The sequence below is a fragment of the Liquorilactobacillus nagelii DSM 13675 genome, from assembly GCF_019444005.1.
Classification (GTDB): Bacteria; Bacillota; Bacilli; order Lactobacillales; family Lactobacillaceae; genus Liquorilactobacillus; species Liquorilactobacillus nagelii.
In genome coordinates, this window is record NZ_CP049304.1 from 461,372 (window position 1) to 519,042 (window position 57,671).

A 57,671-nucleotide genomic window follows, 5' to 3' on the forward strand; every position below is an offset into this window, starting at 1 on the left:
AGGAAATCTGGTGACAAAATTAGCAAATCTTAATAAATATTCCAATAAAAAAACAGCTTCTTATAATCGACAGCAGATGTTTTGTTAAAATAATTAATCTGCAAATTAAAGGAAACTGTTTGGCTAATAATATTTAATATTAGTTAGATTAAAACTAGCATTGGCATGATCATTGGGTGACGCTCAGTTTGATCGTAAAGAAAAGATTTTAAGTCGTTAATAATAGCTTCACGCAACGACTTTTCAGTGACGTCTGGTTTGGCAATTGCCCGCCGAATCGTATGGAACAATCGACGTTTACCACGTTCAATTAATTCTTCAGATTCCCGCATATAAATAAAGCCGCGTGAAAGCAAGTCAGGACCAGCTAAGATTTCTTTTTGTTTCAAATCAATCGTTGCAACAACGACAACAAGACCTTCTTGGGCTAAAATTCGTCGTTCATGTAAAACAACATTACCAATATCACCAATTCCTGAACCGTCAACGTAAACGTCTCCAGCATTAAAATGTCCAGCGACCCGAGCTTCGTTCTTAGTTAAAGCTAGAACATCACCGTTCTTCATAATAAATGAATGATCTTGCGGAACATCACATTTTTCAGCTAATTCGGTATGAATTTTCAGCATGCGATACTCTCCATGAACGGGGACAAAAAATTTCGGTTTAATTAGCCGAAGCATTAATTTTTGCTCTTCCTGACCGCCGTGACCAGAGGCATGGATATTATTAATCCGACCGTGAATTACCTCAGCGCCAGCTTCTTCTAACTCATTAATAACTTTATTTACACTGATGGTATTACCAGGGATAGGCAGACTAGAGAAGACAACGGTATCTCCGGGTTGAATACTAACTTGACGGTGGGTTCCATTTGCAATTCGGCTGAGAGCCGCCATAGGTTCACCTTGAGAACCAGTACATAAAATCATAACTTTATTGGCTGGTAAACTATTAATTTCATGGGCATCAACTAAAGCATCATCAGGAATGTCTAGGTAACCGAGCTCACGACCATTAACAATTGCTGCTTCCATACTGCGACCAAAAACTGCAATTTTACGTCCTTTAAGCACTGCAACTTCAGCAGCTTGCTGGATTCGTGAAATATTTGAAGCAAACGTTGCAAATATAATTCTTCCTTCAACTCGTTCAAAAATTCGGCGAATAGATTTACCAACCCAACGTTCAGATTTAGTGAAATTAGGAATTTCAGCATTTGTACTGTCGGATAATAAACATAAGACACCATCGCTACCTAATTTTGCCATTCTTTGCAAATTAGGTGGTTGGTTAGTAACAGGGGTTAAATCAAATTTAAAATCACCAGTAGCAACAATTGTTCCACTTGGTGTTTTGACTGCAACCCCTAACGTATCTGGAATTGAATGAGTAGTTCTGAAGAATGAAACACTGGTTTTGCGGAATTTTAAAACAGAATCTTCGTTGATTTCATGCAACTCAGTAGTTCTTAGCAATCCATGTTCTTCTAGTTTGCTTTTAATGAGTGCAAGTGCCAACGGACCTGCATAAACAGGAACATTGATTTGCTTTAATAAATAAGGGATTCCACCAATGTGATCTTCATGACCATGCGTAATAACCAATGCTTTAATTTTTGATTGGTTAGCCACTAAATATTGGTAATCAGGAATGACATAATCAATTCCTAAAAGATCATCTTCGGGAAACTTAATTCCAGCATCAATTACGATGATTTCGTCCTGAAATTGGACCCCATAAGTATTTTTACCAATTTCACCTAAACCGCCAACGGCAAAAACGGCTGTTTCGTTATTTCTGACTGACAGTCGTTTCATTTATTAAACTCCATAATTTTGAAATGGGGGCTTTGTTGTTCATATTCAAGGGCTTTGGGGCTGAGTCCTTCTAAAAATTCGATATTGTAGTTTGTTTGCTCTTCAACAATTTTTCGCGCCTCAACTTCCGACTCAGCTTCCAAGTAAAGCGAGTTAGTATTTTCCCGGCGAGGATTGATATCTTTGCTAGATTGAAAAAAGACTTTAAAAATCATAAAAAAAACTCCTTTAATTAAAAAATTAAGCTGCCAAGGGCAACCATCGCCCGAACATGGATTGTTTTCACAATAATTACATTCATTTTAGCATAGATGCGTGTATAAGTATACTTTTATCATTTGCTTAAAGATAGGTGGTAATGTGGGCTAAGTTTGCACGGGAATTTTGGTGAAAATGGTATAATTACTTTTAAAGGAGAAATGACGTTATGATTTGGATAATTTTACTAATTATTTTATGTTTGCTTTTTTTTCTGGTGCTATCGATTCATTTTTATCGTTTGAATCAGTTTAAAAAAAATAAAACAGTCAGCGACTTGGCAGTTGCTAACTGTTTACCACAAATTTCAAATGATCCTTTTGCTAAAAGCGATTTATGGTTAAAAAATATTGTTCATAATTCACATTCGGTGGTTAGTTTTTGGGGAAATAATGTTGATGTTTTTGCGTATCAATTTAAATTAAAGTATCAGTTTAATCAACTACAAGTTGATCAATTACAGCTTGATTTAAATCAACTGCTTCAGGAGTATGCGAAACAACAGCAAATAGTTTCCCCGGTCACTAAGAAGCCTTTGGTGGTTTCGGACTGCTGGATTGAAAATCAGAACAATTTGCAATTGGAAGTGGCGGTTGTTGTAAATCAAGCAACTTTTGCTTATGTGCAAGATGTCAATCGAGCAGAACAATAATTTATTAACCAATCAAAACAGTGTTGTCATCCGTTGAAAAAGGTTTTTGTTCATTAATATGATCGAAGAATAAAATACCGTTTAGATGATCGATCTCATGTTGGCAGACAATAGCTGGATAATCACGTAGCTTATCGATATGCTTATTGCCTTCGAGGTCATACCAGCGCAAAGTAATTCGTTGATGTCGCGGAACATAGCCTGGAACGTCACGATCAACAGAAAGACATCCTTCTCCCTCGGCAAGGGCTGCCATTCTGACCGATTCACTGACAATTGTGGGATTAACCAATATATGTTTGAAAACTGGTTGATCATTTTCGTCAGGAACCAAAACAGCTGTCATTCTGATTGACTGATCAACCTGGGGAGCTGCTAAACCAACGCCAGCACGTAATTGATATTTTTTGGCTACTTCGGGATTCTGGCTATTTTCTAAAAACTCCATTAAGGACTGACCTAATTGCTTTTGCTCAGCCGTTAATGGAAAGGTTAACGCTTTTGCACGTGCTCGTAAAGTTGGGTTGCCTTCACGAATAATATTTTTCATTGTAATCAATTAAATGACCTCCAGTAATAGTTTAAACGTAATAATTATAGTCTATTTTCCGTCTTTTTTTAAATATATATCTACTAATTTTAGCGCATTTAAGTTAAATTGTGTATAATACAAACAGATTAAGCAAGAATTTTGATGGGGGAAATTAATTTTGGTAAACAAAGAAAATGCCAATTATCCTTTGCTTGAGGAATGGACAATTGCAGAAATTATTCAAGTTACGGAATTTTATCGATTGGTTGAGGAACTTTATCAAAAAAAAGTTGATCGACAATTTTTTCTTGATAAATATCAAACCTATTTGAAGATTGTTCCTGCAAAAGCAACTCAAAAACAATTAGATCATCAATTTGAAAATGAAACGGGATGCAGTATTTATCGAGCGGTAAAGTTTGTCATGGCTCAACGCCAAGCCAAGGTTCACTTTAATGAATAACTTTCGGATTGGTGGTGGAAAGATTATGAAAAAAAACGAAATAGATCATTTAGTGGTGGAATGGCTAGCACAGGCAAAAAAAATGGTTTTCTCAAGTTCTTCTCGCAAAATTATGGTAGAAACTAAAACTAGTCGAAATGATCTCGTAACTGAGCTTGATCGTCAAATTGAAAAATTTTTGGTGACACAAATTAAAAATGTTTTTCCAACAGCTCAAATTATTAGTGAGGAGTCACATCCAAAACTGGACGAATTTGATCCACAGCAACTTTTGTGGATTATTGATCCAATTGATGGAACAATGAATTTTGTCAAAACTCGGCGAGACTTTGCAATTATGATTGGCGTTTACCAAAATAACCAGGGTCAGTTGGGCTATATCTATGATGTTATGAATGACTGTTTATATCATGGTGGACCAGAAAAAGGTGTTTTTTGTAACCAACAAAGATTACTTCCACCAGCTAATTTATCACTGAATCAGGGCTTATTAGAAACTGGAGCGTTAATGCTTCTACATAATCGTTGTAATTTGCAAAAAATTGCTCTGGCAAGTAATGGTGTACGAATTTACGGTAGTGCAGGAATCCAAATTATTCGGGTCCTAACGGGTCAAGCAGTTGGTTATGTTAGTCATTTGAAACCATGGGACTTGGCTGCGGGAAGAGTTTTAGCTGAAACTTTGGGTTTGACAGTAAAAACGATTGACGGTCACATTCCTGATGTGCTATCATCAGTAGATGTGTTAGTAGCTTCAAAGAACGCTCAAGAAGACATAGTAAGGATGGCACAAGCTCCTTATTAGTCAGGAGCTGTGACGTTGGGTCACAGTTTTTTTATGCTAGTAAATGAAAAAGCCGAATAATATGTTTTCATGAAAATAAATAAGTTTTTTAAGCCGAAAAACCTCTTGAATTGAAAGGAAGAAAAAATTTGAAAACACGTGATGATATCCGTAATGTTGCTATAATCGCCCATGTCGATCATGGTAAAACAACTTTAGTTAATGAATTATTAAAACAGTCGGATACTTTAGATGAACATACTCAGATTGATGATCGAGCAATGGATTCCAATGCAATTGAAAGAGAGCGTGGAATTACTATTCTTTCTAAAAACACTGCTGTTAAGTATCAAGGCAAACAGATCAACATTCTTGATACCCCAGGACATGCGGACTTCGGTGGTGAAGTTGAACGTATTATGCGGATGGTTGATGGAGTTTTATTAATTGTTGACGCTTTTGAAGGCACGATGCCGCAAACCCGTTTTGTTTTGAAGAAGGCCCTAGAACAACACTTAACTCCAATTGTTGTGATTAACAAAATTGATCGTGAAGGAGCTCGTCCAGAAGAAGTTGTGGATGAAGTACTGGATTTATTTATTGAATTAGGTGCTGATGAAGCCCAACTTGAATTCCCAGTGATTTACGCTTCAGCCGTAAATGGAACTTCTTCATACGACTCTGATCCGGCTGCTCAAGAACATACTATGAATCCAATCTTTGATACGATTTTGAAGACAATTCCTGCTCCAGTGGACAACTCAGATGAACCACTCCAATTTCAGGTTGCTATGCTTGATTATAATGAATTTGTTGGTCGAATTGGTATTGGCCGCATTTTCCGTGGAAAGATCAAGGTTGGTGATCAGGTTACAGTTTTGAAACTTGACGGTTCACAAAAGAATTTCCGCGTTACTAAGCTTTTTGGCTTTTTCGGTTTGAAACGATTGGAAATTCAAGAAGCAAAAGCTGGCGATCTGATTGCGGTTTCCGGAATGGAAGACATTTTTGTTGGTGAAACAGTTTGTCCTGTTGATCGCCCTGAAGGTTTGCCATTATTGCGGATTGATCCGCCAACTTTGCAGATGACCTTTATGACGAATGATTCGCCTTTTGTTGGTCAGGAAGGTGATCATGTTACTGCTCGCAAGTTGGAAGATCGTTTAAAAGTGCAGTTGCACACAGATGTTTCTTTGCGAGTTGAAGATACGGATTCACCTGATGCATGGACGGTTTCTGGACGTGGTGAGTTGCATTTGTCGATTTTAATTGAAATGTTACGTCGTGAAGGCTTTGAATTAGCTGTATCTCGCCCACAAGTTATCTATCGCGAAGTTGAAGGTAAAATGTGTGAACCATTTGAAAGTGTAACAATCGATACACCAGATGAATTTTCGGGTGCAGTTATTGATTCATTAGCGCAGCGAAAAGCTGAAATGCAAAATATGGAAACAAATGCCAATGGTCAGACGCGGTTAACTTTCTCGGCCCCAACCCGTGGTTTAATTGGATATGATTCACAATTTTTATCAATGACTCGTGGCTATGGTATTTTTAACCATACTTTCTCTGAATATAAACCAGTTATTAAAAATTGGGAACCAGGTCGACGCAATGGAGCGTTAGTTTCAATTAATCGTGGTAAAGCAACAACTTATGCAATTATGGGTGTTGAAGATCGTGGTACGATTTTTGTCGATCCAGGTGCAGAAGTCTATGAAGGAATGATAGTTGGTCAAAGTTCACGAGAACGTGATATTTCAGTTAACGTTACTAAGGGTAAGAACATGACTAATGTTCGTTCATCAAATAAGGATCAAACGGCTACCATCAAGAAACCAACACATTTAACTTTGGAAGAGTCTTTGGAATTCTTGAATGAGGATGAATTATTAGAAATCACTCCTAAGAGTATCCGCTTGCGCAAACGAATTTTGGAAACAAACATGCGTGAAAAAGCTGCTAAGCAAAAGAAAACTGCAGCTAGAAAAAACGCTTAATTGTTTAATTAATTTTAGCGATTAGAGAAGATAGTTAGCTGTCTTCTCTTTTTTATTTTAATCTAGTAAAATCTTAATATTATTAAAACAAAATGAGCTTTTTATTGCAAAACACAAATTTTAGCGACATAATATTACTTTAAGAGGGGAGGTTTTTGAAAGAATAATTGGTTTGATTTTATGGAATTGGTTTGTATGATATAATTGCTCTAGTTTGGAAAGGGGCTGAAGCAATGCAAGAGTCGGTTTCAAGAGCTGAAATGTTGGCAGTGCTTGCGGCAGATGCGGCTAAAATCAAATCAAATTTAAGTAAACAATGCAATGTGTTGTGTATGGCAAAATGTCCGGCATTTGAAGAAGTAGCAGATACTCAAATTTATGGCTTTTCTTGTGAAGTAAAACTTGCTGAAAAATGTGGCGTGTTAGCTGCGGATGAGGGTCAGTTGTTAATCCAAGAGCTTGAGCAAGGGTTAGCTAATATTTATGCAACGGTTGGAGAGGATGAATAATTGTTAAGAAGCATGAAAAAAATCAAACAAAAACTCAATTATTTTGATTTTTATTTATTCGTTCCCTATTTATTACTGTGTATTATCGGAATTGTTATGGTGTATTCTGCAAGTTCAATTAATTTGTCCTATGCTGGAATGACAACTAATTTTTATTTACTACGGCAAATGTTGTATGTCTTTTTGGGTTTAATTTGCTTTTTTATTGCATCTTTGATGCGGTTAGAATTACTAACTTCTAAGAAATTTATTATTTATGGTTTTGGTATTTTAGCATTATTGCTGGTCTATGCTAAATTTATGACCAAAGCGGTTAACGGGGCTAATGGTTGGATTAATTTTAAAATTTTTAGTTTACAGCCTTCAGAACTATGCAAATTGTATTTAGTTATTTTTGTAGCTCAATTACTTGCATATCGAGAACAACTTGCATTACAGAATTCATTACAGACTGCTAGCCGTAAGCCATGGTTACTAGTGGCATTGCTGTTGCTTTTAATTTTGATGGAGCCAGACCTAGGTGGTTTTGCGATTAATTTTATGATTGTTTTAGTAATGTATTTAGCAAGTCAAGCCACCTACAAATCTTTAGGAAGAGCTTTCTTATTACTAGGCGGCTTTTTTGCGAGCGTAGTAGTTGTAATTTCTGGTCTGCGATTTTGGAATCCGTTGGCTGGTACAAAATATAATTATATGTATAGTCGTTTAACCGCTTTTTATAACCCCTTTAAAGTGGCTGCATCAAGTGGACAGCAGTTGATTAATTCATATTACGCCATTAGTAATGGCGGTTTATTTGGTCTTGGTCTGGGCAACAGTATCCAAAAAAGGGGCTATTTACCTGAGGCATACACCGATTTTATCATGGCAATTATTAGTGAAGAATTAGGGGTAGTTGGAATTGCTGTTATTTTAATATTAATTTCCTGGTTAACTTTACGGATTTTCTTAATTGGAATTCGTTCTAAGAATAATTATCAAACATTAGTTTGTTATGGAATTGGAACTTTTTTTGCAGTAGAAACTTTCTTTAATCTAGGTGCAGTTACCGGATTATTACCGATTACAGGTGTAACATTTCCTTTTGTTTCATATGGTGGTTCAAGCATGTTGGTTTTATCGATTACTTTAGGAATTGCAATGAATATCTCGATGCGTCAGCGTCGAATGAGATTAGTTGGAAGAAATCATTAATTTTTATGCAAAGGTGGGAATTTAATGAAAAAGGTGTTAATTGCCAATCGTGGTGAAATTGCCGTTAGAATTATTCGTGCTTGTCATGAACTGAAATTAGCGACAGTCGCAATTTTTGCTAAGGAAGATGACCTATCTGTTCATCGTTTTAAAGCAGATGAAGCATATTTAGTTGGTGCTGGTAAACGACCAATTGAAGCCTATTTAGACATGGATGATATTATTCGGATTGCGAAAAAAACAGGAGCAGATGCAATTCATCCCGGATACGGATTTTTAGCAGAAAATGAAATGTTTGCAGCTAAGTGCCGCCAAGCTGGAATTGTTTTTATTGGTCCAACAGTGGAACAGTTACAAATTTTTGGTGACAAAATAAAAGCTAAAGAGGCTGCTTTGGCAGCGGGTTTACATACTATTCCTGGTAGCAATGGACCAGTTGAGTCAGCGGAAGCAGTTCGTAAATTTGGACAAAAACATGGGTTCCCAATAATGGTCAAAGCTGCTTTAGGTGGTGGTGGTCGTGGCATGCGTATTATTCAAAGTGAACAAGAAGTTGATGAAAGCTTTGATCGAGCGCGCAGTGAGGCCAAGCAATCTTTTGGTGACGATGAAATTTACGTTGAAAAATATTTGGAGAATCCAAAACATATTGAAGTGCAAATTTTGGCTGATCAGCATGGAAATGTGATCCATTTGTTCGAACGAGATTGTTCTGTACAGCGACGCCATCAAAAAGTGATTGAATTTGCTCCAAGTATTGTTTTAAATAACGCATGGCGAGAAGAAATTTGTAATGCGGCTGTTCGATTAATGAAAAGTGTTAATTACCAAAATGCAGGAACAGTTGAATTTTTGGTTACTAATGATAATTATTACTTTATTGAAGTTAATCCGCGAGTTCAAGTTGAGCATACGGTTACAGAGATGATTACCAATATTGATATTGTTCAATCGCAAATTTTAATTGCTGCTGGTGAAGATCTACATAAAGATTTAATGATTCCTGATCAATCAGAAATCTTTTTCCATGGCTGTGCAATTCAGTGCCGTATTACTACAGAAGATCCAGAAAACAACTTTATGCCAGATACGGGTAAAATTGAAACATACCGATCACCTGGTGGATATGGTGTTCGACTTGATGGGGGAAATGCATATACAGGATCTGTTATTACACCTTACTTTGATTCACTGTTGGTTAAGGCCTGTGTTTCTTCGCGAAATTTTAAGGGCGCAGTTATGAAAATGAATCGCGTTTTAAATGAGTTTATTATTCGTGGTGTTAAAACGAATATTCCATTTATGCAAAATGTTTTGAATCATCCTGTTTTCCGGGCTGGTAAAGCGCATACTACTTTTATTGATTCAACACCGGAATTATTTATCTTCAAGCGCAAACCACAAACAGCCAATCAGTTGTTACAATACATTGGTGATGTAACGGTTAATGGTTTTCCTGGAATTGGAAAGCAGTCCAAAAAGTATGTTCCAGATATTCGGATTGCAAAAGATTTTGTTCCTGTTGAACAAGAAGTATCTGCTAAACAAATTTTAGATCGCCAAGGAGTACCGGCTGTAACAGCTTGGATCAAGCGCCAGCAACAGGTGTTATTAACAGATACGACCATGCGGGATGCTCATCAAAGTTTGTTTGCAACTAGGATGCGTACTAAAGATATGATTCCGGCAGCTAAAATATATGAAGAGGCCATCCCACAAATTTTTTCAGCCGAAGTTTGGGGTGGTGCGACTTTTGATGTGGCTTATCGCTTTTTACATGAAGATCCTTGGCAAAGATTGCAAGCTTTGCGTCGATTAATGCCACATACGCTGTTACAAATGTTATTTCGTGGTTCGAATGCTGTTGGATATAAAAATTATCCAGATAATGTCCTACAACGATTTATTCAGCAAAGTGCAGCTGATGGAGTTGATGTTTTTCGGATCTTTGATAGCCTGAACTGGGTTGCGCAAATGGAAAAAAGTATCCAATATGTGCGGGATACTGGAAAAATTGCTGAAGGAACGATGTGTTATACTGGAGATGTTATCAATTCAGCGGAACACAAATATGATTTGAAATATTATCAAGGGTTGGCAAAAGATTTAGTTGCTGCGGGTTCCCAAATTATTGGAATTAAGGATATGGCTGGTTTGTTGAAACCTGAAGCGGCCTATGCTTTAGTTTCTAGTTTAAAGGAAGCTGTTGATGTACCGATTCATCTCCATACGCATGACACAACCGGTAATGGAGTGGCAACTTATGTTCAAGCGGTTAAAGCTGGTGTCGATATTGTTGATGTTGCTGCAAGTGCTTTATCCGGAACTACTAGCCAGCCAAGTATGAGCAGTTTATATTATGCTTTGGCTGGAACAAAACGTCAGCCACAGTTGAATATTGATAATGTTGAAAAAATAAATCGTTATTGGTTAGGAGTAAAACCTTGTTACCAAGATTTTATGAATGGAATAACTGCACCGCAAACAGATATTTATGAAACAGAGATGCCTGGTGGACAATATTCTAATCTGCAACAACAGGCCAAAGCACTTGGAATTGAAGATTTTGAATTAGTTAAACAGAAATATCGTGAGGTTAATCAGTTGTTGGGTGATATTGTCAAGGTTACTCCAAGTTCAAAAGTTGTGGGTGATTTGTCACTCTTCATGATTCAAAATAGTTTAACAGCAGCAAATATTTTAGAAAAGGGTGAAACGCTGGACTTTCCAGAATCAGTAGTTAATTTCTTTGCAGGCGATTTAGGTCAGCCTGTTGGTGGTTTTCCACCAGAATTACAGCAAGTAGTCTTGAAAGGTAAAAAAGCAATTACTGTTCGACCAGGAAGTTTAGCGCCGGCAGTTGACTTTGAAGCAGCAGCAACCGAATTAGAAGGCAAAATTAAACATACACCAACTATGGAGGAAGTTTTAAGCTATATACTGTACCCAGATGTTTTGTTAGATTATGAGAAATCAGCTGAACGGTATGGTGTCTTAGGCTTGTTAGATACGACAACTTTTTATCAAGGGATGCGTAATCACGAGAACTTGTACGTTCGGGTAGCTGAAGGTAAGACATTGATTATTAAGCTGAACTCGATTAGTTCAATTGATGAGGAAGGAAATCGGACGTTATTTTTTAATCTTAATGGACAACCGCAACAGATTGTGGTTCATGATAGTAGCCAGAAAGCTAAAGTTAGTCAATCTTTAAAGGCTGAGCCTACCAATCCAAATCAGATTGGGGCAACACTAAGTGGTTCAGTGCTTGATGTCTTAGTTAAGAAAAATCAGACAGTTACTAAAGGACAGCCGTTAGTGGTTACCGAAGCAATGAAAATGGAAACAACAATTAAGGCTCCCTTTGCTGGGAAAATTAATCACGTTTATGTCAATGCAGGGGATGTGTTGGCAGCGCAAGATCTATTATTGGAGCTTGAACCGATAAAGGAATAAGTTGATGAAAAAAAAATTTTACTGGAAAAGTTTGCTTAATTTTCTTTGGGTTTTAATTTTTATTTTAGGTTTTTTTTATTTTAGTACTGCTTTGAGAGATCAACATTTGACAAACTCTGCTCGTTTCACAAAATCAAAGCAACAAAATGATAACAACATAAAATTGACAACACCTAAAGTTAAAGCACTCAAGACCAGTAAAACAGCTTCGTATATTGGGAAATCAAGTACTGAAGTTTTACTTGATTTTGGACAACCATCAGCAACGGTTGGTGGTGCTTCAAATATAGATTGGTGGTTGTATAACTTAAATAGCCAGAATTATTTAAAGTTTGGGATAGACCAGTATACTAAAAAAGTGGCAGCTATTTTTGTAATTGGATCTAGTCCAATTCAGGGAAAATTAAAGGTTGGATTAACATTTAAAAAATTATTACGTTTAACAACTTTATATGCCAATTTTAAATTCAATTATCGTGAGCAGGCTTTTCAATACGAATTGTCCGAAACGGACTTGAATCAGCATCCCTTGATTAGTTTCAAAAATGGCAGTTATGCAGTAGCTTACCTGAAACCAAAAACCAAAGAAGTATACGCATTTGAATATCTAAATACGGATACTCTGCTGAAAAAAAACTTATATCATTTAGTGGCGCCAGTTCCTTTACCTGCACAATATCAAGGAGAAGTTGACTGGTCACAATTACAACAAATGGTGCCGGAAGATCTGTTACAATTAATTAATGCTAAACGGCTACAACAAAATAGGACAATAATTTCGTTTGATCAAAATCTAACTGAAACTGCCAGCACAGTTGCTAACAAATTGGCTCATAATCCGCAAAAATGGTTAAAGGCTAAACAAGCTCGTCACTTAAAAAATATTTTAAGTGATAATTTTAATCAAAGAACGGGAATTTTTTTACGCCAATCAAATTTAACAAAAAAGCAACGAAAATCACTGGGAGTATCCCAAAATGATATTAGGCTCTGGGTAATTGCACCAATTTACAGTAGTTCGAAATTCTTTGATCAAGATAACTTGTTGCAAAATTGGATAAATACTTTTGTTGAAAGTAGTCATTATCGCTTAGGCATTTCCTATGGACATGGTGTCATGGTTATTATTAGTAGTAAGGGTGAAAATTAATGGAATTTGAAATAAACAAACGTGAAGGGCTGATTGTTTATTTGTATCATTTACGCAATAGCCGCCAACTAAGAAAGTTTGGCACAATTCATTATGTTTCACGTAAAATGAAGTATGTTGTTTTATACATTAACACGGAAAATGAGACCGAAGTGGTTAAAAAAATTCAATCTTTGCATTTTGTCAAAAAAGTGCAACTATCTTTACGTCCCCAGTTAAAAACAACATTTGATGATGAATTAGGTGTTCATTATAAGTTGACAGATGAGGACCGTGAAAAATACAAAACAGGTAGGAAAATCGGATGAGAGTAATAGCTGGTAAATTTCGTGGTCGTAAGTTAAAAGCAGTGCCAGGTTTTAAAACTCGTCCAACTACCGATAAAGTTAAGGAATCAGTTTTCAACATGTTGGGTGGTCAAATCAGCGGGACAGTCTTAGATCTATTTGCTGGTAGCGGTGCTTTGGGAATTGAAGCAGTCTCACGGGGTGCCAATCAGGCTGTGTTAGTCGATCGTCAGTACCAGGCAATTAAGACGATTAAGGATAACCTTGGCTTAACAAAAGATTTTAAGAGTTTTAAAGTTATTAAAGCGGATTCTTTTAAAATTTTAAAAGTCTTCAGTAATGATCAATTTAAATTTGATTACGTGTTTTTAGATCCACCTTATAAACAACAAAAAATTCTTGAAATTTTACAACTGTTGCGTGAATTAGATTTATTAGCTGCTGCTGCAATTGTGATTTGTGAAACGAACCAAGAGGCACAATTGCCAACTGAAGTAGTAGGGTATAATCTTTGGAAGCGAGCTGATTACGGAATTACTGAAGTTACTTTTTACCAATTACGGGGTGAGTGAATTTGATTGCTGTTTTTCCAGGAAGTTTTGATCCAGTTACTAATGGACATATGGATATTATTCAACGCACAGCGACTTTGTTTGAGCAAGTTGTTGTTCTTGTTATGAAAAACACTGCAAAAAAAGGTTTATTTTCAGCTCAACAGCGCGTTAAGTTGTTACAGCAGGTGTTAGCAGAACAAAAATTGGAAAATGTCAGAGTTTTAGCCGCTACAGATCAGCTGACGATTGAAGCAGTCAAACAAGTTGGCGGAAAAGTGATTGTTCGAGGGGTTCGCAATGAACAGGACTTCATATTTGAACGTGATATTGCTGAATTGAATCGCCAATTGGCTCCAGAGATCGAAACACTTTTGTTGCCTACAAAGCCTGAATTAGCTGCAATTTCTTCCAGTTATATTAAAGAAATTGCACAATTTGGAGGAGAGTTGTCAACCATGGTTCCAACTTCGGTAGCTAAGTCGTTACATGAAAGGTTCGGGCGCTAATGCAAAAAAAACAACGTTGGTGGCTGATGATTTTGTTAGTAATTTTATTAGCAGCTGGAACTTTTTGGCCGTTACCGGTTTATTTAGAGACTGTTGGAAGTGCGCAGAATGTTGCAAAATATGTTTCGGTAGCTCAGCAGCGGGATCGAAAACCTGGCAAATTAATGTTGACTTATGTTGAATTAGCCCGAGCAACGCCATTTTTGTATCTCGCAAGTTTTTTTGATCAAAATTCTTCAAGAATTCCGAGCAATCAAATAACGGGTGGAGGAGACAATCAAGAATTTGATCTAGTCCAAAAATATTATATGGAGACCGCAATTAACCAAGCTAAAATCAGTGCGCTAAAATTGGCTGGGAAAAGTTTTAAGCAACAATTTCAAGGTATCTATGTATTATCAATTTTAAAAAATTCTGAATTTAAAAACAAACTTCAAGTAGGTGATTTAATTCAGAGGATTGATGGTAAAAGTTTTTCATCGTTAACTGGGATGACTAATTATTTAGCTGGTAAAAAAGCCAATCAGACAGTAAAAGTAAATTATTTACGTCAGGGCAGTTCCAAAATAGCACATGGTAAAATTGTTGTCTTACCAGGAACTAAACGCCACGGGATAGGTATTTCTCTTGTTGAGAAAACTAGTGTTACTTCTAAGAGTCAAATTAAAGCTAATATGGATGGAATCGGTGGTCCTTCAGCGGGATTAATGTTGGCCTTACAAATGTATAGCCAGTTAAGTCAACGAAATCTTAAAGCGGGACGGAAAATAGCTGGCACTGGAACGATCACAGCAAGTGGTCAAGTCGGTCAAATTGGTGGAATTGATAAAAAGGTTATTGCTGCTAACAAAGCAGGAGCTACTATTTTTTTGTCACCAGCAGGGAAGTCTAATTATCGTGAAGCTAAAAAAACAGCTAAGCGAATTAAAACTAAGATGAAAATAGTCCCAATTAAAAATTTAACACAGGCGGTTAACTATTTAGCGCATACTAGATAGTTGGCTAATAAAGAACAGAGCATAGACAAGTTTTTGAAAATACTTTAAATGATGAATTGAAGTATTTTCCAACTAGTCTGTGTTTTTTTTATTTTGTGTATATAATTTACAAATTACGTATTTAATTAGTAGGGAGGGGATGTGATGGAAAAAATCCGCGTTTGGGTCGAAGAATACCGAACAAAAGCAATAATTTTTGGCGTTGTAGGAATAATTGTTTTACTTTTTGGTTGGAGCTGGTGGCAGAAAAGCCAAGCAACTGAATTGAAAGATTTAGGGAGTCAGGAGCAGAAAAGTTCAAAAACTGCAAAATCAAATCCAGTAACAACTAAAACTAAGGGATCTTCAAATCAAGTAAAGCAGTTTTGGGTCGATATTAAAGGTGCAGTAACTAAACCTGGAGTTTATCAAGTTAACCATTATCAACGAGTGAATGATGTTGTACAAGCGGCTGGAGGGCTTTTGAAAACAGCTGATTTAAATCGCATTAATTTATCATTACAGTTACATGATCAGCAAATCATCTATATTCCTTTTCAAAATGAAGTTGCTGCGAGCAGCAGTCAGTTACCTACAACAGTGGAACAAACACCAGTTATGAGTAATAGCAGTAGCAGTTCTGTTGCTTCACAAACTACAGCTGCATCAACTACTGAGAGTAGTTCTTCGACTGGTAAGTTAGACTTAAACACTGCGACCAAAGAACAACTGATGCAAATTAATGGAATCGGTGAAAAAAAAGCAGCATTAATCGTTAACTATCGACAAGAGCATGGCAATTTCAAGAAATTAGAAGATTTAAAAAACATTAGTGGCATTGGAGATAAGACTCTTGAAGTGATGGCAGCAAGTTTAACAGTTGGGATGGATTCAAATTAAATTTTGAGTGAGTTAGATTTCTGCTATACTATAAATTAATCAGGAAAGTTAGGTGATGGAAAATTGGATAAGCGAATTCCTTGGAACCAATATTTTATGATGCAAGCAATGTTACTCTCGTTGAGGAGTACTTGTGAAAGACTGTCGGTTGGTGCCATTTTAGTGCGCGATCGTCGGATAATTGCGGGGGGGTATAATGGCTCGGTTTCTGGAGATGATCATTGTATCGATCATGGTTGCTATTTAGTTGGTGGACATTGCGTGCGGACAATTCATGCTGAAATGAATGCAGTTTTGCAGTGTGCAAAATTTGGAATAGCTACGGACAAAGCTGAAATATATGTTACTGATTTTCCTTGTTTGCAATGCACAAAAATGCTTTTGCAAGCAGGTATTTGTAAGATATATTATTTAAGAAATTATCACAATGATAACTATGCTCTAAAACTAATGAAATTGAAGAAAATTGCTGTTGAACAAGTTACACTAGATTCCAAATATTTGCAGCTGCTTGGAAAACAAGTAGTTGCCAGTTCGGTTAAACCTAAATAAGCGAACGTTATCTTTTCTTGGCCGTAGTTACAATCATTTTATTAACTTTAGTTTATTTTGAATTTAATTTAGTTTGGGTACTCTTATTAGTTGTTTTAAGCATAAGAGTAATCTCATTTAGCCAAAAAAATTTTATTTGGATATGGATTTTATTTGGATTTGGCTGGATGATCTGGTTGGGTTATTGGGATTCCATCCAAGAAAATCAATGTTTAAATAAGACGCATCATTTGGTAAATCAGCATCTAGTGGTTGAGCCGGATGATATACAGATTGATGGGGATTTAGTTAAAGCAAAGGGAAAATGGCTAGAAGATAATCAAAGATTGCAAATTTATTATCGCATAAAGAGCTTTGCAGAAAAAAACGTGTGGCAGAACCAAAAGAAGGCTTTGAAGTTAAAAGTTTCAGGAGAATTTGAAGCAGTTAATGGCCCAACCAATGAGAACCAATTTGATTATCGTCGATTTCTAAGGGCTCAGTTGATTGTTAATCAGGTATTTGTGACAAGATTAAGTTATCAACCACTTGATAGTCGCAATAAGCTTAATGGTTTAAATGATTTTTTACATGAATTACGTGTTAAGTTGCTGGATTATCTGGGGAAATTTTCCAATCCTTTAAAAAGCTACAGTCAACTGCTTTTACTTGGTTACTATAATCCGGATTATGATCAGCAAATTCAAGAAATTAATCAGTTAGGATTATTATATTTATTCAGCCTCTCAGGGATGCACGTTTTTTATTTACTAAGGGTGTTTAAATGGATCTTTACTTATTTAAGGTTTACTAAAGAATCATATCAATGGTTTTGTCTATTTTTGTTACCAATTTATGCTTTCTTGGGTGGTTTGTCACCTAGTTTACTGCGAGCTGTGTTCATGTCATGGCTGATTATTTTGGGACAGCGGTTTTGTGTTAAATTGAGTGGATTAGCAGCAGAAAGCTTGGTACTTATAATTAATTTGATTTATGCACCATTATTGATTTTTTCACTTGGTTTTCAGTTAAGCTACTTGTTAACGTTTATTCTTCTGGAAAGCCGTAACTTGAATCAAATCCAATTGGGTTTTAAGCTGAATTGTTATAGTTTTCCCTTGATTCTTTGGCATACTTACCAGTGGAATTTATTAACTGGGTTTTTAACAATTGCAATTATGCCAATTTTTGATTGGTTGATTGTACCGGCAGTAATTCTGGGAACTTTGTTGCCGGTAACTACAGCTGCAATGAATTCGTTTTTAAGTTTGATAGTTTCAATTTTTGCTTGGTTAGCAAAGCTTCCAGCTGAATTGGTTTTTGGTAAACCACCAATAATCTTAGTTGCAGGATCAATAATCATTTTAAATTTACTTGAATTTTCTAAGAAGAAGAAAGCACTTTGGTCAATGTTGATTATGGCCTATTTGATTTGTGGAATTATAATTCGCTTTCCAACACATGATGAAGTTGTCTATTTTGATATTGGTCAAGGGGATTGCACTTTAATTAGACGTAAATTTAACCAGTCATTAACTTTAGTTGATACAGGGGGAAAGGTTTCTTTTTATCATGAAAGCTGGCGGCAGAGACACAGTAAAACAAATGGCGAAACAGTAGTCGCTAATTATCTTTTGAGTAAAGGGATAACAAGAGTTGACAATTTGTTTTTGACACATCAAGACGCAGATCACACAGCAAATTTTAGCAGCATTGCACAGCTAATAAAGTTTAAACGAATAATAGTACCAGATGGGATGCAAACTAATCCATCATTTATTCGGCGGCTAAAACAATCAGAAGTCAACCCCAAGCGAGTATTGCCAGCCAGTACACTTAAATATCAGCAGTTAGCCGGATTGAGGTTACTTCATCCATTTGGTCCGGGTACGGGGACTAATCAAGATTCTCTTACTTTGTGGTTTAAATTAGAAAATGTTAGTTTTATAATTAGCGGGGATCTTGATCAGCCGGGTGAAAAACAGGTTATCCAACGTCATCCTAGATTGCGTGCAAAAGTCTTAAAAACTGGTCATCATGGAAGTAAAACTTCAAGTGCTCTTGAATACGTTGCTCAATTAAAGCCGATGATAGCGATTATTTCCGCTGGCAAGAATAATCGTTATGGACATCCAAATCAGGTGACACTAGCAACGCTTAGACACTTTGATGTCCCGTTTGTTTGTACAGCTGAAAAAGGGATGATTAAGGTTTATCCAATCGCTGGTAAAATAAAAATATCGGTTGCAGTCCAAAATTGAAAAGGAGAATTAATTTTTGAAAGCAGTTGAATTGTTGCACACAAAGTTGACAGACAAAAATTTAAAACCTGTTTATCTAATTATGGGTAATGAGAGTTATTTGAGAACTAAAGTAATTGAACACTTAGTTGAAGTTATACCAGCAGAACAGCGCTCAATGAATTTAGGCCGTTTTGATTTGGAGAGTGATTTATTAGCAGCGGCGATTAATGATGTACGATCAGTGCCTTTTTTTGGTGAACGTCGATTGACAATTTTGTCGCATCCGAACTTTTTAATGACAATCAAGGCTAAAAAAGCCTTAGAACAAGATGTCGCTACTTTAGAGAAATATTTAAAGGCACCTGAGCCAACATCAACTTTAGTGATTGATCTATCAGGTCAAAAATTAGATTCTCGGAAAAAAATCAGTAAATTAATTAAGCAAAAGGCAACAATTATTGATTGCGGAATACTTTCTGAAGATCAGGTACAAAAGTTGGTAGTGGAAAAAGCAAAGAAGGATGGCTTTACTTTTTCACCAATGGCTCTAAAAATATTAATCAAGAAGACGGAAGCAAATTATTCGGTCATTATGAATGAACTGCCAAAACTAGAACTTGCGGCAATGCAAACTAAAAAAATTGATCAATTAATGGTCATGCAACTTGTGCCACAGACGCTAGAACAAAATGTTTTTGAATTAAGCAATTTAGTTTTAGCTCAAAAAAATGAACAAGCATTTAATTTATACCATGATCTTCTTTTACAGCATGAAGAACCACTGAAACTGAATGCAATCTTAATTGGGCAAGTACGATTATTATTGCAAACTATGATTTTAACGAAACATGGGTATGCACAAGGAGATATTGCCAGTGTTTTAAAGGTTCATCCTTATCGAGTAAAATTGGCAGTGCAACAAATACCGAAGTTTTCAAAGGATCAATTAAGGCAAATGTATTTGGATTTAGTTGAGCTAGAGGAGCAATTAAAAACTAGTCAAAGGGATCCAGAAAAATTATTTCAATTATTATTATTAGGTTACCTTAATCACGTAACTCAAAAAGTTTAAAAAAAAGCTGCGGAAAGTATTCCGCAACTTTTTTGATCATTAATTATTTTGCTAAACGTTTAGTAAGACGAGCTTTATCACGGGCAGCTTTATTAGGTTTGATCAGACCTTTAGATTTTGCTTTATCGACTGCTGAAACGGCTGAGCGATAAAGTTCTTCAACGTTATCTGCGTTTGCAGTTTTAGCATTTTCAAAATTTTTAATAGCTGTTCTCATAGCACTTAATTGTGATGAGTTTTTAGCATTAGCCTTTTCATTAGTAACGACGCGCTTGATGGCTGATTTGATAATAGGCAAAGATTTCACCTCCATTGTTCATGAATCCAGTAGATTTCATATAAATTTCAACATATGCTATTATACAAGAGCTATAAAAACATTGCAATAAAAATGTTAGCTTCTGTCAAGGAAATTTGCTTGACTTAGCTTTTTTGAGATTTTTTGTTATATATAACTTGAATTATACCCGAAATCTAGTTATGATATTGAAGTACGTTTATTTCCTTTATCTCAGTATAGAAGATTCACCGACGCTTTACCGGGATTAAGGAGGACAATATTGAAAGGTGGAAATTTTTTATGGCAGTTTCAAAAGAAAAAAAAGCAGAAATTATGCAAAAGTTTGCTCTTCATGATGGAGATACCGGTTCTGCTGAAGTGCAAATTGCAGTTTTAACAGCTGATATTAATGAACTGAATGATCATATTCGTTCTCACAAGAAAGATTATGCTTCACAACGTGGATTAATGAAAAAGATTGGTCATCGTCGTAATTTATTAGCATATTTACGTAAAAACGATGTGCAACGTTATCGTGAATTAATTAAGAGCTTAGGCTTGCGTCGTTAAAATTTTTTGCCCAGTATGCCGCTTGGTATGCTGGGCTTTTTTATTTTAATTATTATTAATCGAAGAAATGGTTGTGTTATAATATGGACTTAACAGGGTATAAAATAATTTATTTTCATAGTAAAAATATAATGCAATTGTGTTGATCAAAAATAGATGATAATTAAAGTTCTGTTACACGGAGGAAAAATAATGGATTTTAAAAATGCAGAAATAATTACAGCTATGGTCACTCCATTTGACGATCAAGGGAAACTCGACCTTAAACGGCTGGAAGTATTGGTTAATCATTTACTAGCAACTGGAACGCAAGGAATTCTAGTTGGTGGTACCACGGGAGAAGCACCTACCTTAACTGAATCAGAAAAGCTTACTTTAATCAGTGAAACGGTTAGGCTGGTGGCTGGTAAAGTTCCTATAATCGCAGGAACTGGATCAAACAATACGCAATCAACGATCGATTTTACCAATCGAGTGGCGGAAATCAAAGGGGTGTCCGCAGCATTAGTTGTAGTTCCATATTATAATAAACCTGATCAACGGGGAATGCTGGCTCATTTTAAAACGGTAGCTGCTGCAAGTAAATTGCCATTATTCATTTATAACATTCCTAGTCGAACGGGTGTAACGATGGAAGTTGCGACAATTGCAGAATTAGCGAAAGAAAAAAATATTATTGGTTTAAAAGATTGTACGGGAAATGTTAATTTAAGTCACATTGTTGCCCAAGTACCAGCGGATTTTCTAGTTTACACTGGTGAGGATGCTGACGCTTTAGCAGCTAAGACAATTGGTGCAAAAGGGGTCATTTCAGTTGCGAGCCATCTTTTTGGTCAAAGCATGGTTAAAATGTATCAAGCAGTTGAACAGGGTGATTACCGTGTTGCGGCGGAAGCGATGCAACAACTAACTCCATTAATGGAAACAATGTTTTCTGCGCCGTCACCTAGCCCGACTAAAGCAGCTTTAAATCATATCGGCATTTCAGTTGGTGGTTGTCGGTTACCGATTTTAAATTACCCAGCAGATGAATTAAACACACTGTACAATAAACTAAAAATATAATTACTAAAAGGAGGAAAATATGGCCAAAATTAAGCTCATTCCAATTGGTGGTGTACGTGAAAGTGCAAAAAACATGTACGCTGTTGAAGTGAATGATGATATTTATATATTAGACTGTGGCTTAAAGTATCCTGAAAATGAGCCGCTAGGAATTGATACAGTTATTCCAGATTTTTCATATTTACGTGAAAATGCTAGCCGAATCGTGGGAGTGTTCTTAACACACGGGCATGCCGACGCAATTGGGGCACTACCGTATTTTTTGGATGAATTTAAAGTCCCAGTTTTTGGAACGGAATTAACAATTGCATTAGCTAAAATTGGGGTTAAAGCTGATAAAAAATTACGGAGCTTTGATGATTTTCACGTAGTTGATGAGCGAACTGAAATCGATTTTGGCGATACTACTATTTCGTTTTTCCGGACAACTCATTCAATCCCAGAATCCTTGGGAATTGTAGTGAAAACGGAAAATGGCAGTATTGTTTACACAGGAGATTTTCGCTTTGACCAAACTGCAGCACCTAATTATCAAACTGATTTTAGTCGTTTAGCTGAAATTGGGAAAGATGGTGTTTTAGCTTTATTAAGTGATTCAACAAATGCAGAAAATCCGAAAGAAACAGTAGATGAAAAGACAATTTTTGAACTAGTTAGTGATAATTTTGAATATCGTAAAGGAAGAATTATCGTTGCATGTGTAGCTTCAAACATATTACGAGTTCAACAAATATTAAATGCAGCTGCTAAAAATAATCGCAAAGTAGCTTTAACTGGACATGATGCTGAAGAAATTCTTCATACAGCATTAAAACTTAATAAATTACAACTGCCGGATGACAATTTATTAGTGCCAATAAAGGATATTGATAAATATGAAGATGAGCAGCTAGTTATTTTAGAAACTGGTCGTTCAGGAGAACCATTAAAGTCTTTGCAAAAAATGGCTGTTCATCGCCATCAAGTTGTTTCTCTTCATGAAGGTGACTTGGTTTTTATTACTACTACTCCGTCACATGCAATGGAAACCATGGTTGCACGGACCCGAGATATGATTTATCGTGCAGGAGCAGATGTTAAAGCGATTTTTGATGAGTTAAACTCTTCTGGTCATGCAAGTTATAATGATCTCCAGCTAATGATAAATTTACTGAAACCGCGTTATGTAATTCCAATTCAAGGGGAATATCGTTTAATGGCTGCTAATGCAGCCTGTGCTCAAGCGGTAGGAATTCCTAAGGAAAATATTTTTCTGACCAGAAAGGGAGATGTTCTCGAGTATGATCACAATAAATTATTGTTGGCAGGCGGAATTGAAATTGGTGATACACTGATTGATGGTAGCGGTGTTGGCGATATTGGGAATATTGTTTTGCGTGATCGACGTTCTTTAGCGGAAGACGGTGTCTTTATTGCAGTTGTGACAATTGATCGGTGTAAGAAGAAAATTATTGATGAACCAAAAATTACTTCAAAAGGTTTCATTTATTTGAAAACCAGTCAAAATTTAATTGCAGAAAGTGAAGCAATTGTTACCAAAGTTGTGCAAAACAACTTGGATAATAAGGAATTCGATTGGGGTCATTTAAAACAAGATGTTCGTGATCATTTGAATCATTATTTATATGAACAGACAAAACGTCATCCAGTTATTTTACCGATCATTATGGAAACAAATCAGCATCATCGACGAGTTTCAAAAAAATTACTAAAAACAACCCCTAAAAACAAGAAGGCAACTGACAGTGAGTAGGGGCATGAACCGCTCCTGAGTTGGAACAGTTAATTTCTAAACAACAGCTAGCTGTTGTTTAGAAATTTTTGATTGATGAAATTTAATTGGGAAACTTTGGTGGATAATAGTACGTTATTTTTGCTCGAATTGTAGTGATTTCAATTTATTATTAAGGGGACAACTATTTGCCTAATAAACAATCTCAATTTGAACAAGCTGAAAAATTTTTAATGCAAAAAAAATATTTTCAAGCGAGTGAGTTGTTGACTAAATGTTATAGTCAACATCAAAATTTTAGAACTAATTATTTGCTATTTAAGGCATTAACTAAGAGTCAACAAGACCATGCAGCTGTTGATTTAGCACAGGATTATTTAAACAGCTATATTGCTGACAACGATTTATTTTTGGAATTATTGAAAGCGATGGGGCAAGACCACCAGTATATTGCAATGCGGATTCTTTATCAGCAATTAGAGCCTTGCATGAAAGATACGGAGCAAACTTTTTTTGATGAAACTATTTTGCAGTTTGAGCAGCAAGCTGATCCACTGTGGATCCGAAAAATAGTTTTTGAGTCTGCGGGGATGGAGTTGGCACCGCCAAGTGAACAACGGCGATTGCTAAAAAAATCTATAGCTTGCCTGTAAAGCTTTTAGTAAATATTGCACCTAATATTTTGGCGTCAACTACGATCCATCCATTAATCAAAGTTGATTTATTGGATACTTTGCGCAAGTTAAAAATTAATGAATCCTTTGATTTTGTTTTTATTAATGGGGAACACTATCAAGTTTCCCCAGCTAAACTGCCAAATGAACAGAGCTCTGAGGTTAAGAAGCGGTTATTTGCTTTGTTGCCGGATCATACTGACCAAGCCTTACTGGTAGCCCAGCAAGCAGAAATATCATTGAAATTGTTGTTGCTGTATCCCTTTGCAACAACAATTATTAAAGTGAATCATGGTTGGTTGGATGCGTTAGTTAAGGGAGAAACAGCTGCATTGTCTATTTCTGAAAAAGAAATTGCGGTTAAGTTAACTGAATTATTGGATCAATGGGCCTAATTAAAGCAAATTTGAGTAAAAAAAGTAATTTTCAAAATCTTACTATTTACAAATTAGTTTTGGGTCTATATAATAGCTTAAGGATTCTTCTGTTAGGGATACATTAAGGTTGGTATTCTTTAGTAGAAGTAGTATAATTAAATTTAAAGGATTATCGGCAATTGTTTGTGTTGCGGATTTTTCTTGCAAAATTACAGGAGGTTCGTATTAATGGCAAAAGAACATTACGAAAGAACAAAACCCCATGTAAACATTGGTACTATTGGCCACGTTGACCATGGGAAAACTACTTTGACAGCTGCAATCACAAAGGTTTTAGCTGCTAAGGGATTGGCAAAAGAAGAGGACTACGCATCAATCGATGCTGCTCCAGAAGAACGTGAACGTGGGATTACTATTAACACAGCTCACGTAGAATACGAGACTGAAAAACGTCATTATGCTCATATTGATGCCCCAGGACATGCTGATTACGTTAAAAACATGATTACTGGTGCAGCTCAGATGGATGGTGCTATCTTAGTTGTTGCTGCAACTGATGGCCCAATGCCTCAGACACGTGAACATATCTTGTTGGCTCGTCAGGTTGGTGTTGACTATCTTGTTGTTTTCTTAAACAAATGCGATTTAGTTGATGATGACGAATTGCTTGATTTGGTTGAGATGGAAGTTCGTGAATTATTAAGCGAATACGATTATCCTGGTGATGATATTCCAGTTATCCGCGGTTCTGCATTGAAAGCTCTTGAAGGCGATGCAGATGCTGTTAAACAAATTGAGAAATTAATGGATACAGTTGACGAATATATCCCAACCCCAGATCGTCCAACCGACAAACCATTCTTAATGCCAGTTGAAGATGTCTTCACAATCACTGGTCGTGGAACTGTTGCTTCAGGTCGTATCGATCGTGGAACAGTTAAAGTCGGTGATGAAGTTGAAATCGTCGGTTTGAAAGATGATGTTCTGAAAACAACTGTTACTGGTTTGGAAATGTTCCGTAAGACACTTGATCTAGGCGAGGCCGGCGATAACGTTGGTGCTTTGCTTCGTGGTGTTAACCGTGATCAAGTAGAACGTGGACAGGTTTTGGCTGCTCCAGGTTCAATCAACACTCATAAGAAATTCAAGGGTGAAGTTTATATCTTGACCAAAGAAGAAGGCGGACGTCATACACCATTCTTCTCAAATTATCGTCCTCAGTTCTATTTCCATACAACTGATGTTACCGGTGTAATTGAATTGCCAGAAGGCGTTGAAATGGTTATGCCTGGTGATAACGTTACCTTTACAGTTGAATTGATTGCACCAGTTGCAATTGAAAAAGGTTTGAAATTCACTGTTCGTGAAGGTGGACGTACAGTTGGTGCTGGTGTCGTAACTGACATTTTAGATTAATTAAAAAGCTCGGGTTCTCCCGAGTTTTTTAATGCCTGTAATTTTGAATTTTAAATTTAAAATAATTTAGAGCGCTACTTGATTAATACTGAGTAGCGCTCTTTTAATTTTAATTACCCGGAGTTTTTTTGTCATAATCATTTACAATTTGATTAATCTACGTTAAACTAATTTAGTATGCAATTAGTTCATAAATTGTACAAATTTTTTGTGCGGAGGGAAAATAATGTCTGCAAAGTGGGAAAAACAAAGCGAAAACACAGGCAAACTTACTTTTGAGATTGCACCTGATAAAGTTAAAGAAGGCTTGGATGAAGCTTTTACCAAAGTTAAAAAGAATTTAAATGTTCCAGGATTTCGGAAAGGAAGAGTACCACGTCAGATTTTTAATCGGATGTATGGCGAAGAAGCTCTTTATCAAGATGCTGTAAATATTTTGTTACCAGATGCTTATAGCACAGCAATTGCTGAAACAAAAATTAAACCAGTTGATCAGCCAAAAGTTGATGTTGAAAGTTTAGAAAAAGATAAGCCTTGGGTTTTAACAGCAATGGTAACGGTTGAACCTGAAGTTGAAGTTGGAGAATACAAAAACTTAGAGGTTGCTGTTCAATCAACTGAAGTTACAGATCAAGAAGTAACTGATGAATTGGAAAAGAAGCGTGAGCAACAAGCTGAATTGGTGCTTAAAGAAGATGAGCCAGCAGCCAAGGGCGATACAGTTATCATCGATTTTGATGGTAAGTTAGATGGTAAATCTTTCGAAGGTGGCAAGTCAGACAATTACTCATTGGAATTAGGTTCGAATTCATTTATTCCTGGCTTTGAAGATCAATTAGTTGGTCACAAAGCAGATGAGGATGTTAAAGTTAAAGTAACCTTCCCAGAAGATTATCAAGCAGAAGACTTGAAGGGCAAAGATGCTGTATTTGACGTTAAGATTCATGAAGTCAAAGCAAAGCAATTGCCGGATCTGGATGATGACTTTGCTAAGGATGTTGATGAAGAAGTTGAAACCTTAGCTGAATTAAAGGCAAAAATCAAAGAAAAATTACAAGATGATAAAGATCAGGCTGCTAAGGATGCAGTTCAAGATGAAGCAATTAGTAAAGCAGTTGAAAATGCTAAAATCGGTTCGATTCCACAGTCAATGTTGGATGAAGATATTGATCGCCAGACACAAGAGTATTTATCAGGAATGCAACAACAGGGGATTAATCCAGAAACATATTATAAGTTGACTGGTAGTTCTGAAGCTGATTTGCGCAAACAATTTGAAAAAGGTTCAGAAAAGCGAGTTAAAACTAGCTTAGTACTTGAAGCAATTGTGGCAAAAGAAAATGTTGAAGTTTCTGATGAAGAAATTAAACAAGAAATTGATAACTTAGCTAAACAATACAATATGGAAGCTAAGGCAATTAAAAAAGCTCTTAGTGATGAAATGTTGAAGCATGACATTGCAATTCGCAAAGTTGTTGATGAAATTACTGATAGTGCTAAACAAGTTGCAAAAAAAGAAGATTCAGCTAAGTAGTTTTTAAAATTGAATCAAGTCATTAGTCAATTTAATCACGTCGGTCAGTGACTGGCGTGATTATTTTTGAAATTATTGAAAATTTGGTTTCTTAATTGAACAATATGTTTATTTACAATCATATATTTAAACCAACTATTCGCCTTTATGCTTACTGTCTGGTAGAATAAGATAGATTGTAATAATGAATATAGGGGGATAACAATGTTTGAAGATAGTGATAAAAATGGTCCGGTAGCTTGTTCTTTTTGTGGCAAGTCACAAGATCAAGTTAAAAAGATTGTTGCTGGTCCCGGCGTATACATTTGCAATGAATGTATTGATTTGTGCAAAGAAATTATTGATGAGGAATTTAAAGAAGAACTCTCGGAAGATTTAGTTAACGTACCAAAACCACATGAGATTGTCGAAATTTTAAATCAATATGTAATTGGTCAGGAAGAAGCAAAAAAGACTCTAGCAGTAGCAGTTTATAATCATTATAAAAGAATTAATGCTGAAATTGATGAAGATGGTGATGAAACTGAGTTGCAAAAAAGCAATATCTGTTTGGTTGGGCCTACAGGATCCGGAAAAACTTTTCTTGCTCAAAGTCTAGCTCGCATTTTAAAAGTTCCGTTTGCTATCGCTGACGCAACGACTTTAACCGAGGCCGGATATGTTGGTGAAGACGTAGAAAACATTTTGTTGAAGTTACTTCAAAATGCAGATTACGATGTTGAAAGAGCTGAGCATGGCATTATCTATATTGATGAAATTGATAAGATTGCTAAAAAAAGTGAAAATGTATCAATTACTCGTGATGTTTCAGGCGAAGGTGTTCAACAAGCGCTTTTAAAGATATTGGAAGGAACGACGGCTAATGTTCCACCGCAGGGTGGGCGTAAACACCCACAACAAGAATTTATTCAAATCAATACAACGAACATTTTGTTTATTGTAGGTGGTGCTTTTGATGGAATCGAAAACATTGTTAAGCATCGTTTAGGTGATAAAACAATCGGTTTTGGTGTAAATGCTCAAAAGAAAATAGATGCACGCAAAAGTCTAATGCAACAAATTATTCCAGAGGATTTGTTGAAGTTCGGTTTGATTCCTGAATTTATTGGTCGTTTACCAATTTTAACTGCTTTGGAACAATTGACAGAAGAAGACTTAGTGAGAATTTTAACTGAACCTAAAAACGCTTTAGTTAAGCAGTATGCTAAATTATTGCAAATGGACGGCATTAAACTAAGCTTTGAACCAACTGCTTTAAAAGAAGTCGCCCGTTTAGCGATTGAACGCCATACAGGAGCGCGTGGCTTACGATCGATTATTGAAAATACGATGCGTGATATTATGTTTGAAGCCCCAAGTCGTGATGACATTACAGAAATAGTTGTGGATCAATCGAGTGTTGATGGTAAAAAATTACCAAAAGTTATCAAGGGGGACCAACAAGCTTCGTAACATAAGTATGCTACCCAAATATATTTTTAATTAGTGCAGCTTTAAATCTATAGTTGCTTTTGCTAGTATGAATAGTGAAATAAATGATTATTGAGGAGGCTTCATTGAAACATGGACAAACCACAAATTGGTGTTATCGGAATGGCAGTTATGGGGAAAAACTTAGCATTGAATATTGAAAGTCGCGGATATTCGGTCGCGATTTTTAATCGGACAGCAGCTAAAACAAAACAAGTCGTAACTGATCATCCAGAGAGAAAACTGGTTCCAAGTTACAATTTAGAAGATTTTGTGGCATCATTAGAACAGCCGCGGAGAATTATTATGATGATTAAAGCGGGTGCGCCAACTGATGGAATGATCAAACAATTGCTACCTTTGTTGAGTCAAGGTGATGTATTGATTGATGGTGGCAATACTTTCTTCGGTGATACAATGCGCCGTAGCACTAAACTAGATGAATCCGGCATTAATTTTATTGGAATGGGTGTTTCTGGCGGAGAAAAAGGAGCTCTTGAAGGGCCTTCATTAATGCCTGGTGGACAAAAAGAAGCTTATGATTTAGTGGCACCAATCTTAGAAAAAATTGCAGCCAAAGCTGATGATGGCACTCCTTGTGTAACATACATTGGCCCCAATGGTGCTGGTCATTATGTTAAAATGGTTCACAATGGGATTGAGTATGGTGACATGGAATTGATTGCTGAAAGTTATGATTTATTACGTCATCTTTTAGGCTTATCAGTTGATGAAATTGCAAAAATTTTCAAAGATTGGAATCAAGGAGAATTAGATAGTTATCTAATGTCAATTACGGCAGAAATTTTGACAAGAAAAGATGATTTAGGGTCAGATCAACCAATTGTGGATGTTATTTTAGATCGGGCTGGCAATAAAGGAACAGGCAAATGGAGTTCCCAAAGTGCACTTGAGCTTGGTGTTTCGCAATCACTGATTACTGAATCAGTTTATGCCCGCTATATTTCTGCAATGAAGCAGGAGCGGGTTGTTGCTAGCAAGGTACTTAATGGCCCGAAAGCAACCAAGACATTTAGTGCAGCGGAAAAACAACAGTTGATTGAAAAAATTCGTCAGGCACTTTATTTCAGTAAAATTATGAGTTATGCTCAAGGATTTGCTCAATTAAAGGTTGCTTCTGAACACTTTGATTGGAAATTAGCATACGCTGATTTAGCAAAAATTTGGCGTGGTGGCTGTATTATTAGGGCACAGTTTTTACAGAAGATTACTGATGCTTTTCAAACTCAACCAGATTTAAACAACTTGATGCTTGATCCATATTTTAAGAAAATTACTGATAACTATCAAGCTGCAGTTAGAGAAGTTGCGGCGTTAGCAATTCAACATGGTGTTGCAGTTCCAGGCTTTACAGCTGCAATTACTTATTTTGATCAATATCGAACTGCTGTTTTGCCAGCAAATATTATTCAAGCACAGCGGGATTATTTCGGGGCTCACACCTATGAAAGAAATGATCGTGAAGGAATCTTTCATTTTGAGTGGTACCATGAAGAGTAAATTGTAATAAATTAATTTGAATATTTCTTAGAAGAGACACGACGGGATCGGGTCTTTTCTTTTTGCATAATTGCTAATCCTAAAAATTGAAAAACTAACTTATTTTAAGACCTTAATCTATCTTAAGTTAGAAAATCTTGATAGAAAATTAATGAAAAATCAGGACGAAATGCATTTTTTGTGTTAAATTAGAATTTGGATAGCTGACCGAAATTAATAATTAATTAAACAGGAGTGTAAAAGATGAGTCGAATACTAATAATTGAAGATGAGAAAAATCTAGCTCGTTTTGTTGAGTTAGAACTACAGCATGAAGGCTATGAAACTGCTGTTCACTATAATGGTCGAACCGGCTTGGAAGCCGCTTTGGAAAATGATTGGGATGCAATTTTACTTGACTTGATGTTGCCAGTTTTAAATGGACTTGAGGTCTGCCGTCGAATTCGGCAAGTGAAAAGTACACCGATTATTATGATGACTGCTCGGGATTCGGTAATTGATCGAGTTTCTGGCTTGGATCATGGTGCAGATGATTATATTGTTAAACCATTTGCTATTGAAGAATTACTTGCACGGTTGCGTGCTTTATTGCGGCGAATTGACATTGAGAGTGAACAGAATGCCTCAAAGCAAACTAAAGTTACTTTTCGAGATTTAATCATTGAAAAAGAAAACCGTGTGGTTCGTCGTGATGACGAAGTAATTGAATTAACAAAACGCGAGTACGAATTGTTATTAGCTTTAATGGAAAATATTAATGTGGTTCTTTCACGCGAGGTTTTACTAAAAAAAGTATGGGGTTATGAATCAGAAATTGAAACCAATGTAGTCGATGTTTATATTCGATATCTACGGAATAAAATTGATCGTCCAGGGGAAGAAAGTTACATTCAAACGGTTAGAGGTACAGGGTACGTGATGCGTTCGTGAAAAAAAATCAAAAATTAATGCAAATAATTAAGCAGCGGCAGGAGCCTTCCCGCCGCTTTTCCTTAAAAATGAAGTGGGCTATTGGGACGGCAAGTGGAGTGCTAGTAATTTTTGGAATTTTTTCTATCTTGCTTTTTCAAAGTTTTTCCAATTTACTGTTACGCCAGGAACAGCAGTATGCGCAGGATGCTTTGACAGTTACAAGTAATAAATTGGGTAATCTGGATAAGTTGAATAAAAAAACTGTGCAGCCATTATTAAGTTCGAGTGTTGATTCAGTTGCGCAGCAACGAAATCCAACAGGCAGCTTATATAGCGATGATGTTTTTGTAACTCTTTCACGCAAGAACATTGGAGTTAGTGTCTATAATACTGCCAAAAGAAAAATTTTTGCCTCGCGAGCCGTCCCTGTTAAATTTTCAAATAAGAGTGTTATTGACACCAGCTTTATTTCGAAACAGTCGGTAGATGTTTATGTTAAACGAAAACCAATTTTTTCTAAAAAAAATCATCATTTGTTGGGATATATTCAAGTAACCAATCGACTAGTTGATTACGACGCGACACGAAGTAAATTACTATTAATTTTTATTATTTTTGGAATGACAGCAGCTTTAGCAAGTGCTTTGTTAAGTTATTTTTTGGCCAGTTGGTTGTTACAGCCAATTAATTCAATCAATAAAACTATTCAACAAATTAATAGTGATCAAGAGCAAGACGATCCAATTGCCAATGTTCGGGTACCTGAAGCGAGTCATAACGATGAACTAACGGAATTGAGTCAGCTGTTTAATGATATGTTAGATCGAATGGAACGCTACATTGAACAACAACAACAATTTGTTGAGGATGTTTCACATGAGTTGCGGACGCCAGTCGCAATTATTCAGGGACATTTGGAGTTACTGAATCGCTGGGGAAAAGATGATCCGGCTGTTTTGGCTGAATCGATTGCCGCTTCTTTACAAGAAATCAATCGAATGAAGAGTTTGGTTCAAGAAATGTTGGATCTTTCTAGAGCTGAGCAGGTTGAAATTAATTTTGGTAATCAAATTTCTGATGCGCGTGAAATAACATTGCAGGTGTTTAATAATTTTAAAATGATTCATCCGGAATTTGTTTTTGTTCTCGATAATGATTTAAAACAAAAAACACCAATTAGGGTTTATCGTAACCACTTAGAACAAGTACTAATTATTTTAATGGATAATGCGGTTAAGTACTCTAAGGATCGCTTGGAAATCCATTTATCAGTTTCTAAAAACGATCGTTATGCAGAAATTGCAGTTCAAGACTTTGGGGAAGGAATTGCTCAAAAAGACATCGATCGAGTTTTTAATCGCTTTTATCGTGTTGATAAAGCACGGAGTCGTGACAAAGGTGGCAATGGATTAGGATTATCAATTGCTAAGCGATTAATTGAAGGTTACCATGGACAATTAACACTGGAAAGTGTAGTTGGTCAGGGGTCAATTTTTAGAATTTTTATTCCTTTAGTTCCAGCTGAAAGCACGGTTCCAATAGATAAGACTAGTAATAAATAACTTTAATTGGTAAGTTAAAATAATAAAAAGACTATCATTGAGTTTCAGATAGTCTTTTTATTGTTTTATACTTATTTTCGCTGCTGTTTACCAGCATTGCGTTTGCGGTTAGTGTTATTCATTTTTCTTTCACTGGTGATTTCTGCTTTGACATGCTTAACTGTCTCAGCAGCTTTATCATGTAGTATTTTTTCTTCTTCGTGAATAATTTTCTTGGGTGGATTTTTTTTCAACTCAGCTTGAATTTCTGCACGAATCTTTGGTCGCATAAAGTTTATTAAAACTACTTGAATACAAGCAAAGATTCCGCCGATAAAGAAATATAGTCCTAAGCCAGCTGGAGCAACAATTGTCATAAACCCTAGCATAATCGGGCTCATAAACATCATTGATTGCATTTGTTTCTTTTGTTCTTTTGGAATTCCTAGGGTTGATAGATAACCTTGTAGTAAGTAGATTAAAAAGGTTAAACCAGCCAAAATATAACTCTTTTGCCCTAAGTTAATCCCCATAAAATAGGAACTTGAAAGTTCTGGTGAATATTGAATTGCAGCATATAACGCTGCAAAAATTGGCATTTGGATTAAAATTGGTAAACAACCGATTCCACCAGTTAAAGATACACCATTTTCGCGATAAAGTTTCATCATATCTTGACTAACGGCAGCTTGTTCTTCTTTTGATTTCGCTGCTTTTTGTCTTTTTTGAATTTCACGCATCTGTGGTTGTAAAGAAGACATTTTTTCTTGTTGAATAGTGGCTTTTTTTGATTGTTGAAGCATTACCGGCATTAATACCAATCGGACAATAAATGTTAAAACAATAATTGCCCACCCTAGACTATTACCTAGATGGCTAGAAAGCCAAAGCATAATATGTTGAGTTGGAACTGCTAGATTATCATAGATAAATCCATATGGTTTGCCGCTTTTAGTTCTTTGGACACAGCCGCTTAGAAGGATGGCTACGGACAAAAAAACCGGCAGTACAGTCAAACGTTTAATTTTCTTCATGATTCAATTCCTTTCAAATGAACTACGTAGTTTACTATACTTTATCTAGCGCCCATTTTCAATTTAGTTCAACATTAAATGACAAATTATCATATTTTATTAGTAGGTAACTTTAAAGCCATGATACTCTTTGACAGGTAATTCTTTTACGGTGATCCGTTCAACTCGACCGCTGGGGGTAGGGGAATCTTTAATTTTGGCGATGAACTTCTTAACTTGCGTGATGGTTCCTTGTGCTTCAATATACACAGAACCATCATTTTGATTGCGAACAATGCCTGCTATTTCCAATTGATCGGCAACTATTTTAGTACAATAACGAAAACCCACCCCTTGGACTAACCCATAAACACAAATTTTAACATTAATCATCAGCTAACCTCCTAGAAAAATTATAGTTTCTTTACTTATCTATGTTATACTGATAGCTATTAATTAATCAATAAAATGGAGTTTTAAATGGAAAAAATTGAATCGGTACAAAACCCAAATATTAAGCAATGGCTAAAATTAAAAACTAAGAAAGGCCGTCAACAGCAACAGGCGTACTTGTTGGATGGCTGGCATTTAGTCAAAGAGGCTTTACGAGCTCAAATAGACTTACAAATTATTTTAGTAACAGCAGAATTTAAATATCAAGCTGAATTTGAAGAACTGAAGAGTGCTCCGATTAAAACGATTGAAGTTTCAGCGGCGATTGCTAAACGTTTAAGTGAAAACCCAGCTCCACAAGGAATATTTGCAATCGCAGCGATTTCAAGTGAACCACTGAATATTCCAGCGCAAATTTCTGGGGGCTGGTTACTACTTGATAGTGTACAAGATCCGGGTAACATTGGGACAATGGTTAGGACAGCAGATGCGGCAGGCTTTGCTGGTGTCGTTTTTGGTGAGAAGACAGCCGATTTATTTCAACCAAAAGTAGTACGGGCAATGCAAGGTAGTCAATTTCATATTAAGCTATTTAAGGGCAGATTAGTAGATTGGATAACTCGATTTAAACAACAGCAGATACCAGTCTTTGGGACTCAAGTTAGCCCACAAGCTGTAAGTTATCGTCAGATTAAAGCGCAAGCTAATTTGGCTTTGATTATGGGAAATGAAGGAAATGGAATGACAGATCAGTTGCTAGAAATGACCGATCGAAATCTTTATATTCCTATTTTAGGGCAGGCAGAATCGTTAAATGTGGCAGTGGCGGCCGGAATTTTAATGTTTTATCTTCATCGAGTAGACTAATTCTTAATTTTTTTTAAACTCAGTGGTTAAAATAAGTATTTGACTTGAAAAAAACCAGAATAGTTTTTATGCTAAAGGTAGCTATTAAAAGTGAGGTATTAGATGAAAAAAAATGAATGGCAACAAGATCAAGAATATTTGAGTTATGTTGGAGAATTGTTGGCTCGTCCAGAAGTTCAGCGGCTTGCTAATTATACGCAGCATTATTTTTCTAATCGGTTGGAACATTCGATTTCTGTATCGTATGATAGCTATCGAATTGCAAAAAGATTTAAATTGAATGCTCGGGCAACTGCTCGAGCGGGTTTATTGCATGATTTATTTTACTATGATTGGCGGACAACTAAGTTTAGTAGTGGAACTCATGCGTGGATTCATCCACGTATTGCGGTCAGAAATGCTGAAAAATTTACTCATTTAAGTAAGCTTGAACGAGATATTATTTTGAAGCATATGTGGGGGGCTACTATTGCTCCACCACGCTATTTAGAGGGTTATATTGTTACATTAGTCGATAAGTACGAAGCAACTAGTGAAGTTGGTCATCCGTTGATGTTACGGTACGAAAAACGCTTAAAGCAACATTTAGGAATGACTAATTAATTTTATTTGATAGATGGATTCGCTTACACATTGGAGCGAATCTTTTTTTATGTTAAGATGATATAAATCGGTATAAAGAGTTGAGGGGGAGCAAAAATGACAACAAACCAATTTAAATTATGTCCTAAATTTGAGAAAACCTTTGGAATTCTTGGGAAAAAATGGAATGGTTTAATTATTGATGTATTATTAAATGAGGGACCACAAAGATTCAAAGACTTGGCTCTTAAAGTTGAAAAATGTAGCGATCGAGTTTTAGTTGAAAGATTGCGTGAGTTGCAAGAAGATGGTTTGGTTTTGCGTCAAGTTGCAGCAGACGGACGACCAATTTATCGTTTGACTGCACAAGGTGAAGACTTACGACCGATTATGCAAGAAATTCATACTTGGGCAGAAAAATGGTTTAGTTTAGCGGATTGCCAGTAAGACTTGACGAACTAATTTAAAACGTATAAACTTATTGATTGAAAAAGCTATGATGGAAACTAGTAGAGCCGGGTGCGGACACAGAGAAAGCTATAATTGCTGAAATTAGCTTGCCGGGATGGTTTGAATTTCACTTCCAGAGTTGCCAAATAGATGTTTTTGAAAATTAACAAAAATTTGGCCGGTTAAAGCCGTTATTAAGTTGAGTGTTGAAGAAGTTCTTCAAAATTAGGGTGGTATCGCGTGCCTCGTCCCTTTCAGGGATGAGGCTTTTTTTATTGCTCAAAGAAAGAAAAGCAGAAAGGAAAGATGACATGAGTTTACAAGAAAAATTGGCAGAATTAAAGCGTCAGGCATTGTCTGAAATTGAAAAAACAGAAACACCAGATAAAATTAATGAGATTCGCGTACACTTATTGGGGAAAAAGGGACCAATTACAGAAATTTTACGGGGTATGCGTGATTTACCTAAAGAGCAACGTCCTGAGGTAGGAAGTTTTGCCAATAAGGTCCGGGATGAAATAACAAATGCAATCAGCGAACAAAAGGCTAAAGTTGAAACAGCTTTGACGGCAAAGCGCTTGGAAAATGAAGCAATTGATGTTACTTTGCCTGGTGTACCAGTTAAAACCGGTACTCCACATATTATCATGCAAGTCATTGACCAAATTGAAAAGCTCTTTTTAGGGATGGGGTATCAGATCGTTGATGGACCTGAGATTGAGGAAGATCATTACAATTTTGAAATGATGAACTTACCCAAAGATCATCCTGCTCGGGACATGCAGGATACTTTTTATATTACAGACCAAATCTTAATGCGGACACAAACTTCGCCAGTACAAGCCCGCACAATGGAAAAACACGATTTTTCGCAAGGGCCATTAAAAATGATTTCACCCGGGAAAGTTTATCGACGTGATACTGATGACGCGACTCATTCTCATCAATTTCATCAAGTTGAAGGATTAGTAATTGATAAACAAATTACAATGGCTGATTTGAAGGGAACTTTGGAAAAAATTGCGCAAACCGTTTTTGGTGAAGAACGTGAAATTCGCTTGCGACCAAGCTATTTTCCATTTACTGAACCATCAGTTGAAGTTGATGTTTCTTGCTTTAAATGTGGTGGAAAGGGCTGCAAAGTTTGCAAGCAAACTGGTTGGATTGAAGTTTTAGGTGCTGGAATGGTTCATCCAAATGTATTGCAGATGGCTGGAGTTGATCCGGAAGTTTATGGTGGTTTTGCTTTTGGTTTAGGACCAGATAGATTTGCGATGTTGAAATACGGTGTTGATGATATTCGTGAGTTTTACTTAAATGATGTTCGCTTCTTAGAACAATTTTCACAGAAGGAGTAAAGAAAATGAAAGTTTCAACAAAATGGCTTCAAGATTACGTTGATTTAAAAGTTGATCCAGCTCAATTGGCTGAAAAAATTGAACGGACAGCAGTTGAAGTTGATGAAGAGTATCGACTTGCAGATGGTTTAAAGAAAATCGTTGTTGGTTATGTTAAAAGCAAACGGCCACATCCAGACTCAGATCACCTGAATATTTGCCAAGTCGATATTGGTCAAAAGGATTTGCTGCAAATTGTTTGTGGCGCTCCTAATTTAGCAGCTGATAAGAAAGTTATTGTAGCGCTGCCCGGAGCAAGAATTGCTGGTAATGTAAAAATCAAACGAAGCAAAATGCGTGGCGAAGTTTCTGAAGGTATGATTTGTTCGTTGCAAGAAATTGGTTTTGCTGATGGAGTTGTCCCTAAAAAATTTGCAGATGGAATTTATTTTTTACCAGCTGATGCCAAGCTAGGAGAAACGGTGTTTAGTTATTTGGGTATGGATGAATCGATTATTGACCTGGATGTAACGCCAAATCGAGCAGATATGTTAAGCATGCGTGGGACAGCAACGGAACTAGCTGCTATTTATGATAAACAAACACATTTTACTCATCCTCAAATCGTTGAAGAGGCACCTGAAAAAACTGCTGACTTGTTGCAAGTAACGGTTGATTCGAAATTAGCACCAACTTATCTAGTTAGAATTATTAAAAATGTTACGTTAAAAGCTAGTCCACTCTGGTTGCAAAAAAGATTGTGGAATGCTGGTGTTCGTCCGATTAATAATGTAGTTGATGTTACTAATTATATTTTGTTAGATTATGGTCAACCGCTGCATTCTTTTGATTATGATCAAATTGCTGGTCAGCAATTGACTGTCAGGTTGGCAGAACCAAACGAAAAGCTCCAGACTTTAGATGAACAAGAACGTCAATTACGTCCGGGAAAAGATATTGTAATTGCGGACACTCAGGGGGCTGTTGCTCTAGCCGGAACAATGGGGGGCTTGCGGACAGCTGTTTCTGATCAAACGACAACAATTGCACTTGAAGCGGCAGTTTTTGATTCAACACGAGTGCGGCAAACAGCTCGTCGCCACAATCTTCATAGTGAAGCTTCAATGCGTTTTGAACGCGGAATTAATCAAAGTACTGTTGCTGAGGCTTTGGATGCGGCAGCGATGTTAATTGCAAAACTAGGAGATGGTCAGTTAACTAAAGAAATTTTAACTGCTTCGTTGACTGAACCTGAGCCTGTCACTGTTATTACGTCTTTAGGCAAAATTAATCATGTTTTAGGAACAACCTTGTCAGTCACAACTGTTAAAGATATATTCAAGCGATTAGGGTTTGAGGTTTCAACTTCTGCGACTGATTTTACAGTTGTAATTCCACCTAGTCGATGGGATATTAGCATTCCAGCTGATTTAATTGAAGAAGTTGCGCGAATTTATGGTTACGATAATTTACCCGCAACATTACCGACGAGTGTTTTAGTTCCAGGGCACTATACCTATCGTCAACGTATAATCCGACAAACTTGTCAGTTGCTAGAAAGTGCAGGCTTAGATCAAGCGATTTCATATGGCCTGACTAATAAGGTGAAAGCTAGTCGCTTTATGTTGGAACCTTCAGCTGCTACTGAATTGAACTTTCCAATGAGTTCAGATCGAACTACAGCGCGCATGAATTTGATCAGCGGGTTATTAGATGATGTTGCTTATAATGTGGCCCGTAAAGTTGAAAATGTTGCTCTATATGAAGAAGGTAGAGTTTTTTATCGTCAAGCAGATCAGACTCGGCCGCGTGAAGTTGAACATGTTGCGGGTGCCTTAACAGGTGAATTTGCATTAGGAAACTGGCATGAATCAAGTAGTAAAGTTGATTTCTTTGTAACGAAAGGAATTGTTGAATTTTTATTAAAAAGTTTAGGAATTGAAAAAGTTCGTTTTATAAAAGCTGTTGAGCATGATGATATGCATCCAGGTCGAACTGCAGACATTTACTTGGGCGAACAATTTATCGGTTTTGTTGGTGAAGTTCATCCAACAATTTGCGAAGAATATGGTATTAAACGGACATACGTTTTTGAAATTGATTTGCAACAAGTCATTGAGACTCCAAAACACGAAGAACGTTATCAACCAATTTCTAAGTACCCTGCTATTACTCGAGATGTTGCCTTGGCGGTTGATCAAAGTGTTGAAAATGCTGAAATTACAAATTGTTTCTATGACCATGGTGGAAAGTACTTACAGTCTGTTCAATTATTCGATGTTTATCAAGGCAGCAAATTGTCCAGCAATAAAAAATCTTTGGCCTATAAATTGACATATCAAGCGCAAGATACTACCTTGTCAGATGAGCAAGTTAATTTAGACTTTGAACGAGTATTGCAAAGAGTAGAAGAAAAATTTGCAGCAGTTGTTCGTTAGTTGAATAATTTCATTAATTTGAGAATTAAATTTTCATATTTTTAATGATAATTAGTAGTTTAAGCGTAAGGAAACTTATTTTTCCAAAATTAATGTTAGTAGATTTTTTAATACTAAAAGTAGGGGTGCGACTAACTGTTGCAGCCCTATTTGATAGTATGAAGAGAAGATTTAGGCAAATCTTAATGCAAATTAAGGAATTATTTTGTATAATATAAAAGATAGCGTTTAACAAGCGGAGATGGAGTGATAAATTGAAGTTAAAATTCAAAAAAAATACCGTAGCTGATGGTAAGAAGACATCAGCTACCAGTCCGTTAGCTAAACGGATTGTTGTTGGAATCATTGGACTAATTGTGATTTTAATTGCAGTTATTGGATTTCAGGCATATCATTTTTTCAATCAAGCGATGAAGCCGTTGGATCCTAAAAGTGAAAAGATTACTGAAATAAAGATTCCAATTGGCAGTACCAACAAACAAATTGGAAATATTCTAGAGGATAAAAAAATTATTAAAAGCGGCTTTGTTTTTGATTATTATGTAAAGAAACATAATTTAGGTCAATTTAAAGCTGGTTATTACGAATTGAAGCCGTCAATGACACTGAAAACAATTGCAAAAAAGCTTGAAAAGGGTGGGGCAAGTCAGTCAATTAAATCAGGCAAGGTGTTAGTTCGCGAGGGAGTAACAGCGGATCAAATTGGGGATGTAATTCAAAAAAGGACAAAATATTCAAAAGCTAGTTTTTTGAAATTGCTCAACAATCAGCAATTCATTAATAAGTTGGCAAAAAAATATCCAGAATTGCTTAGCTCTGCGGTACAAGCTAAAAATGTTCGCTATCGCTTAGAAGGTTATCTATATCCTGCAACTTATTACCTGAATAAAAATGAAAGTTTAAAACAATTGATTGAGGAAATGGTTGTTAAAAGCAATCAAATGTTGACACCTTATTACGATCAAATTAAGAAGAAAAATTGGACGGTTCAAAAAGTTTTAACATTAGCTTCTTTGGTTGAAAGAGAAGGAGTAACCGCTAACGACCGTTATCGAATAGCTGGAGTATTTGAGAATCGACTGGATGCAGGTATGATGATTCAATCAGATATCTCGGTTTTATATGCGTTGGGCAAACATAAGACTAGTGTTTCTTATAAAGACTTGAAGGTTAACTCGCCATATAATTTATATCGCCATCAAGGAGTTGGACCGGGACCATTCAATAATCCAAGTATTGAATCAGTTAATGCGGTATTAAACCCAACTGACCGTGATCAGCATTATCTGTATTTCATTGCTAATATGAAAACAGGGAAAGTTTATTATTCAAAGACGTATGCCGAGCACCAAGAATTGACCCAAAAATTAGAGAAACAAAACAATTAAAACTGATATTAATATTCAATTGTAAGGAGCAGTTTAAATGGTAGCTAAGGCAAGAAAACCACCGGTAATTATTGGTGTGACTGGTGGTTCAGGTAGCGGCAAAACAACAGTTAGTCAAGCAGTTTTTAATCAGTTAGCTGGACATTCGGTATTAATGCTGCAAGAAGATTCATACTATAATGATCAGGCTGGCTTAACGATGGAGCAACGATTGCAAGTTAATTATGATCATCCAAATGCTTTTGATACACCACTTTTAATAAAACAGTTAAGCCGTCTACTAGACTGGAAATCGGTTCAAGTGCCAGTCTATGATTACACGGCTCACACCCGCAGTAAACAAGTTAGGGTAGTTGAGCCACAAGAAGTAATCATTGTTGAGGGGATTTTAGTTTTAAATGATCCCCAACTCAGAGATTTAATGGATATAAAAATTTTTGTAGACACGGATGATGATATCCGGATCATTCGACGAATTCAGCGTGATATCCAAGAACGCGGGCGTTCACTTGATTCTGTTATTAACCAATACTTGGGCACGGTTAAACCAATGTATCATCAATTTATTGAACCCACCAAACGTTATGCTGACGTGATTGTTCCCGAGGGGGGCGAAAATACTGTTGCAATTGATTTGTTAGTTACTAAAGTACGAGATGTGTTGCGCCGTAACCATCAACAAATCGAAAATGAAATTTAAGGAGCGAATATAAATGGCTGAAGAAAAAACTTATCCAATGACTATAGAAGGCAAAAAAAAATTAGAAGATGAATTGGAAACTTTAAAAACGTCAACACGAGCAGAGGTTATTAAAAGAATTAAAATTGCCCGGAGTTTTGGTGATTTATCGGAAAACTCAGAGTATGAGTCAGCTAAAAATGAGCAATCATTTGTTGAAGGTCGGATTAAAACTATTGAGCAAATGTTAAATCACGCGGAAATTATTGATAACGATAATATTGCCGCTGATGAAATTGCTGTTGGAAAGACGATTACTTTTAAAGAATTGCCTGATGAGGAGCCAGAAACTTACACAATTGTTGGAGCGGCTGAGGCAGATCCGTTTGCTGGTAAGATCTCTAATGAATCACCAATTGCAAAAGGGCTGGTTGGTCATCATTTAGGTGAAAATGTAACAATTGAGACACCAGGCGGGGATATGAACGTTAAAATTATCGAAGTAAAATAGTAGTAATCTTTTAACTGGTCGGCTTAGTCGTTCCAGTTTTTCTTTAATAACTATGATTTGGTTCAATTTTGGAGGTAAAATTGAAAAAGTTTTTAATGGCTGGGATGGTTTTAGGAATTGGTTGTGGCTTTTTGAATGCTTTTAAATCAAGGCCGCAAAACTGGTCAGCTTCTGGGATGAAATCGAAAGTTAAGACAAGAACAGCATTGGTTGAAAATGTTGTAAAAAAAGAGACTGAATTAAAATCAACGGTTCAAAAAAATCAGATGAATTTGCAAAAGCAGTTCCAAGAAGAAGTTAATCCTGAAAAAATGAAAATTAGATCTGATGAGCAAGCAATTGATTGGGTTATTTGTCATTTTGGAGATAATCATGGTGATTGGAAATGGAATTGTCTCTGGCAAGATGAACAGAAATTCTTTATCAAAGCAACTTCCCAGCAGCAACTTGCTTTGGGGGCAATGTCTGGGACAGCTATGAGTGTGTTAGTGAAAAGTGACGGAAAAATGGAATGGAACTTTTGAGATTTGAAAGTGGGGTATTGTAAGTGACTGAAACTACGACTATTAATCATCAATTAAATCATCGGACAATCCGCTCTTTTAAGCAAAAAAAATTGACTCAAGAACAATTGAAGCTACTTGAAGAGGTAGTTAATCAAACGCCAACCAGTATGTTTATGCAGCAGCGCAGTGTGTTGCACTTAACTGACCCGGTCAAATGTTCTAAAGTTCAAAAGATTTCTGGTCAACCATATGTTGGAGCATCTGGAGATTTGTTTATTTTTATAGTTGATCTTTATCGTAATCAACAAATTCGTCAGGAAGCAGGTTTAGATGATGGAAGGCTGCATTCTACGGATATATTTTTGCAAGGTGTTGAGGACACTGTATTAGCAGTGCAAAATTTTGTAACTGCTGCGGAAAGTATGAAACTTGGCACGGTTATCTTAGGTAGTATTAATAATGATCCAGCTAAATTAATTCAGGTTCTGCAGTTACCACGACTGACCTTTCCAATTTTAGGAGTTCAGGTTGGTGTGGCTAATCAACAACCACAACTTAAACCGCGATTGCCGCTGAATTTAAACTTCTTTGAGAATGAATATCCTACAAGACAGAAAAACTCTGATTTGCTTGACTATGACAAAATTGTTGAAACGTATTATGATCTTCGTCAAGCAAATCGGCGAATCGATTCATTCACTAATCAGGTTTGTTCTGCTAAATTAGGTAATAAAATTACTCAGCGTGATCAACTGCAACGAGTATTGCATGCACAGGGCTTATGCCTTAAATAATTTCTCGGCAACAATTGCAATTTTATTTTATTTTTGGTAAAATAATAAGCGTTGTTGAGTTTGGAGAGTTGGCAGAGTGGTAATGCACCGGACTCGAAATCCGGCGAACCGGCTAATACCGGCGCGCAGGTTCAAATCCTGTACTCTCCTTATCATTCCGTTTTAGATAGTTTTAGGGCGTCGCATTCCATTGATGTGGCGTTTTTATTTTGCGATTTTAGTCTAAAACCTACTGAAAAGGATAGAAATGGAATCTAAAGTTAGTCAATGACTAACCAGGGCAAGGAAAAAGTTAGTCAATTTTCGTTTTTTTGACTAACTCTTGTTTTTTGACTAACTATATTTGATTTAGTGTATCTGACAATAATTCATTTTGATTAGATGAAACGTGAGTATAAATGTTTAATGTAACACCGATATTTTTATGACCTAAGCGTTTTTGAACAGTTTTAGGTAAGATGCCTGGGTTCTTTTCAAATAACCATGTTGCGTGAGTGTGCCTAAATCCATGTGGGGTTATTTGAGGTATGAATGATTGATACTTTGGATCATGTGTTAATTTAAAAGCTGCTGAATAATCTGATGATCCCATGTCAATGATTGAATTTAACCAATTATTTGGCTTACTCAAATTAAAATAGTTATCTTTTTGATTTGGGAATACTAGCTTAGAATTGTTGGTGGCTTTTAATTTAGTTAGCATTTCAAAAATTAATTGGTTAATCGATATTTTACGATATGAATCCCATTTAGGTGGTTGAAGGGCCATCTTCCCATTTTCGTTAGTAACAATGGTTTTATTAATATCAATCATTTTGTTTTCTAAATCAACATCTTCCCAGGTTAAAGCTAGTAATTCGCCTTTACGCATTCCCGTGTAAGCTAAGGTTATAAAAAACACTGCCTTAAAGAATTCGATTTTACCTGGATTATTAACACTAGAATTATCCCTGACATACGTGACAAACTTTTTTAGTTCATCAGTCGACAAAAAGTTATGAGAATCATTTGCGTTTTTTGAACGAATCTTCGGGAGCAAGATGTGATCAAAAGGGTTTGTGGCAATTTCTTTTTTAATGTAAGCATAGTCAAATACTCGCTTCGCATACCTTGCTACAATATTTGGTTTTTTATATGCTAGTGACCATGCTTCGACGAATGGCTGCAAATATTCTGATGTTATTTTGCTAAGCTGTTGATCACCAATATCTGGTAAAATATGGCAATCGAAAATTTGTTTAGTTTTATAGAGTGTACTGGACTTAACGGTGTTCCGATATTGGTTCTCAAACCACTCTAAGTATTCTTCTTTAAATGTTTTACCGTTTTCAGTAAGAAGCTCATAAGTGCCATTAGCAACTTGCATTTGAATTTTATGATATGCAGAATTGGCCAAAGCAGGAGTTTTAAATCCACGTTTAGTTGTTATTTTCTTTTTACCAGTTTGTGGATTTTTTCCTAGATAAATCTGAAAATAATAACTCTTCTTGCCGTTTTTATAAATTTTTTCTTTGATAGCTTTATTTTTCTTGTATTCAAACATTTTAATTACTCCATTTATGGTAGAATAGAGTACACAAAGAGCGTGTGCTTATTGCATACTCTTTCTAAATATCTAACTCTACACACTCAAGCTTTAGGCGGGGAGAGTGTGTTTTTTATTTAGTTAAAAAAACTAATAACATAATCTATAACAGAATGTATAACAAAATCTCAAAAATAACAGAATCTTTTTGTTATCTAGATTTGAAGTCTAGACAACCTAAATAACACAATCATGTTGAAAAAGGCACTTTTTGTTATTCTGTTATGATTTTGTTATCTCTATAGCCTTAGAGCCCCAAGGGATACATAACAAAAATAACACAATAACACTATTATTACTTATTTCTATATAAAGTAATATATAGAGTATATATAGAGAAAGTGTTATTAAATATATAGTGTATATAAGAATTGAAAAAGATTTTGTTATTCTGTTATATTCACTAAAATTTACTCAAATCAGATTTAAAATTATAAATAGTGAAATGGGTTTCTCCTTTTAAACTTGAACTATCGAGCTTAACTCTCATTGTTGTATCAAATCGCATCTTAACCAAAACTGTGGATTTACAAACATAGTCAATGTAGTAAACATGTTTAGGTCCAGTTTTTTTAACATACAAGCTATAATCATCTAAGTTAGTGAATTTAATACCTTTTATTTCAGATTGGATTGCGCCACGAGCAATATCATAAAAAGCTTCTTCTTGATTTTCGTTTAACTTTTGAGTTCTTGCTGAAAGCAGTTCAACGGTTTTAGTTGAATTATAATAAGGTGCTCGCCAAATGTACCAATCATGAATTTTTGAACCTGCAAAAATTAAAATTACAGCAACAATAACCCCAAGTAAAACTTTCATCCATTTCTTCACAGTAAATTCCCCCAAAACTTATTTTATAAATCTAGCCATTGAATCAGATAAGCTTAAACCACGGACAATATCATATTTGTTAAAACACCCCCCGTATTCGTTTAATCCATAGAGCAGTAAATCAAAAGCAAAATAATTAGCTTCAGCCTCAATCTTTGGTATTTGAACACCTTTGGAGTAATTTCTTAAAAAGGATGTTGAAACCCCAGGATGTTCGATTGCGTGACCAAGCTCGTGAGCCAGAGTAAAACGTTGCTGATTCATATTTAAAAATGAATTAACCATGATAGTGGTTGCCCCAAAACTGCTAACAGTCATTCCCCAAGTCTTCGCTGGCAACATAGTCTCAATTAATCCAATGTCTAAATACTTTATGAGCCGATATGGATTAGCTGTATTAAATTCATTTATTAGTTCTTTAACATCTCCTTCAATGTCCAAACTTTAATCACCTGCTTTATTTTTCTTTTCTGCTTTTTTCTTATTCATTTCAAGAGCTAACAAAATAGCTGTTTTAAGTTGTTGTTTCTGATCATCAGTCATTGGTTCGCCATAGTAGTTAACAGATGTATTTAGATCTAATCCAGCGAGCAATGCATCAGCTTGTTTGCCAATATCGGTTTGATCGATACTACCCGAAGCAAAACGATCGTTAGTGCGACCTAGTAAATAATCTACTGAAGTGCCCAATGTACTTGCTATTTTTTCAATCTTGTCAACTCTAGGAGTTTGACGATCTAATTTATAAATTGCATTTTTAGCAAGTCCCGATTTTTCTTCAATTTCAACCAAAGGCATCTTTTGTTCATCAGCTAATTTTTTAATACGACCTAGTATTGTCATAAATTCACCTCATTTTTGATTTACTATACTAAACGGTAAAAATATTTTTAAAACCTATTGACATCTATCTAAAACGGTAGTAAATTATAGTTACAGTTAAATAATAAACAGCAAAAAACAACCGTTAGAGATAGAACGGAGCTTTTAAATAAATTTCAGACGTTTATTTAATAGTGTTTTTAATTAATATTTGTATACCATTAATCTATACTTAACGGGAAGATTTGTCAATGATTTGTTTACTATTTAACCGAATAAAGTAGAAAAAAGGTGGTGCATATGGAAAATATTTTTGGGAACAGCGTTAGATTCGCTTTAATTTTGTGTGGTGAAACCCCAAAAGGTTTTTCCGAAAAGGTTAATCTTACTCCACAATATCTTTCAATGATACTCGCTGGAAAAAGAAATAGTCTTGAAAAGAAAAAAGAGATTTGGGATGCAATCTTTAAAGAAGTTTTAGAAAAAGAATCAAATAAAGAGAGTGAGGTTAATGAATAATTTATTTAGTCAAGATTTTGAAAACCAGTTGATTGATTATTTTAAATCGTTAGCTAATACCGCTTTTACCGAAGTCTGCACAGAACATTCTAACCAAAGCGAGTATCTGACTAAGGCAGAAGCTGCAAAGCTACTCAAATGTTCTGAAAAGACGGTTAAAAAGCTCGTTGATGAATATGCTTTACCAGAGATTAAAGCAGATCATTTTATTAGATATAAAAAATCTGATGTTGAAAATCTGATGGAGCAATTGAAATGTTAAAGCTATATGAACATCAGAAACTAGCATTAACGTATTTACGTTTAAATAATTCCTTTGCGTTGTTTATGGAACAAGGCACAGGGAAAACAATACCAACACTGGTAAGAGTCCACGAACTAATAGAAAAAGGAAAGATCAACAGTTGCTTGGTGGTTGCACCCAAATCAGCCTTAGGAGCATGGGAGCGTGATACTGAATTATTTGAACCTGAGCAGCAAGCTAGATTGAATCAAACAATAACATTGGTTAATTATGATAAAGTTTGGCGAGTTAAAAATAAGTTTAATCAATTCGATCATGATTGGGGTTGCATCATTTTAGACGAATCACATTTCATAAAAAATAGAACATCCCAACGAGCTAAGTTCTTATTGAAATTAGCAACTAAAGCCAAATACCGATATATCTTGACTGGCACTCCAATTGGTAATGGACAACTGGAAAACATCTGGTCACAATTTACTTTTTTAGAACCTGAACTGGTAAAAGGTCGAGTTCATTCAAAAATATTCGGTGGCAGTTACTACGATTGGCAAGATAAGTATTGTCTATTAAATCAATATTATCGACCAGCAGCATATAAGCACGTTTCAGAACTTCAAAATATCATTGAAGAACATAGTTACCGAGTTACTAAAGATGAGTGTTTGGATTTGCCGGATAAATTACCAGATGAGTTATTGCCAATTGAATTAGCTGAAAAGAAGTTATATAAGGAAATGGCTAAGACATCGGCAATCGCTAAAATGGAGATTCTAGCAGAAAATCCATTGAGCAGACTGCTAAAACTAAGACAGATTTGTTCAGGATTTATGACTGATAACCTTGGAAAATTGATTGAACTTAAAACTAATAAGCTGCAAGCACTAGATGATTTCTTAGAAAGCTTTGATAGAAAGTTAGTTATCTTCGCTGAATTTAAATATTCGATTAAGCAAATTGAACGATTATTAACTAAAAAGAAAATTAAATTTGTAGTTTTGGACGGTCAGCAAAAAAATAAATTAATCTGGCGCCAGTTCCAAAGCAATGAATCAATTAAAGTGATAATTGTTCAGTATCAAAGTGGATCAGCAGGAATCGATTTATATTCAGCCGACACAGTTATTTATTACGAACCGACTTTAAGATCAACTACTTTAGAGCAAAGTCGTGACCGAATCCACCGAACAGGTCAAAAGCATAAATGTTCTTATATCCATTTCATTACTAAAGGAACAGTTGAAGAACAGATTTATAAGGCTTTGAGTAGTTTTCAAGACTTTAACGAAAAGTTGTTTACGGAGTATATGGAAAGCTATCAGAAGTCGTTTTACAAGGCGAGAAAGAAGTGATTTTTAAAATGAAAAAAGCATATTTTAAGTTTTGCGATTATTTTGGATTTGAGCCAAAAAGTTGGGCACCATTGTTTTTCTTAGCTCCAGCAATTTACTTTATAACGTTCGAAGTTTTCTATACAGTTTGGACGTGGTAGTTTGGACATAATAATTTATGATATCGAAGTTTTTAAAGATGATTGGTTGGTTATTGCTAAAGACCCTCAAACTAATGGGATGAGAGTTATTCATAACAATAACGCGGAAGTTAAAGACTTATTTAGTATTCCGGATGTGGTTTATGGTGGTTTTAATAACAAACACTATGATGATTGGATAATCCATACAATGTTACTCGGTGGTGATAATCACGAAGTTAAAAAGCACAATGATTGGATTATTTCAGGCAAGAATCCTTGGGAGTTCCCATTTATCCAGTTTCATAAAAAGCAATTTAAAAGTTTTGATTTACGTGATGATTTACCAATTAATTTGAGTTTGAAAGCCATTGAAGCCAATTTGAATCAGTCAATAGTGGAAACAGGTGTTGATTTTAATATTCAACGCAAACTAACAGCTGATGAATTAGCAACTGAAATTAAATACTGTACATCCGATGTTGAAAATACTTGTCGACTTTATCAGCAACGAAAAAAGTACCTGGAATCAAAAGTCTTAGTTGGCAAGTTAAAAGGTATATCGGCAAATGAAGCAATCGGACTAACCAATGCAAAACTAACAGCACGGTTTTTAGATGCTAAAAAACAAAGTCATGATGATGAGTTTAGTTATCCAATTCCTAGTAACCTTAGAATAGGCAAATACGAGCGTGTGCTTGATTTTTTTAAGGACCCGGTTAATTATACCAAGTCTATCTTAAACGGTTGCTTAGTGGCTGAAAAACGACCGAGAAAGGCACAATCTCTTAAACGCCAATTAAAAGAGTTAGATGAAAAAGGCGTTTACGGAACTCAGCTTGAAACTAAAATAGCTGAAGTACCTCACGTATATGGTTGGGGCGGTCTTCATGGGGCAATCCCTAATTACTTTAAGCAAGCTGATAATCAACACAAGATGGTCATAGTTGATGTTTCAAGTTACTATCCAAGTTTGATGATTCAATATGATTTAATTTCAAGAAATACGCCATCGCCAGCAGGATTTAAATCAGTGTACGAACGTCGGATAGCTGCTAAAAATGCAGGTGATTCGGCAACAGCTGGAGCGTTAAAGTTAGTACTTAACACAACCTATGGGGCATCAAAAAATAAGTACAATGATCTGTTTGATCCACGGCAAGCAAACGGGGTTTGCATCCACGGTCAATTATTCTTAACAGATTTAATCGACAAACTAGAATCAGTTGAAAGTTTTGAACTTATCCAGTCAAACACCGATGGGCTTGTAATCAAGTTTAAAAACGAAGATGAATCGGCTATTGAGGAAGTTTTAACCGAGTGGGAACACCGCACCAAGATGAGCCTTGAAAGAACAATCGTTAAAGCTATAGCTCAAAAAGATGTAAATAATTACGTGATGAAAAAGGGTGAAGCTTATGTTTATCAAGACAGTAAAAAGTTAGTTATTGAGCCTGATGAAAATAAAATAAAAACCAAAGGTGGTTATGTATCACTATTTAAAGGTGGAGATTTTAAGAATAAATCGTTAGTAGCAGTACACAAAGCAGTCGTTAATTACTTTATGAATGGTATCTCACCCGAAGAAACGATTCAACGAGATTCCGAAGTAATTGACTTTCAAATGATTGCTAAAACCGGTTCAACCTATGATCATACGATCCAGGATAACAGTGACAAAGAATTACAAGTTCAAAAAGTTAACCGTGTCTATGCTGCTAAAGATGAGAATCTAGGAACACTTTACAAAATAAAAAAGAATCGTCGGAAAGATAAAATAGCTGGTTTGCCTGAACATTGTTTAATTGATAATCAGGGAAAAATTAAGTTAGACCAGATTGATACTCAATTTTATATCAAGATGGCTAAAAGTCGAATTGAAGATTACATTGGCAAGAAAAAGAAGAGGAGTCGGAAAATGGTAGTTAGAAAAACAGCCGCAACCAAAGCAGTAGATATTTCAAAGTTAAACATCTATGAAAAGATTAACGCAGTTCGAAAAGAGTTTTTAGATGCAAAAGTTCAAAAGTCTGGAACTAATCGTTTTGCTGAATATAAATATTACGAATTAGGCGATATTGTTCCAGTAGCATTGCCATTGATGATTAAATACCACTTAGCACATGAGATTACTTTCAGCGGTGATTTTGCCAAAATGCGAGTAATTGACAGTGATTCAATGGTTAAAACTGAAAATGGTTTATCCGTATTCGATTTCGTGGAATATACATCACCAATGGTTGATTTGATCGCAAAAGGCATGAATGCTATTCAAGCTTTAGGGGCAGTTGAAACGTATCAACGTAGGTATTTGTACATGAGTTTCTTAGATGTAATTGAACAGGATCAATTTGATTCAGGCGTAGCTGATAAAGAAGAATCAAAAACAGAACCAAAGGCTAAGACAGTCACTAAGAAAACTACTCACAAAGCACCAGCAAGCATCACTGAACGAAAAGAAGCTAAGAAAGAAATCACTAAACCAGCTGATGCTATGGACGAAACACAAAAGAAAGCATTGATCAATGGGCTTAAAAAGTTGCGGTCCAAGGATGATAAATATGAAACTTGGATTGGCAAAGCTAAATCTAAGATTGAAAAAGGCTTAAGTAAAAAAGGTGCTGAAAAGTTATTAATTTTAATCGGAGATAAGGTGGCTGAATAATGACTAAAAACAAATACCATTTTGAGGATAATCATATCGTTTTAGATTCAATGCCAAAAAGTTTTAAGAAAATGACCGCAACTAGATTTGCTGCAGCATTGGGGTTAAATCGTTGGACTAGTCCTTTTCAAGTTTGGTGTGCATTAACCCGGACTTGGGAACAACCATTTGAAGATTCAATTTATACAATCGCCGGCAAAGTGATTGAACCAAAAATTCAAAAATATTTAGACCAACGATTTTTCATGAATGTAACTATTCCGGAAGATGTTTACGGAGAAGACTTCTTTAAAAAGACTTGGGGAGATTTCTTTCATAACAAAAAAGTTTTTGGTGGTATGTGGGATGCGCTCGGTCATGATGATGAAACAGGCGAAGACTTTGTAATCGAAATTAAAACAACCAAGCGGGCCGAAGATTGGAAAGATGGTGCTCCGGAATATTACAAATTACAAGCAGCGCTTTATACTTACTTGCTTGGGTTAGACAAATTTGTTATACCCGCTAGTTTCTTAATTGATGCTAATTATGATGAACCGGACAACTTTGTTCCGTCAGTTGAAAATACAGCTATCTTTGAGTATTCCTTGTCAGAAGACTATCCAAATTTTGAGAAAGATTACATCAAACCGGCTAAAGAGTTTTGGAAAAAGTACGTTGAATCTGGTATTAGTCCTGATTTTGATGAAAAGGTTGATGTTGAACCATTAAAAGCATTACGTACCGTAGAAATTGCTGATGATTCAGGCTTTGACAAAGTACTAAAAGAATATGACGAGAATCAGGTTAAAATAGCTGATTTTATGAAAGAGATTCAACCGGCGTTGGCTCGACAAGTCGAATTAAAAGACATCATTAAAAAGCATTTGAGAGAACAATTTAAAGAAGATACTAAATATGCTGAAGTTTCAAGCAAGCATTTTACTTTGAAAATGACCAAATCTGAAAGACATTCAGTTGATTCTAAAAAGCTCAAAGCTGATGGTTTGTTTGATAAATATTCGAAGACTAGTCAATCGTTCACATTACGGGAAATGGAGAAAGAAAGTGATTAAATGCGAGAAATTGAGTTTAGAGTATGGGATGAAGAACTTAAGCATTATCTAGCCGGTGGAATTTTTCCATATATGGTTAGTGGCTTTATGAGAATTGACAAGAACGTTGTATTTTTGAAATCACAAAATAACACGGTTATTGAACAATATACTGGTTTGAAAGACAAGAGCGGCAAGAAGAAAATCTTTGAAGGGGATATTTTAGAAAATAAAAAATATAGAAGTATTGTTGAATTTCGAGGTTGTGCATTTTCAGCTAAAGTAATTTTCGACGGCAAGCAAACTAGTCAGTATTTCGATTTAAGAGGAGAGGCTAGCGTATCAAAAAAAGTTGGCAATATTCATGAAAATCAAGAACTTTTAGACACAAGAAAGGAAGTTAAATAATTATGAAAATTGGAACAGTAGAAGTAAACAGTGGGTTATTACCAGAGGGCCATGTTGTTTTGAAAGTTGAATCAATCGATACCAGCAAGTATGAGGACTTTGGAAAGTTAAGCATTAACTTAGTTACTAAATCAGGTCAAAAGCATGTTGAGAGATTCCAATTTCAAAAAGCTGATGGTTCTTTAAATGAGGGCGCTCAAAAAGCTTGGAGCTATTGGGTAGGTGTGATTTTAGACCAATGGGGCGCTGGCGAAGCTGATACAGATGAACTAGTAGGTAAATATATTCAAGCTGATGTTGAACATGTTGAATCTGACACTGTTAGCGATAAAACTGGTAAACCATTTGTTAATGTTCGCCTGAATAATATGAAGTCAGCAGATGGTTTTGATAGTACTGATGATGAAGAAAATGCAGCACCAAGCCAAAATGATGATGTGGAAGATGATTTGGACGCCTTGGATGATCTTTAATGGGAAAAGAAGCAGTTTTACAGACAAAATGCATGAAGTATCTGAAACAACATCAGATATATGCTGTTAATGTTTATGGTTCAGGACGTGCCGCAAAAGGCACTCCTGATATTCTTATATGTTTGAATGGTCAGTTTGTAGCTTTTGAATTAAAAGTTGGCAATAATCAAATGCAACCTGATCAAGTGATTCATAAAAAGCGAATTGAACGCAGCGGTGGTAAGCAATTTACACCTAGGAGTTTTTCAGAGTTTACAGAAATAATACGTAAGTTAGGGGGTTAGAATTTTGGAATTTATTATTTTAAATGATAATAAGCAACCAATTCATAAATTCAAAGACCCTAGTCAAACTAAGACAGTCCAAGAAGTTAAAGACTTTGATAATTATGCAGTAGTCGTACCTAAAGGTTATATTGTGCTTGACTTTGACACGACTGACGATGCTGAAATTATGTTTAACATTGTTAAAGAACTAAAGTTGAAAAGCAGGGTCTATAAAACTAAACGAGGTTATCATTTCTGGTTTAAATCCAGTATTCAGTTCAAGAACTTCGTTAAAGCTAGGCTTGCTTGTGGTTTATATTCTGACTGCCGTTCAGGTGTTAATGGCGATAAGCGATCATATGTTGTTTTAAAGAAAAATGGAACCAAACGTCCAGTTGTTAATAAAGTCAGCCTAAAAGACTTAGACGAAGTACCGGTTTTTCTAAGACCAGTTTCAACACCTGCTGACAAATTTAATTTTAAAGAAATGTCAAATGGTGATGGTCGGAATCAACAACTATTTAGTTACATTGTCTATCTACAGGGGCAAGGATTTAAAAAAGATGAAATCAAAGATACTATTCAAGTAATTAATGATTTTGTTTTTGATGATCCACTTGGTGAGCATGAGTTAAGTCAGATTTTGCGTGATGAATCATTTAAACCTGAAAAGGAAGTCAAAAAAATGACTTCTAAGAAAATTAGTGGGTTTAAGCATAACGTTTTTGGCAATGAATTAATCAAACAATATCATATTTTAACAGTCAATAATCAACTTTATGTTTATGATGATGGTTTTTATCAGCAAGATGACCGAATCATTGAACGTAAGATGATTGAAATGTTTCCTGGTATCAAACAGACCCAAAGAAATGAAGTTCTAGCCTACATCAGAATTGAAACCCATAAGAATCCAGCAGATATTAAGTTGAATCCGTATATCATAAATTTAAAAAATACACGATTAGATGTTAGGACTGGTGAAAAGCTTGATTTTGATTACAAACAAACTGAATTTGACCGAATCCCAGTGGTTTATGATCCTGAAGCTTATAATTCTGATGTTGATCATATGCTTGATAAGGTTTTTGCATATGCTTGATAAGGTTTTTGTAAATGATCAAGAGATTCGAGAATTATTCGAGGAAATGCTTGGATATTGTTTCATTAAAAACACCAGGTATCGGAAAGGTTTTATGTTTGTAGGTGGTGGCCACAATGGAAAATCAACTATCTTAGATATGATTAAGAACTTCTTAGGTAAGAGAAACTACTCAAGTATTGGATTAGACGAATTAGCTGATAGATTCAAGATTGCTGAATTAGAACATAAATTAGCCAATATCGGTGATGATATCAACAATGTATCTCTCAAGAAAACTGGAACAATCAAAAAGTTGTTTACTGGTAATTCAATCACGGTTGAACGAAAAGGCGAGCGACCATTTGAACTAGAACCATATGCAAAAATGATTTTCTCAGCTAATGAGATTCCGCGTTCTTATGATAAAACAGAGGGTTTTTACAGCCGCTTAATGTTTATTCCATTCGATGCTGAATTTAGTGCTGATGATGAAGATTATGATCCAAATATTGAAGATAAGATTACTACCGACAATGCTATGAGTTATCTGTTAAATATCGCTTTAAAAGGTATTCAGCGATTAATGACCAAAGGTGAGTTTACTCAACCGCAACGAGTTTTAGAAGTCATGAATCAGTATAGGACAGATAACTCAACAACTTTAAGCTGGGTAGCGGACCAAGAAATAACTTTGGAACAAGTTTTAGAAACACCAAGTTCAGATTTATATTCAGATTTTGCAGATTGGTGTAAACAATCAGGAATCAAAGCTAATAACGTAACTGGTAAAAAGATATTTAACCGAGAATTGATTGATAAATTTGATTTAGAAAGACGTCAGAAACAGCATGGTGATGGTAAGCGATACTTTGTTGTTGCTCTTTAACTGTGTCTGCTGTCTATCCAAAACGGAAGGAATATAAAAATGAAACTAAAATTAGGAAAAATTTATAAACAGGTGGATGAAGAAGGATATTGTTACTTTACAAAATATACAGGTGAAGGCGCAATGAGCATGGTTAAGGGGGGATTTTTACTCATTGGAAACAATCAAATTGTTCAAGTAGTGTGTGAAAAAAATTCAAATCCAGTATCAGTTATAGATGATAAAGATTTCTCAGAAGGCAATTTTGATGGTGACACCGCGGGTGCTGGATCTTTAGAAGATATTGAACAACTTTTTAAACACAATTATTTGGAGGAAATGAAATGAAAATTCTAGATGCTTGTTGTGGTTCAAGAATGTTTTGGTATTACAAGCAAGAGCCACACACAACCTACATGGATATGCGAAAAAGTTATGAGCAATTAGCTGACGGACACATTATCGACGTTAATCCAGATGTCCAAGGAGATTTTAGAGATATGGACTTTGAGGACAATACTTTTGATTTAGTCGTTTTTGATCCACCGCACCTAATTTATGCGGGTAAAACATCATGGTTGGCCAAAAAATACGGAGTGTTGCCTAATACGTGGCAAACAACATTGCTAAGAGGTTTTGATGAGTGTCGAAGGGTTTTAAAGCAAAATGGTGTGTTAATCATGAAATGGAACGAAGACCAGATTAAGACCACTGAAATGCTAAAAGCTATTGCGGCCAGACCTATTTTTGGGGATAGGCGTAGCAAAACAAGATGGTTAGTGTTTTTGAAGGAGTGATTCAATGCGTATCGAAAAAGGCAGTATTTTAACCAATGTCATGGACATACACGGCAAAACTCATAAGAAAAGCAAAGTGATTAATGTTTACGATAATACGTTGTGTATAGAAGATTTAGCTGATTTCAGTCATTGCATAGTTCATAAAATAAGTGTTGGGATGAAACCAATTAAGTACAATCCGAAATATCACCATAATCATTTTAATTTACAAGAAAGTCAACATCAGAAAGTAGCTAAACGATCACCAGTTAGAGTTAAGAGGTGGGCGTTTTGAATAAATATTATCTTTGCCGAACCTATGATAGCTATCGTTGGTTACTTGAAAGATTAAAAAGAAAATACTACACATGGCCTTTCCAAAATATTTGGAGTGACTGTGGTAGTAACACAATGATTAGAGTAGATGATGAAACTCGTAGGGCGAGCTACGGAAATTATTTACTGTATTTAACATCAGGACTAATCAACGAAAATCCAAAAACTTACATCGAGGTGACTGATTTAATGAATGATGAAAGTATTACGAAACCAACATATTACGCTGGTGACGATGGAAAGGATTTATTTGATCGTTTTGAAAGTGGATTAATGACACGTCAAGAAACCATTGGTTTTTATAAAGGCAACATTACTAAATACGTAACGAGATATGCTGAAAAGAATGG

General features: G+C 35.6%; 61 protein-coding genes, 1 tRNA gene and 1 other annotated feature (1 of these 63 cut by a window edge). Of the genes, 52 read left to right on the forward strand and 10 right to left on the reverse strand.

Translation table 11 applies throughout. The annotated features are described in order from the left end of the window. Positions 1-143: 143 nt before the first annotated feature. Both rnjA and G6O73_RS02465 read right to left on the reverse strand, forming a co-directional pair. Positions 144-1,820, reverse strand: coding sequence for a ribonuclease J1 (rnjA, locus tag G6O73_RS02460; RefSeq protein ID WP_057885743.1), 1,677 nt, complete (start codon positions 1,818-1,820; stop codon positions 144-146). Further along, positions 1,817-2,035 (reverse strand): DNA-directed RNA polymerase subunit epsilon, encoded by a 219-nt coding sequence (locus tag G6O73_RS02465; RefSeq protein WP_057885744.1) that lies wholly within the window; start codon positions 2,033-2,035, stop codon positions 1,817-1,819. The genes rnjA and G6O73_RS02465 overlap by 4 nt, the downstream gene beginning before the upstream one ends. A 212-nt stretch (positions 2,036-2,247) precedes the next feature. Between G6O73_RS02465 and G6O73_RS02470 the strand changes: the two genes are divergently transcribed. After that, complete coding sequence (locus G6O73_RS02470; RefSeq protein WP_057885745.1) at positions 2,248-2,730, forward strand: hypothetical protein; 483 nt, start codon at positions 2,248-2,250, stop codon at positions 2,728-2,730. Between the two features lie 4 nt (positions 2,731-2,734). On the opposite strand, the gene def is transcribed toward G6O73_RS02470, so the two are convergent. Further along, positions 2,735-3,289, reverse strand: coding sequence for a peptide deformylase (gene def, locus G6O73_RS02475; RefSeq protein ID WP_057885746.1), 555 nt, complete (start codon positions 3,287-3,289; stop codon positions 2,735-2,737). A gap of 151 nt (positions 3,290-3,440) precedes the next feature. On the opposite strand from def, the gene G6O73_RS02480 reads away from it, so the two are divergent. From G6O73_RS02480 to holA, 15 genes are all read left to right on the forward strand, one after another. Next, positions 3,441-3,725: a UPF0223 family protein gene (locus tag G6O73_RS02480; RefSeq protein ID WP_057885747.1), complete on the forward strand. Its 285-nt coding sequence runs from the start codon at positions 3,441-3,443 to the stop codon at positions 3,723-3,725. Positions 3,726-3,750: 25 nt separating this feature from the next. Continuing rightward, positions 3,751-4,530, forward strand: coding sequence for an inositol monophosphatase family protein (locus tag G6O73_RS02485; RefSeq protein ID WP_057886208.1), 780 nt, complete (start codon positions 3,751-3,753; stop codon positions 4,528-4,530). 128 nt (positions 4,531-4,658) lie between these two features. Beyond that, positions 4,659-6,509, forward strand: a complete 1,851-nt coding sequence (typA, locus tag G6O73_RS02490; protein WP_057885748.1) for a translational GTPase TypA — start codon at positions 4,659-4,661, stop codon at positions 6,507-6,509. Positions 6,510-6,742: 233 nt separating this feature from the next. Next, positions 6,743-7,018: a DUF1507 family protein gene (locus G6O73_RS02495; protein ID WP_057885749.1), complete on the forward strand. Its 276-nt coding sequence runs from the start codon at positions 6,743-6,745 to the stop codon at positions 7,016-7,018. Positions 7,019-7,030: 12 nt separating this feature from the next. Next, positions 7,031-8,212 (forward strand): FtsW/RodA/SpoVE family cell cycle protein, encoded by a 1,182-nt coding sequence (locus G6O73_RS02500; protein WP_057886209.1) that lies wholly within the window; start codon positions 7,031-7,033, stop codon positions 8,210-8,212. Positions 8,213-8,236: 24 nt separating this feature from the next. Continuing rightward, the gene (locus G6O73_RS02505; RefSeq protein WP_057885750.1) at positions 8,237-11,668 is read left to right on the forward strand and encodes a pyruvate carboxylase; all 3,432 of its coding nucleotides are present in this window, start codon (positions 8,237-8,239) and stop codon (positions 11,666-11,668) included. Between the two features lie 4 nt (positions 11,669-11,672). Continuing rightward, positions 11,673-12,818, forward strand: a complete 1,146-nt coding sequence (locus tag G6O73_RS02510) for a CAP-associated domain-containing protein (protein WP_057885751.1) — start codon at positions 11,673-11,675, stop codon at positions 12,816-12,818. Further along, on the forward strand, positions 12,818-13,126 hold the full coding sequence (locus G6O73_RS02515; protein WP_057885752.1) for a YlbG family protein: 309 nt from the start codon (positions 12,818-12,820) through the stop codon (positions 13,124-13,126). The genes G6O73_RS02510 and G6O73_RS02515 overlap by 1 nt, the downstream gene beginning before the upstream one ends. After that, positions 13,123-13,677: a 16S rRNA (guanine(966)-N(2))-methyltransferase RsmD gene (rsmD, locus tag G6O73_RS02520; RefSeq protein WP_057885753.1), complete on the forward strand. Its 555-nt coding sequence runs from the start codon at positions 13,123-13,125 to the stop codon at positions 13,675-13,677. The genes G6O73_RS02515 and rsmD overlap by 4 nt, the downstream gene beginning before the upstream one ends. After that, a complete protein-coding gene (gene coaD / locus G6O73_RS02525; protein WP_245002963.1) occupies positions 13,674-14,165 on the forward strand; it encodes a pantetheine-phosphate adenylyltransferase in 492 nt (163 codons plus the stop codon). Before rsmD ends, coaD begins: the two co-directional genes overlap by 4 nt. Beyond that, complete coding sequence (locus tag G6O73_RS02530) at positions 14,165-15,163, forward strand: SepM family pheromone-processing serine protease (RefSeq protein WP_057885755.1); 999 nt, start codon at positions 14,165-14,167, stop codon at positions 15,161-15,163. Before coaD ends, G6O73_RS02530 begins: the two co-directional genes overlap by 1 nt. A 144-nt stretch (positions 15,164-15,307) precedes the next feature. After that, on the forward strand, positions 15,308-16,042 hold the full coding sequence (locus G6O73_RS02535) for a helix-hairpin-helix domain-containing protein (RefSeq protein ID WP_057885756.1): 735 nt from the start codon (positions 15,308-15,310) through the stop codon (positions 16,040-16,042). 63 nt (positions 16,043-16,105) lie between these two features. After that, on the forward strand, positions 16,106-16,594 hold the full coding sequence (locus G6O73_RS02540) for a ComE operon protein 2 (protein WP_083478490.1): 489 nt from the start codon (positions 16,106-16,108) through the stop codon (positions 16,592-16,594). Positions 16,595-16,770: 176 nt separating this feature from the next. Next, entirely contained in the window at positions 16,771-18,834 is a 2,064-nt protein-coding gene (locus G6O73_RS02545) for a DNA internalization-related competence protein ComEC/Rec2 (RefSeq protein WP_219935192.1), read from the forward strand. 16 nt (positions 18,835-18,850) lie between these two features. After that, positions 18,851-19,888 (forward strand): DNA polymerase III subunit delta, encoded by a 1,038-nt coding sequence (holA, locus tag G6O73_RS02550; protein ID WP_083478492.1) that lies wholly within the window; start codon positions 18,851-18,853, stop codon positions 19,886-19,888. A 43-nt stretch (positions 19,889-19,931) separates the two neighbouring features. Here the strand turns inward: holA and rpsT are convergent, their stop codons facing one another. Next, positions 19,932-20,186 carry a 30S ribosomal protein S20 gene (rpsT, locus tag G6O73_RS02555; RefSeq protein ID WP_057885758.1) on the reverse strand — a complete coding sequence of 85 codons (255 nt, stop codon included), beginning with the start codon at positions 20,184-20,186 and terminating at the stop codon, positions 19,932-19,934. Positions 20,187-20,468: 282 nt separating this feature from the next. Between rpsT and rpsO the strand changes: the two genes are divergently transcribed. The 11 genes from rpsO (at position 20,469) to G6O73_RS02610 (ending at position 33,001) form a co-directional block, all read left to right on the forward strand. After that, entirely contained in the window at positions 20,469-20,738 is a 270-nt protein-coding gene (rpsO, locus tag G6O73_RS02560; protein ID WP_057885759.1) for a 30S ribosomal protein S15, read from the forward strand. A 192-nt stretch (positions 20,739-20,930) separates the two neighbouring features. After that, the gene (gene dapA / locus G6O73_RS02565) at positions 20,931-21,803 is read left to right on the forward strand and encodes a 4-hydroxy-tetrahydrodipicolinate synthase (protein WP_057885760.1); all 873 of its coding nucleotides are present in this window, start codon (positions 20,931-20,933) and stop codon (positions 21,801-21,803) included. Positions 21,804-21,822: 19 nt separating this feature from the next. Further along, positions 21,823-23,556: a ribonuclease J gene (locus G6O73_RS02570; protein WP_057885761.1), complete on the forward strand. Its 1,734-nt coding sequence runs from the start codon at positions 21,823-21,825 to the stop codon at positions 23,554-23,556. 167 nt (positions 23,557-23,723) lie between these two features. Beyond that, a complete protein-coding gene (locus tag G6O73_RS02575) occupies positions 23,724-24,188 on the forward strand; it encodes a hypothetical protein (RefSeq protein ID WP_219935193.1) in 465 nt (154 codons plus the stop codon). Next, positions 24,179-24,604 carry a hypothetical protein gene (locus G6O73_RS02580; protein ID WP_219935194.1) on the forward strand — a complete coding sequence of 142 codons (426 nt, stop codon included), beginning with the start codon at positions 24,179-24,181 and terminating at the stop codon, positions 24,602-24,604. Before G6O73_RS02575 ends, G6O73_RS02580 begins: the two co-directional genes overlap by 10 nt. Before the next feature lie 210 nt (positions 24,605-24,814). Then, a complete protein-coding gene (gene tuf, locus G6O73_RS02585) occupies positions 24,815-26,002 on the forward strand; it encodes an elongation factor Tu (RefSeq protein WP_057885763.1) in 1,188 nt (395 codons plus the stop codon). Between the two features lie 226 nt (positions 26,003-26,228). Beyond that, on the forward strand, positions 26,229-27,536 hold the full coding sequence (gene tig, locus G6O73_RS02590) for a trigger factor (RefSeq protein ID WP_057885764.1): 1,308 nt from the start codon (positions 26,229-26,231) through the stop codon (positions 27,534-27,536). A 204-nt stretch (positions 27,537-27,740) separates the two neighbouring features. Then, positions 27,741-28,988, forward strand: a complete 1,248-nt coding sequence (gene clpX, locus G6O73_RS02595) for an ATP-dependent Clp protease ATP-binding subunit ClpX (protein ID WP_057885765.1) — start codon at positions 27,741-27,743, stop codon at positions 28,986-28,988. 111 nt (positions 28,989-29,099) lie between these two features. After that, on the forward strand, positions 29,100-30,527 hold the full coding sequence (gene gndA / locus G6O73_RS02600; RefSeq protein ID WP_057885766.1) for an NADP-dependent phosphogluconate dehydrogenase: 1,428 nt from the start codon (positions 29,100-29,102) through the stop codon (positions 30,525-30,527). A 243-nt stretch (positions 30,528-30,770) separates the two neighbouring features. Continuing rightward, positions 30,771-31,457 (forward strand): response regulator transcription factor, encoded by a 687-nt coding sequence (locus G6O73_RS02605; protein WP_057885767.1) that lies wholly within the window; start codon positions 30,771-30,773, stop codon positions 31,455-31,457. Positions 31,458-31,474: 17 nt separating this feature from the next. Further along, positions 31,475-33,001, forward strand: coding sequence for a HAMP domain-containing sensor histidine kinase (locus G6O73_RS02610; protein ID WP_057886212.1), 1,527 nt, complete (start codon positions 31,475-31,477; stop codon positions 32,999-33,001). A 71-nt stretch (positions 33,002-33,072) separates the two neighbouring features. Here the strand turns inward: G6O73_RS02610 and yidC are convergent, their stop codons facing one another. Beyond that, positions 33,073-34,014 carry a membrane protein insertase YidC gene (gene yidC / locus G6O73_RS02615; RefSeq protein WP_057885768.1) on the reverse strand — a complete coding sequence of 314 codons (942 nt, stop codon included), beginning with the start codon at positions 34,012-34,014 and terminating at the stop codon, positions 33,073-33,075. Between the two features lie 99 nt (positions 34,015-34,113). Beyond that, complete coding sequence (locus G6O73_RS02620; protein ID WP_057885769.1) at positions 34,114-34,386, reverse strand: acylphosphatase; 273 nt, start codon at positions 34,384-34,386, stop codon at positions 34,114-34,116. Positions 34,387-34,473: 87 nt separating this feature from the next. Here G6O73_RS02620 and G6O73_RS02625 point away from each other — a divergent pair, with 87 nt between their 5' ends. The 11 genes from G6O73_RS02625 (at position 34,474) to G6O73_RS02675 (ending at position 44,088) form a co-directional block, all read left to right on the forward strand. Next, complete coding sequence (locus G6O73_RS02625) at positions 34,474-35,253, forward strand: TrmH family RNA methyltransferase (RefSeq protein ID WP_057885770.1); 780 nt, start codon at positions 34,474-34,476, stop codon at positions 35,251-35,253. Between the two features lie 102 nt (positions 35,254-35,355). Beyond that, entirely contained in the window at positions 35,356-35,856 is a 501-nt protein-coding gene (locus tag G6O73_RS02630) for an HD domain-containing protein (RefSeq protein ID WP_057885771.1), read from the forward strand. A gap of 96 nt (positions 35,857-35,952) precedes the next feature. Further along, on the forward strand, positions 35,953-36,282 hold the full coding sequence (locus G6O73_RS02635; RefSeq protein WP_057885772.1) for a winged helix-turn-helix transcriptional regulator: 330 nt from the start codon (positions 35,953-35,955) through the stop codon (positions 36,280-36,282). A gap of 40 nt (positions 36,283-36,322) precedes the next feature. Next, positions 36,323-36,541, forward strand: a binding site (T-box leader). A gap of 55 nt (positions 36,542-36,596) precedes the next feature. Next, positions 36,597-37,643 carry a phenylalanine--tRNA ligase subunit alpha gene (pheS, locus tag G6O73_RS02640; RefSeq protein ID WP_057886213.1) on the forward strand — a complete coding sequence of 349 codons (1,047 nt, stop codon included), beginning with the start codon at positions 36,597-36,599 and terminating at the stop codon, positions 37,641-37,643. A 5-nt stretch (positions 37,644-37,648) separates the two neighbouring features. Continuing rightward, positions 37,649-40,060, forward strand: coding sequence for a phenylalanine--tRNA ligase subunit beta (gene pheT, locus G6O73_RS02645; protein WP_057885773.1), 2,412 nt, complete (start codon positions 37,649-37,651; stop codon positions 40,058-40,060). Positions 40,061-40,314: 254 nt separating this feature from the next. Then, on the forward strand, positions 40,315-41,448 hold the full coding sequence (gene mltG, locus G6O73_RS02650; RefSeq protein WP_083478493.1) for an endolytic transglycosylase MltG: 1,134 nt from the start codon (positions 40,315-40,317) through the stop codon (positions 41,446-41,448). A gap of 37 nt (positions 41,449-41,485) precedes the next feature. Next, a complete protein-coding gene (udk, locus tag G6O73_RS02655; RefSeq protein WP_057885774.1) occupies positions 41,486-42,148 on the forward strand; it encodes a uridine kinase in 663 nt (220 codons plus the stop codon). Positions 42,149-42,161: 13 nt separating this feature from the next. After that, positions 42,162-42,638 carry a transcription elongation factor GreA gene (gene greA, locus G6O73_RS02660; RefSeq protein ID WP_057885775.1) on the forward strand — a complete coding sequence of 159 codons (477 nt, stop codon included), beginning with the start codon at positions 42,162-42,164 and terminating at the stop codon, positions 42,636-42,638. Positions 42,639-42,718: 80 nt separating this feature from the next. Then, a complete protein-coding gene (locus tag G6O73_RS02665) occupies positions 42,719-43,162 on the forward strand; it encodes a hypothetical protein (RefSeq protein WP_057885776.1) in 444 nt (147 codons plus the stop codon). Between the two features lie 23 nt (positions 43,163-43,185). After that, positions 43,186-43,938 carry an NADPH-dependent oxidoreductase gene (locus G6O73_RS02670; RefSeq protein ID WP_057885777.1) on the forward strand — a complete coding sequence of 251 codons (753 nt, stop codon included), beginning with the start codon at positions 43,186-43,188 and terminating at the stop codon, positions 43,936-43,938. 62 nt (positions 43,939-44,000) lie between these two features. Then, positions 44,001-44,088, forward strand: a tRNA-Ser gene (locus G6O73_RS02675). Positions 44,089-44,275: 187 nt separating this feature from the next. On the opposite strand, the gene G6O73_RS02680 is transcribed toward G6O73_RS02675, so the two are convergent. The 4 genes from G6O73_RS02680 to G6O73_RS02695 all read right to left on the reverse strand — a co-directional run bounded on the left by G6O73_RS02680 (position 44,276) and on the right by G6O73_RS02695 (position 47,198). Beyond that, complete coding sequence (locus tag G6O73_RS02680) at positions 44,276-45,481, reverse strand: site-specific integrase (protein ID WP_219935197.1); 1,206 nt, start codon at positions 45,479-45,481, stop codon at positions 44,276-44,278. 445 nt (positions 45,482-45,926) lie between these two features. Beyond that, entirely contained in the window at positions 45,927-46,355 is a 429-nt protein-coding gene (locus tag G6O73_RS02685) for a hypothetical protein (RefSeq protein WP_057885778.1), read from the reverse strand. Positions 46,356-46,373: 18 nt separating this feature from the next. Next, a complete protein-coding gene (locus G6O73_RS02690; RefSeq protein WP_057885779.1) occupies positions 46,374-46,796 on the reverse strand; it encodes an ImmA/IrrE family metallo-endopeptidase in 423 nt (140 codons plus the stop codon). Between the two features lie 3 nt (positions 46,797-46,799). Continuing rightward, on the reverse strand, positions 46,800-47,198 hold the full coding sequence (locus G6O73_RS02695; RefSeq protein ID WP_057885780.1) for a helix-turn-helix domain-containing protein: 399 nt from the start codon (positions 47,196-47,198) through the stop codon (positions 46,800-46,802). Positions 47,199-47,477: 279 nt separating this feature from the next. Here G6O73_RS02695 and G6O73_RS02700 point away from each other — a divergent pair, with 279 nt between their 5' ends. The 14 genes from G6O73_RS02700 to G6O73_RS12725 all read left to right on the forward strand — a co-directional run. After that, on the forward strand, positions 47,478-47,696 hold the full coding sequence (locus G6O73_RS02700; protein ID WP_057885781.1) for a hypothetical protein: 219 nt from the start codon (positions 47,478-47,480) through the stop codon (positions 47,694-47,696). Next, on the forward strand, positions 47,689-47,958 hold the full coding sequence (locus G6O73_RS02705; RefSeq protein WP_057885782.1) for a helix-turn-helix domain-containing protein: 270 nt from the start codon (positions 47,689-47,691) through the stop codon (positions 47,956-47,958). The genes G6O73_RS02700 and G6O73_RS02705 overlap by 8 nt, the downstream gene beginning before the upstream one ends. Next, on the forward strand, positions 47,952-49,292 hold the full coding sequence (locus G6O73_RS02710; RefSeq protein ID WP_057885783.1) for a DEAD/DEAH box helicase: 1,341 nt from the start codon (positions 47,952-47,954) through the stop codon (positions 49,290-49,292). Before G6O73_RS02705 ends, G6O73_RS02710 begins: the two co-directional genes overlap by 7 nt. A gap of 141 nt (positions 49,293-49,433) precedes the next feature. Further along, positions 49,434-52,076, forward strand: coding sequence for an ERF family protein (locus G6O73_RS02715; protein ID WP_057885784.1), 2,643 nt, complete (start codon positions 49,434-49,436; stop codon positions 52,074-52,076). Next, the gene (locus G6O73_RS02720) at positions 52,076-53,131 is read left to right on the forward strand and encodes a YqaJ viral recombinase family protein (RefSeq protein ID WP_057885785.1); all 1,056 of its coding nucleotides are present in this window, start codon (positions 52,076-52,078) and stop codon (positions 53,129-53,131) included. Before G6O73_RS02715 ends, G6O73_RS02720 begins: the two co-directional genes overlap by 1 nt. After that, positions 53,132-53,518 (forward strand): YopX family protein, encoded by a 387-nt coding sequence (locus G6O73_RS02725; RefSeq protein WP_057885786.1) that lies wholly within the window; start codon positions 53,132-53,134, stop codon positions 53,516-53,518. 2 nt (positions 53,519-53,520) lie between these two features. After that, a complete protein-coding gene (locus G6O73_RS02730) occupies positions 53,521-53,991 on the forward strand; it encodes a hypothetical protein (RefSeq protein WP_057885787.1) in 471 nt (156 codons plus the stop codon). Beyond that, positions 53,991-54,275, forward strand: coding sequence for a hypothetical protein (locus G6O73_RS02735; protein ID WP_057885788.1), 285 nt, complete (start codon positions 53,991-53,993; stop codon positions 54,273-54,275). The genes G6O73_RS02730 and G6O73_RS02735 overlap by 1 nt, the downstream gene beginning before the upstream one ends. Before the next feature lie 4 nt (positions 54,276-54,279). Beyond that, entirely contained in the window at positions 54,280-55,359 is a 1,080-nt protein-coding gene (locus G6O73_RS02740) for a primase C-terminal domain-containing protein (RefSeq protein WP_057885789.1), read from the forward strand. Beyond that, positions 55,352-56,227, forward strand: coding sequence for a DNA primase family protein (locus G6O73_RS02745; protein WP_057885790.1), 876 nt, complete (start codon positions 55,352-55,354; stop codon positions 56,225-56,227). Before G6O73_RS02740 ends, G6O73_RS02745 begins: the two co-directional genes overlap by 8 nt. Before the next feature lie 39 nt (positions 56,228-56,266). After that, positions 56,267-56,554 carry a hypothetical protein gene (locus G6O73_RS02750; RefSeq protein WP_057885791.1) on the forward strand — a complete coding sequence of 96 codons (288 nt, stop codon included), beginning with the start codon at positions 56,267-56,269 and terminating at the stop codon, positions 56,552-56,554. Next, positions 56,551-57,003, forward strand: coding sequence for a class I SAM-dependent methyltransferase (locus G6O73_RS02755; RefSeq protein WP_057885792.1), 453 nt, complete (start codon positions 56,551-56,553; stop codon positions 57,001-57,003). The genes G6O73_RS02750 and G6O73_RS02755 overlap by 4 nt, the downstream gene beginning before the upstream one ends. A 4-nt stretch (positions 57,004-57,007) precedes the next feature. Beyond that, positions 57,008-57,280 (forward strand): hypothetical protein, encoded by a 273-nt coding sequence (locus tag G6O73_RS02760; protein ID WP_057885793.1) that lies wholly within the window; start codon positions 57,008-57,010, stop codon positions 57,278-57,280. Further along, positions 57,277-57,671 carry the 5' portion of a DUF3310 domain-containing protein gene (locus G6O73_RS12725; protein ID WP_057885794.1) on the forward strand. The gene runs 94 nt beyond the window's last position, so only the first 395 of its 489 coding nucleotides appear in the window; its start codon is at positions 57,277-57,279; its stop codon lies off the right edge, out of view. The genes G6O73_RS02760 and G6O73_RS12725 overlap by 4 nt, the downstream gene beginning before the upstream one ends.

Coding starts and splice junctions, on each gene's coding strand:
- G6O73_RS02625 (WP_057885770.1), top strand. CDS start 34,474: ATGGAAAAAATTGAATCGGTACAAAACCCAAATATTAAGCAATGGCTA.
- greA (WP_057885775.1), top strand. CDS start 42,162: ATGGCTGAAGAAAAAACTTATCCAATGACTATAGAAGGCAAAAAAAAA.
- G6O73_RS02610 (WP_057886212.1), top strand. CDS start 31,475: ATGCAAATAATTAAGCAGCGGCAGGAGCCTTCCCGCCGCTTTTCCTTA.
- G6O73_RS02760 (WP_057885793.1), top strand. CDS start 57,008: ATGCGTATCGAAAAAGGCAGTATTTTAACCAATGTCATGGACATACAC.
- G6O73_RS02515 (WP_057885752.1), top strand. CDS start 12,818: ATGGAATTTGAAATAAACAAACGTGAAGGGCTGATTGTTTATTTGTAT.
- clpX (WP_057885765.1), top strand. CDS start 27,741: ATGTTTGAAGATAGTGATAAAAATGGTCCGGTAGCTTGTTCTTTTTGT.
- G6O73_RS02755 (WP_057885792.1), top strand. CDS start 56,551: ATGAAAATTCTAGATGCTTGTTGTGGTTCAAGAATGTTTTGGTATTAC.
- G6O73_RS02705 (WP_057885782.1), top strand. CDS start 47,689: ATGAATAATTTATTTAGTCAAGATTTTGAAAACCAGTTGATTGATTAT.
- G6O73_RS02730 (WP_057885787.1), top strand. CDS start 53,521: ATGAAAATTGGAACAGTAGAAGTAAACAGTGGGTTATTACCAGAGGGC.
- tuf (WP_057885763.1), top strand. CDS start 24,815: ATGGCAAAAGAACATTACGAAAGAACAAAACCCCATGTAAACATTGGT.
- G6O73_RS02485 (WP_057886208.1), top strand. CDS start 3,751: ATGAAAAAAAACGAAATAGATCATTTAGTGGTGGAATGGCTAGCACAG.
- G6O73_RS02745 (WP_057885790.1), top strand. CDS start 55,352: ATGCTTGATAAGGTTTTTGTAAATGATCAAGAGATTCGAGAATTATTC.
- G6O73_RS02505 (WP_057885750.1), top strand. CDS start 8,237: ATGAAAAAGGTGTTAATTGCCAATCGTGGTGAAATTGCCGTTAGAATT.
- G6O73_RS02695 (WP_057885780.1), bottom strand. CDS start 47,198: ATGACAATACTAGGTCGTATTAAAAAATTAGCTGATGAACAAAAGATG.
- udk (WP_057885774.1), top strand. CDS start 41,486: ATGGTAGCTAAGGCAAGAAAACCACCGGTAATTATTGGTGTGACTGGT.
- G6O73_RS02465 (WP_057885744.1), bottom strand. CDS start 2,035: ATGATTTTTAAAGTCTTTTTTCAATCTAGCAAAGATATCAATCCTCGC.
- G6O73_RS02570 (WP_057885761.1), top strand. CDS start 21,823: ATGGCCAAAATTAAGCTCATTCCAATTGGTGGTGTACGTGAAAGTGCA.
- G6O73_RS02725 (WP_057885786.1), top strand. CDS start 53,132: ATGCGAGAAATTGAGTTTAGAGTATGGGATGAAGAACTTAAGCATTAT.
- G6O73_RS02535 (WP_057885756.1), top strand. CDS start 15,308: ATGGAAAAAATCCGCGTTTGGGTCGAAGAATACCGAACAAAAGCAATA.
- gndA (WP_057885766.1), top strand. CDS start 29,100: ATGGACAAACCACAAATTGGTGTTATCGGAATGGCAGTTATGGGGAAA.
- G6O73_RS02620 (WP_057885769.1), bottom strand. CDS start 34,386: ATGATTAATGTTAAAATTTGTGTTTATGGGTTAGTCCAAGGGGTGGGT.
- G6O73_RS02470 (WP_057885745.1), top strand. CDS start 2,248: ATGATTTGGATAATTTTACTAATTATTTTATGTTTGCTTTTTTTTCTG.
- G6O73_RS02720 (WP_057885785.1), top strand. CDS start 52,076: ATGACTAAAAACAAATACCATTTTGAGGATAATCATATCGTTTTAGAT.
- G6O73_RS02500 (WP_057886209.1), top strand. CDS start 7,031: ATGAAAAAAATCAAACAAAAACTCAATTATTTTGATTTTTATTTATTC.
- pheT (WP_057885773.1), top strand. CDS start 37,649: ATGAAAGTTTCAACAAAATGGCTTCAAGATTACGTTGATTTAAAAGTT.
- G6O73_RS02735 (WP_057885788.1), top strand. CDS start 53,991: ATGGGAAAAGAAGCAGTTTTACAGACAAAATGCATGAAGTATCTGAAA.
- G6O73_RS02710 (WP_057885783.1), top strand. CDS start 47,952: ATGTTAAAGCTATATGAACATCAGAAACTAGCATTAACGTATTTACGT.
- yidC (WP_057885768.1), bottom strand. CDS start 34,014: ATGAAGAAAATTAAACGTTTGACTGTACTGCCGGTTTTTTTGTCCGTA.
- G6O73_RS02750 (WP_057885791.1), top strand. CDS start 56,267: ATGAAACTAAAATTAGGAAAAATTTATAAACAGGTGGATGAAGAAGGA.
- G6O73_RS02530 (WP_057885755.1), top strand. CDS start 14,165: ATGCAAAAAAAACAACGTTGGTGGCTGATGATTTTGTTAGTAATTTTA.
- G6O73_RS02630 (WP_057885771.1), top strand. CDS start 35,356: ATGAAAAAAAATGAATGGCAACAAGATCAAGAATATTTGAGTTATGTT.
- G6O73_RS02605 (WP_057885767.1), top strand. CDS start 30,771: ATGAGTCGAATACTAATAATTGAAGATGAGAAAAATCTAGCTCGTTTT.
- G6O73_RS02510 (WP_057885751.1), top strand. CDS start 11,673: ATGAAAAAAAAATTTTACTGGAAAAGTTTGCTTAATTTTCTTTGGGTT.
- pheS (WP_057886213.1), top strand. CDS start 36,597: ATGAGTTTACAAGAAAAATTGGCAGAATTAAAGCGTCAGGCATTGTCT.
- G6O73_RS02495 (WP_057885749.1), top strand. CDS start 6,743: ATGCAAGAGTCGGTTTCAAGAGCTGAAATGTTGGCAGTGCTTGCGGCA.
- dapA (WP_057885760.1), top strand. CDS start 20,931: ATGGATTTTAAAAATGCAGAAATAATTACAGCTATGGTCACTCCATTT.
- rsmD (WP_057885753.1), top strand. CDS start 13,123: ATGAGAGTAATAGCTGGTAAATTTCGTGGTCGTAAGTTAAAAGCAGTG.
- rnjA (WP_057885743.1), bottom strand. CDS start 1,820: ATGAAACGACTGTCAGTCAGAAATAACGAAACAGCCGTTTTTGCCGTT.
- tig (WP_057885764.1), top strand. CDS start 26,229: ATGTCTGCAAAGTGGGAAAAACAAAGCGAAAACACAGGCAAACTTACT.
- G6O73_RS02680 (WP_219935197.1), bottom strand. CDS start 45,481: ATGTTTGAATACAAGAAAAATAAAGCTATCAAAGAAAAAATTTATAAA.
- rpsO (WP_057885759.1), top strand. CDS start 20,469: ATGGCAGTTTCAAAAGAAAAAAAAGCAGAAATTATGCAAAAGTTTGCT.
- G6O73_RS02700 (WP_057885781.1), top strand. CDS start 47,478: ATGGAAAATATTTTTGGGAACAGCGTTAGATTCGCTTTAATTTTGTGT.
- G6O73_RS02635 (WP_057885772.1), top strand. CDS start 35,953: ATGACAACAAACCAATTTAAATTATGTCCTAAATTTGAGAAAACCTTT.